This is a genomic window from Campylobacter suis, assembly GCF_905120475.1.
In the GTDB taxonomy this organism is placed as follows: domain Bacteria; phylum Campylobacterota; class Campylobacteria; order Campylobacterales; family Campylobacteraceae; genus Campylobacter_A; species Campylobacter_A suis.
Genome location: NZ_CAJHOE010000004.1, coordinates 56,399 through 113,726 on the forward strand (window position 1 = coordinate 56,399; position 57,328 = coordinate 113,726).

Here is a 57,328-nt window from a genome sequence, read left to right on the forward strand (position 1 = left end):
TAGTTTCGCAGATGGGCGCAGAGCTTTTAGTAAGCGAGATAACTGATGATATGGTTCTTTTAGAGAGTGGGCTTGACTCACTTGGTTTTGCTACTTTGGTTGCTACACTTGAAGAAAAGCTTGACTTTGATCCGTTTACGATGATGGATGAGCCATTTTTCCCAGTTACTTTTGGGGAGTTTGTTGGAATTTATGAAAAGATGAATCCAAACAGATGAAAATTTTAGAACAACTACAAAATATACAGCCAGACAAAGTTGCGTTTATCAATGATAGCGAGTGCGTTAAATACGGCGACTTGTTTAGCCTTTTTGAAAAAAATAAAGATCAAATTTTAGCTTTAAATGCAAGTTGTGTCTCTATAAGCGCTAGAAGTCGTATGGAGTTTGCAAAACTTTTAAGCATACTTGATGGGAGTGTTTCAAGGATACTTTTTTTACCAAGTGATATTGACAAGGACCTTTTTGAAAGCTATTATGAACAAGCAGAGATTAACTACGAGGTTTTTTTAGATAATAATGTTTTAAAATTTAACTTGATTAAAAAGCCTGCAAACAGTACAAATGAAGACATAAAGACCCAATGGATAGTTCCTACTTCTGGTACCACTAGCATTCCAAAACTTGTTGTTCATACGCTAAAAAGCCTTAGTAAAACTGTTAAAAAAGATCCAAAAATAGGCGAAAAATACTCTTGGGGACTTACATTTGATATTTACAGATTTTCTGGTATTCAGGTGTTTTTACAGTCTTTGCTTGGGGGCTCAAAGCTGATTATACCAGAGGCAAATTTAAGCATAGGAGATAGTGTTGGTTTATTTGCAAAATATGGTTGTAATATAATCTCAGCTACGCCATCTTTTTATAGAAAGCTTTTGATGACAAAAAGTAGTGATGAGCTAAAGCTAAAAAGAGCAACACTTGGCGGAGAGATAGCAGATGATGCCATTTTGCAAGCATTAAAAGTAAAATTTAAAGATATAAAACTGACTCATATATATGCATCAACTGAGCTTGGTGTGGGATTTTGCGTGAGTGATGCTCGAGCAGGATTTCCTTTATCGTATATATCTGATGGCTATGAAAATATCAAGGTAAAAATAGATCAAGATGGTATTTTATGTGTGAAACTAGGCGATAAAAATAGCTACATTGGTAAAGAGATAGACTATGATGAGCAAGGCTATATGAAGACTGGCGACCTTGTAAAAGTTGATGGGGATAGAGTGTATTTTTTGGGTAGAAGCTCTGGCTCTATAAATGTTGGTGGCAATAAAGTTTTGCCAGAGGAAATCGAACAAAAAATTTTAGAGCTTAGTTTTGTAAAAGCAGTTAGAGTATATGCAAAATCAAGCGCAATAACTGGAGCATTGGTTTGTGCAGATGTTGTTGTTAGTGAAAATTTTGATAAAAGTATCGCTAAGACTAAAATTTTAAATCATTGTAAAAATTGTATGCCAAGTTTTAAAGTGCCTGTGATTTTAAAATTTATAGATGAGATAGGCGTTACTTATAGTGGAAAGATTAAGCGAGATTAAAAAGGGTACAAATGGATGTTGTGGTAGTTAGTGGAGCTTCTAAAGGGCTTGGACTTGGGATTTGTAAAAGGTTACTAGCTAGTGATAAGTATATTGTCGTTGGTGTATCAAGAACACTTAGTGATGAGTTTAAAAATTTACAAAGCCGGTATCAAGATAGACTTTTTTATATATCTTATGATTTTTTAAATACTCAAGGCATTCAAAGCCTAGTTAAGCAGATAACAAAAGAGCACGGAGCCGTCTATGCGCTTATTAATAATGCTGCTTTAGGCATTGACGGAGTTTTAGGAACTATGCATGAAAGACAAATTTCAGATCTTTTAAAGGTTAATGTAGAAGCCCCTATTTTATTAACAAAGTACATAAGCAGATCCATGTTAACAAAACTTAGAGGAAGGATTATAAACATAAGTTCCATCATAGCTTCAACTGGTTTTAATGGTCTTTGTGTTTATGGAGCCACAAAGTCTGCCATGCAAGGCTTTACAAAATCACTTGCAAGAGAGCTTGGTAAGGCAAATATAATGGTAAATTCCATCTCTCCTGGCTATATGCAAACAGATATGACAGGAGTTTTGCAAGGTGATAAACTCGAGAGCATAAAAAGAAGAAGTCCACTTAAAAGACTTGCAAATGTTGATGATGTTGCCGCTATGGTGTTGTTTTTATTGTCCGATGACGCAAGTAGTATAACCGGTGCAAATTTTACCGTAGATGTAGGAAGCACAGCATAATTTTGATATAATTTATAAATTAGGTTTATATATTTAAAATTTAAGGAAAAATATGGGCGTTTTTATCATAGCAGAAGCTGGCGTAAATCATAACGGCGATATAAACTTAGCTAAAAAGCTTATAGATGTAGCAGCTAGCTCGGGTGCTAATGCTGTAAAATTTCAAACATTTAAAGCTGAGCTAAGTATCTCTAAAAATGCTCAAAAAGCTGAGTACCAAAAGCAGACAACTGATCAAAACGAAACACAGTTTGAGATGATCAAACGCCTTGAACTAGATATTGCGGCACATAAGGAGCTTATGGCACATTGTGCTAAAAAAGGTATAAAATTTCTCTCGACACCGTTTGATTTGGCAAGTGTAAAAATATTAGATGAGTTAGGACTTGATATCTTTAAAATCCCAAGTGGCGAGATAGTAAATTTACCATATCTTAAAGCCATCGCAAAGCTTGATAAACGCATCATACTCTCAAGCGGTATGGCAAATTTGGGCGAGATAGAGTGCGCCATAGATGTTTTAATAAATAACGGCACAAAGCGCGAAAATATAACAGTTTTGCATGCAAATACCGAGTATCCAACGCCGTTTGAAGATGTAAATTTAAAAGCTATGCAAACTATTGCAAATGCCTTTGGTGTTAAGGTTGGTTATTCGGATCATACCTTGGGTATAGAGGTGCCTATAGCAGCTGTGGCTATGGGTGCGAGCATGATAGAAAAGCACTTTACGCTTGATAAGGCTATGCAAGGACCAGATCATAAGGCAAGTCTTGAGCCGGATGAGCTTTGCGCGATGGTTAGTGCGATACGAAACATCGAGCTTGCATTAGGTGATGGCATAAAAAAAGCCAGTAAAAGTGAAAGTAAAAACATATCTATAGCCAGAAAGTCCATAGTTGCGGCACACGATATAAAAAAAGGTGAAATTTTTAGCGAGAAAAATCTAGCAGTCAAGCGTCCAGCCGGTGGCATAAGCCCTATGAGATGGGACGAGATAGTTGGTCGTATCTCGCAAAAAGATTATACGGCTGATGAAATGATAGTGTTGTGAGAAAATAATGTTTGATAAAATTTTAATCACAAAAAAAAGTGAGCTGCATGAGTTTAAAGGGCAGATAGCTACCCTTTTTACAGCTTGTTTTAATAGGGAATTTGATGATGAACTTTGGCAATGGGCATATATCGACAACCCAAACGCAGACCCCATTATTAGCCTTTTTTTTGATAAGGCTACAAAAGAGCTCGCTGGGCATTATGCTTTAATACCTATATTTTTGAGGTTTAATAACCAAGATTTAAAGTGTGCACTCTCTATGGGTGTTATGGTTGGCGAGAAGTATAGAAAATTTGGGCTTGTTATAAGTCAAGCTGTGGCTGTGTATGATATGGCAAAAAAGCTTGGATATGAACTGGTTTATGGCTTTCCAAACAAAAACTCAGCTCCGGCGCTACAAAGGCTACTTGGTTGGAATATCGATGATAGTTTTATCGCAGAGTTAAACTCTACAGAGATAAAAAATCTAAATAAACCGACATATCAGATAGATTATGATACATTGCACCCTCAAAACTCTTGGAGGCTAGATAAGCCAAAACAGCTTTATAAAATGCAGGGTAAAAATATATTAAAAAATTTTTCAGATCAAATCGATTTGGTTTATAACGGCTATGATTTTGATGTTTTGGATACAGATATGAGATATAATGTTTTAACCAACGATAAAAATTTTATAATGAAAAAGAAATTTGACTATGTTTTTGGCTATCGCTTGTTTAATCAAAAATTAAAAGGCGTTGAGTTTAAAAAAGATCTTATTATGTCGGATGTATTTTGATGAAAAAAATTTTAGCATTTAGTTCTATTCGTTCAGATTATGACATTATGTCGCCACTTTATGAGCTTTTAAAAAATGATGATGAGATAGACTTTCGCATAGGCATAAGCGGCGCTCACCTATCAAAAGAGTTTGGTCTTAGCGTGGATCAGATAAAAAATGACGGGATAAAAATTTTATTTCAAGTTCAGACACTTTTATCTGGTGACACAAAGGTTTCTAGGTTAAAAAGTGCAAGTATTTTACTTCAAAATATTATAGAGCGTGTTGATGAGTTTAGTCCCGATCTGTTGATATATGCAGGCGATAGAGAAGATATGCTTGTTTATGCGATGGTGGGCGGTTATCTTGGCATACCGACGCTTCATTTTTATGGTGGAGACTATGCAAAAGATGGATATATAGACAATGCCGTTAGAAACGCCACTTCAAAGCTTTCGACTTTTCATTGTGTTAGTATTGAAAAATTTAAGCAAAGACTTATAAAAATGGGCGAGGAGCCTGATAGAATTTTTGTAACTGGCAACCTTTCTCTTGATAGGTTTATATCATTTAAGCCACTTAAAAAGTCTGAAATTCTGGCGCATTTTGATTTAGATGACGATTTTAGTGAGTTTGCTTTATGTATATTTCATCCAGTTACTCAGGAAATACAAAAAGCTGATGTGTACTTTGAAAATATTTTGTTAAATTTAAAAGAGCGAGGCATTAAGACATTTGTAAGCTACCCAAATACAGATCATGGAAACAGTAAGATATTTGATGTTATAGCAAAATATAAAGATGATAAAAATTTTGTTTTTTATAAAAATTTAGATAGAGAAATTTTTGTTTCTATATACAAACACTCAAAGCTTATAATCGGCAACTCATCATCTGGTGTTTTGGGTGAAGCCGCAAGCATTGGCATACCTACTGTAAATGTTGGCTTTAGGCAGCTTGGCAGACTTAGCGATAAGAGTGTTATATTTTGCAAGAGCGGCTTTGATGATATAAAAAATGCACTAGAGCTTGCTTTAAGCGATGAGTTTTTAACAAGTATAAAAGGGCAAAAAAGTATGTATGGCGATGGCAATGCAGCAAAAAGAGCTTATGAGATTATCAAAAATACAGATTTTAAGTCAAAAATTTTAAAAACCTATGATCCTTTGGAGGGGTAATGAGTAAAGTTTTAGTAGTCGCTGTTCATCCAGATGATGAGACCTTGGGTTGTGGTGGGACGCTTTTAAAACATCTATCAAATGGCGATGAGATACATTGGCTTATCTGCACACAAATTAGCAAAGACCACCCGTATTACGAAACTAGAGAGCAAGAGATAGCAAAAGTTACAAATTCTTACAGCTTTAAAAGCGTGCATAGGCTTAATCTTGATACAATGAGAGTTGATGAGTATAGTATGAGTGAGCTTGTGGGTAAAATTTCGGCTGTTTTTAACGATGTTAAGCCTGATATTTTATACTTGCCGTTTAAATCAGATGTTCACAGTGATCATAGAAAGATTTTTGAAGCGGCTTATTCTTGTACAAAAAGTTTTCGCTATCCATTTTTAAAGCAAATTTATATGATGGAAACGCTTAGCGAAACGGAGTTTGCACCAAGTTTTGGCGAAAATTTTATACCAAATGTATTTGTTGACATCACTCAATTTATGCAAAAAAAGCTTGAAATTATGCAAATTTATAAAAGCGAGATAGCACCACATCCTTTTCCTAGAAGTCTTGAAAATTTAAAGGCACTTGCAACATTTAGAGCCGCAACAATGGGGGGGGTAGCGAGGGACTTTGGCTTTTTGCCGAAAGTTTTATGCTATTAAAGGAGATAAGATGAGAAGTATAGAAAAGGTTAAAATCGCCACAAATACTACGATCAAAGATGCCTTGCGAGTCATAAATGATGGCGGCATACAAATAGCGCTTGTTGTTGATGAAAACGATAGACTTCTTGGCACTATAACAGATGGAGATATTAGACGCGGTATACTGGAGGGGCTTGGGCTTGATAGTACGGTTGAAAGTATTATTTTTACTCATCCAACGATAGCAAAAATGAGCGACACGAAAGAGGAAATTTTGCGTGTTGCTATCTCAAAAAAATTACATCAAATTCCTATCTTAGATGAGCTTGGAAGGGTTCTTGGGATACAAGATGTTCCAGAGCTTATAAAGCCAAAAGTTAAGCAAAATGAGGTTGTGCTGATGGTTGGTGGGCTTGGCACAAGGCTTAGACCATTAACTGAAAACACACCAAAGCCTATGCTAAAGGTTGGTGGGAAGCCGATTATTCAGACTATAGTTGAGAGCTTTTTAAGCTATGGATATACAAATTTTACAATGTGTGTTAATTATAAATCCGAAATAATACGCGAACATTTTGGTGATGGAAGTCATTTTGGTGCAAGGATAAGATATGTTTTAGAGAGTAAGCGTATGGGAACAGCTGGTGCTCTTAGCCTTATTTTGGCGCCCCCAACAGAGCCATTTTTTGTTATGAATGGAGATTTATTAACAAATATAAATTTTGAGCATCTTCATGATTTACATATGATAAATAACGCATATGCAACGATGTGCGTCAGGGAGTATGAGCACACCATACCTTATGGAGTTGTAGATGTTAATAGCGGAAAAATTTTGGGTATAAAAGAAAAGCCGACACAGAGTTTTTTTGTAAGTGCTGGAATTTACATGCTTTCGCCTGATGTGCTTAGCTTTATTCCAAAGGATGAATTTTATGACATGCCAACACTTTTTGAGAAATTAATAAAAGAGCAAAAGATAGTTAGCTCGTTTCCTGTTAATGATTACTGGCTTGATATTGGTAGGATGGAGGAGTATAAAAGAGCTAACGAAGAATATGATGAGGTCTTTTGATGCGCGCTCTTATAGTTGGTTTTGGCTCTATCGGACGCAGACACTACGATGTTTTGCTGGCTCTTAAAAAATTTAGTAAAATCGACCTTGTAACTTCGCAAAAAGAGCTCTTGCTTAACGATCAAGTAACGACAATTTATGAGAGCTTAGATGATGTTTTGCTTAGTGAGTATGAGTACTTTCTCATCGCCACGCCAACAGCTCTACACCAACGCCAGCTTAAGTTTATAGATGATAGAGTGAGCGGTAAGTGCATTTTTTGTGAAAAACCATTGTTTGAGAAATTTTATGACCTTAAAGCAAAAAATGATATTTTTGTAGGGTATGTTTTGCGCTATCATCCTTTGATATTAAAAACAAAAGAGCTTTTGTTTGGCGAAAAAATTTTAAGCGCAAATATAAAATGTGCTCAGTATCTGCCGACATGGAGGGCTGGCGACTACACCCAGTGTTATAGTTCAAAAAGGGAGCTTGGCGGTGGTGTTTTGCTTGATCTTAGCCATGAGATAGACTATGCCTTGTGGTTTTTTGGAGAGTTTGATGAGATAAAAAGTTTTAACTCTAAAATTTCAGATCTAAAAATAACTTCAGATGATATAGCTGTGATTTTAGCTCGTGCTGGTAGTACTTTTGTTAGCATGCAAGTTGATTACATATCTAAGCTAACGCATAGACAAATTTTTATCGATACTCAAGAATTTAGTATTTTTATTGATCTTATCAAAAATGAATTGATAAAAAAGGATAAAGAGGGTTTTGAAGAAAAAACAAGTGTAGTTTTAGAGCGAAATGATATGTTTAAGTCAATGCATTTAGATATCTTAGGTGATCGCAAAAATGTATGCACATTTGAGCAAGCGATGAGTGTTATGAGAGTTATTAAGAGTGTACAGGAGCAAAATGATGGAAGTTTTATGCACGATATGTGCTAGGGGTGGCAGTAAAGGTGTTAAAAATAAAAATATCCGAGAACTTTACGGAAAACCGCTTATTGCCTATACGATAGAGCAGGCGCTTGATAGTAAAATTTTTAACCACATAGTTGTTAGTACTGACAGTGATGCTATAGCTGAAGTTGCTGTAAAGTATGGTGCTGAAGTCTTTTTTAAACGAGATGAACATATGGCTAGTGATACAGCTGGTAAGCTTGAGGTTATCCGTGATGCTTTGATTAAAAGTGAAGCACATTACGCAGTAAAATTTGATCATCATATAGACCTTGATGCTACAGCTCCGCTTAGAGATGTAAGTGATATTGTGCTTGCTTACGAGCAGTTTTTAAAAGATGATAATGACAACCTAATAACCGCTATGCCAAGTAGAAGAAGCCCATATTTTAACCTTGTTGAGCTTAGCAAAGATGGTCGCGTCGTTCTTTCAAAAAGCTTAGAAAGTGCCATTGTAAGAAGACAAGATGCGCCAAAAAGCTTTGATATGAATGCGTCTATTTATATCTGGAAAAGAGAAATTTTGCTTACTTGCGATAGTTTATTTTTGCCAAAAACTGGACTTTATGTTATGCCTGAAGATAGATCGATTGACATAGACAATGAGCTTGATTTTAAATTTGTAGAGTTTATTATGGGAGAGAAAAATGCTAAAAGATAAAGTGGTTGTAGTCACTGGCGGAGCTGGTTTGATAGGCAAAGAATTTGTAAAAGCTATTGTAAAAAACTCAGCCATTGCTATCATAGCAGACATTAATATACAAACCGCAGAGCAAGTAGCACATCAGTTAAGCAATGAATTAAAAAGTGAAAATATAGATTTTTGTGAGTTAAACATAATATCAAAAGATAGCATAAACGAGTGTATAAAAAAAGTTACACAAAAGTATGGTAAAATCGACGCTGTCATAAATTCAGCATACCCGCGCACTAAAAATTACGGTAGGCATTTTTTTGATGTTGAGTATGAGGACTTTACAGAAATTTTAAATTTAAACTTAGGCGGGTACTTTCTTGTTTCGCAACAGTTTGCTAAATTTTTTAGCCTACAAGGTTATGGTAATATTATAAATATCAGTTCAATTTACGGCGTTGTCGCACCTAGATTTGAAATTTATGAAGGCACTCAGATGACAACACCGATCGAGTACGCTGCCATAAAATCAGCTTTGCTTCATATCACAAAATATATGGCAAAATATTTTAAAGGATTAAACATTAGAGTAAATTGCATTACTCCAGGTGGCATACTTGATGCTCAACCGCAAAGTTTTTTAGATAATTATAAAAGCTTTTGTTCTAGCAAAGGTATGCTTGATGCGCAAGATTTGTGCGGAGCACTTGTATTTTTACTGAGTGATGAGAGCAGGTTTGTTAATGGACAAAATATCATAGTTGACGATGGCTTTAGTTTGTAGGCAGAGTTTTTTGGTATAATTTGTTAAAAATTTAAAGGAGCAAAGATGAAAACAGTTGTTGTATTTTCACATCCGTATTTTGAGCGTTCAAAGGTAAATAAGGCACTCTTAAAAGTTGCAAAAGATACTTTAGGCTCTGAAAATGTAAGGTTTTTAGATGAAATTTATGGCGAAAAGACCAAAAGTTTTGATATAGCAAAAGAGCAGAAATTTTTAGAAAGCGCAGATCGTATAATTTTTCAGTTTCCACTATATTTTTATGCAACGCCAGCTATTTTAAAGGCATATTTGGATGAGGTTTTTACTTATGGCTGGGCGTATGGAAGTACTGGTGTGCTAACTGGAAAAGATGTTCAAGTTGCAGTTAGTGTCGGCGGAACGATAGCTGATTATTCAAAATTTGGTAGAGCAAAGCATGATATGAGCGAAATTTTAGCTCCTTTTGAAGCTTCGATGAATTATTGTGGCATGGATTTTGGTGAGCCTTTTGTGGTAGATGATTCATCAAATATCAGTGATGAGCGCCTTAATGAGTGTTGTGAAATATATAAAAAGCTTTTGAAAAATGAGGATTGGAAGGAAGCTTTGGATTGAAATTTGGTAAGATAGACTATCTAAATTTATTACCATTTCATGTTTTTTTAAAGCGTTCGCCACTTCAAAGTTATGTTAAAAAAGCCATAGAACACAAAAAGGGTGTGCCAAGTAAGCTAAATGGTGCACTCTGTCGCCGTCAAATAGATGCAGCCGTCATCTCAAGTATAGAGAGTCGCCGTGTAAAATATAAAAAACTAAATTTTGGCATTGTTGCAAAAAAGAGTGTAAAAAGTGTTTTAGTTCGTAAAAATAGTCTAAGTAAGCTTGATAGCGCAAGCGCCAGCTCAAATATGCTTTCTAAAATTTTAGGACTAAAAGGCGAAGTGCTAATTGGCGATAGAGCTTTGAGAGCATATATTAATGAAGGTAGCGAAAATTTTTATGATATGGGTGAAATCTGGCACAAAAAACAGGGTTTGCCATTTGTTTTTGGTCGTTTTTGTTATATAAAAAATGGCTCAACTTATGAGAAGCTGGTTAATAGCTTTTTATCAAAAAATATAAAAATCCCTCGCTATATACTTGAAAAGTATTCAAAAACTAGACAAATTTCTCCTGAAAATATCAGATGGTATCTGAAGTTTATCAGCTATAAAATGGGTAAAAAAGAGCAAAAAGCACTGAGAATTTTTATACAAAAGGCACGAGAGCTTAGGTTTGATCCAAGTTAGTATACTGAATTCCAATTTGTCGCAGGTAGCAAGGATAAGCTTTATAGTTAAAAAAGTTGAAGTCTAAAAGCAAATAGATGGCGAGAGGATGAGAGAATCGAACTCCCCGCGAAACGGTCAACCGCCCCGCCATCGGATTTGAAGTCCGTGAGCACCACCAGATTACTTTATCCTCCGCATGTTTGGCTATTTTACCAAATTTTATATAAATTTTAGTCTAGTTTTATTAAAATCTTTAAAATTTTAAAAAGGCGTAGATATTTTTAGAGTATTTTTATCACTTTTATCACTATTTTTTACTGGTTGCCTTAGTGTTTTAATGCCAGCTTCAAATGCGATAAATGTGTATGACATATACTCTGTTTCATGCGATGAGCGCGATATAGGTTCTATAACAAACGACAAATACATACAAAGCAAAATTCGCTCAAAAATTCTTTTTACAAAAGGTTTAAGTAGTTTTGATATAGAAGTTGAGGTCTTTTACGGCGAAGTTTATCTGCTTGGTTTAGTTCAAAGCGATGGATTTAAAAATGTACTTTTACAGCTTGCAAAAGATACTGCTGGTGTTAGAAAAGTGCACGAATATATCAGGATAAAGCAGGCAAATTATCCTTGTTCAAGCACTAAAATTTTAGCAAATTTAAAAGCAAATTTATTTAGCGATAGCTCTGTTAAATCAACAAATGTCCGCATAGGAGTTGTTGGCTGTGATGTTGTGTTTAGTGGCATCGTGGCGACACATGAGTATGAAAAGCACGCCATTTGGTATGCAAAACATATAGATGGCGTTGCTGATGTGTATTCTTTTTTAAGAGTGCTTCGCTAATTTTTTTTACAAAAGCTAGCAAGCAGTGCAGGCTGTAAAACTAGTGCACAGATAAGCATTAGTGCCATTACAAGGTCTGTTAAAAGCCCAAAATATATAGTCGGTATAAAGTTGCTACTCATCATAACGCTAAAACCCAAAAATATAGTAAATGATGTGTAATACATAGCATAGCCTATGCTAGCATGCGAAGCTTTGATAGCCTGAGTAACGCTTTTTGAAAGTAGCTCTAATCTAAACCTGTGCATGTAGTGTATAATGTCATCTACTCCTATGCCTATGCTTATAGCCGCAATCGTTATACTCATCATATCAAGTGCAATTCCAAAAATTCCCATAATGCCAAAAAGAACACAAAGTGGTATGAGATTTGTGATGATTGCGATTAGTGCAAATTTTATACTTTTAAAAATAAAGCAAAATAACACAAAAAGCAGCCCAATGCTTATGGCTAGAGTGTCAGTTTGAGAGCTTACCAGATTTAAAAGCATGTTGTTGTAAAGTACCATCATTCCAGCTACTGTTACCTTAACCCCATCATCTTTTAAAAGCTCGTGTAGATTTTCATTTAGCTCTTTTATAAATTTATCCCGCCTTAAATTTTCATCACTATCAGTTATGCGAAGTACAAAGCGAAGCTCGTTTTCGTCGATATTTACATAAGGATTAAGTAGTATATTTTTATACTCATCTGGAAGTTTTTCATACATAGCTGAAAGTAAAAAGTCATCTACTTCACCGCCATTTAGCTCTCTAATAACCGCTGTTAGTGTTGCCAAAGAGCTTACAGAACCTACAAAATCTTGCTCTTTTAAAAACTTATGTGTCTTTTCAGCAACCCTTGTTTTATAGCTATCAAACCAGTATTTTGTCTGAGCTGCTTGTTCGATAAATTCTTGTTCAAACTCATCAAATTCATCTTTTTTAGGCTCATCTTTTTGGTTTTGCTCAAATTTGATGATGATATCAAGCGGTATCGTTCCACCTAAGTTTTCATCTATAACTTGCATACCTTGCCTAATCTGCGTATCTTTTTTAAAGTAGCCAATAAAGCTATTTTCAACTTTAAGCTGAGTGATACCATATACTCCAAAACATAGCGCGATTAGTGAAAATGCATAGACTAAACTGCGTTTTTGCAGTGCAAAATTTGCACAAATTTTTGTAAAACTGAAACTTTTTTCAAAGCTATTAACTGGCGGTATCTTTTTTAAATTTACAAGTATCGTTGCAAATATAACAAATGCTACAAACAGCGTAACTGCTATGCCTGCACTCATCATCACGCCAAGCATTATGACAGGTTTTATATCTGCGCTCATAAGTGAAGCAAAGCCAACTATCGTTGTAAAGATCGCCCAAAAACTAGGCTTTGCCTTGTCTCGAAGTGTTAGATATATCAGTGCTTTTTGGCTAAAATGTGAGTGCTTTTGATAAAATTCACGGTAAGTTACTATAAGATGTATCACAACTGAGATGGTGATGATTAGAACTAGGGCAATATAGTTTGAGCTAATGACTGTTATCTCCCAGCCAAAAAGTCCAAAAAGTCCGCTTGATATAATAGCACTTATAACGCAGATAAAAAGTGGCAAAACCACCCAGCGAATTTGTCTAAAAAATAGCCATAAACAAATCGCAAGCAACAAAGCAACACTGATACCGTAAGTCGCAAGGTCATTTTTTACAAAACTTATCATATCATCAGCGATCATGTTTGCGCCACCTAAAAATAGCTGATTTTCACTATTTTTAAATTTTTTAATCGTACTTTTTATATTCTCAAGCCCAGCGTGCTCTTTTGCTCGTAAAATATCCCTATATGCCTTAAATTCAGCCTGCACATTTGTTAGGTCTATTTTTTGAGTGCTATTTATCGTACCGTTTTGTTCTAGAGCAAGAAGCTCATTTCTTTTATTTAAAAGCTCAAAATAGCGCTTATCATCTTTTAGGTTTAGTACTATTGCTGTTGTTTTTAGGTCTTTGCTTATCAAATTTGCACTATAAATCGGGCTATTTTTAAACTCATTTTTGGCTAAAGTGATGTTTATGCCGGCATCTTTAAGAGTTGGTGTGTGGTTAAGGATATTGGTTATTGAGCCAGTAACACTCTTTAAAAGCGGGACATTTGTGATATTTGTAACACTAGAGATTAGATCGTTTTTTGCAAATTCTCTGCTTATATCTTCAATAAATTTAAGATTTTTTGGCAAAAACATATCATCTGCTGGAGTGTAAGTTACAACAAGAAAATTTTGTGATGTATAGCGTTTGTTTATATCTCGCCAAATTTCAAGGTCTTTATCGTGTTCAAGAAGCAGTGTTTCAGATGATGCATCAACTTCAAGATTTTTTGAAAAATAGCCAAAAAAGCCCGTTAATACAAGCATTATGCATAAAACGAGCTTTGAGTTTGTTAGTATAAATTTAAAGATTTTTTTCAATTATCAACTTTTATAGCCGATGTCTCATTTAGCTTTTTTATAAGTGTTTCAAAGTCAGCACTATCAAGCATATCGGCAAACTGACTGCGGTAGGTTTGAAGCAAGCTAACACCTATAATCTCCATATCATAAATCAGCCAGTTGTCGTTGTCATTATAAAATTTATATATGAAATCATAACTCTTGCCTTCACTTAAAAGCTCAGAGTGCAAAAAGACTCTGTTTTTTTGTGGCTCGGTCAGCTCTTTTACTTTTATCTCTTGGTTTGTGTATCCTAAAAGTTTATCAGCATAAGAGCTTTTTAGTTTTTGCTCAAAGGCTTTGCTAAATTCTGCTTTTTGTGAGTCATTTAGGGCATTAAAGCGTTTTCCAAGGCTTATCTTTGCCATTTGCTTATAGTCAAACAACGGATCAAAAATTTTAAACAGCTCATCCATCTTTTGCTCATTTGAAAGGCTTTTGTTTGTTAAAACCTCTATAGCTTGTGTTGTTTTTATCTCAACTTGTGGTTTTATCTCATCTTTTGGTAGAGCAAATAACATCGTTGCGCCTAGCACTGCTACACAAAAAAGTTTAAGTTTCATATTATCATTCCTTTATCAAATAGTCGCGTCTTTGCTCATAAGCATCGCGTAAAAATGGGTATAAATCAACAGCATCTTTTTTTAAGTTTTTATACATATCTGGATTTTGAGCCATTTCATTTGTTTTACTGCCTACATTTAGTCCAAGAGATAATTCGTTTGGATCGACATAGTTTATAGGTTTTGTAAAAAAGTCGCCAACCAATCCAAAGGTGTCTCTTAAATTTGATGGTCCAAATATTGGCCAGACGATATGAAAGCCACTTCCAACACCCCAGTGTCCAAGTGTCTGACCAAAGTCCTCATCGTGGCGTGGAATTTTGTAGTAAGTGGTAGCAACATCGCTTATGCCACCAAAGCCAACTATTGTATTTGCTATAAATCTAAGCGTTTCGTCTGCTGCATTTTGAAATTTAAATTGCAAAAGGTTATTTACAAAACGAAGCGGAAATAGTAGGTTATCAAACACATTTGCTATAACTTCTCGACCTTTTGCTGGCACAACATATCTATAGCCATCTACAACTGGATCAAAGATATATGTGTAAATTTTATCATTAACGCTTGTCATCATTCTATTATAGCCACTTAGTGGATCAAATGTGTTTTTGTCGTTAAATTCTGCATCAAACTCATCACTACTTTGCGAAAAAGCAAGTGTTATGCTAAGAAAAAAAGTTAAGAGATATTTCAAAATTTTCCTTTTTTTAAAATAAATTGAGATTTTACTCTTTTGTAGCTTTTAAATATATAAAAGATTTAAGCTATTTTATATATATCTTTTATTATACTTCCAAAATTATATTTTTATATAACTTTGATTTTATGGGAGTAATATGAGGGCTGATGTAAGTTTGGAATTTTTATTTGATGATGGCTCAAGCGTCTTAAAAAAGCATATAAATTTACTAAAAGCTATACAAAAAACTGGCTCTATAACAAAGGCTGCCGAGGAGGTTGGAATTTCATATAAAAATGCCTGGGATAGCCTTGATATTATAAACAACAAAAGCGATAAGCCGCTCATAGTTAGAGCCCAAGGTCTTAAGAAAAATAGCGGTTCAGAGCTAAGTGAGCACGGTAAAAAGATGATAGAAATTTATGACGCTCTTTTACTTGCACAGCAGGATTTTTTGGCAAAAATTTGTGCAAAGTCAAATATACAAAGTGCAGATCTTAGCAGTTTTTCACGACTTGGCATAACACTAAGTGCTAGAAACCAGCTAAATTGCGAGATAACAAGTATAAAAACAGGCGCGCTAAATAGTCAAATTTCAGCTAGATTAAGTAGTGGCGAAGAGCTTGGAGCTAATATCACAGTCCAAAGCGAAAATGACCTAAATTTAGCTGTGGGAAAGCGCGTGGTTTTTATATTTAAGGCACCAGCGGTAATGCTTGCAAAAGAATTTGACACCTTAAATTTAAGCGCTAGAAACCAGCTAAATGGTGAGGTTATCTCGGTAAAAATAGGTGCCGTTACGGCTGAGGTCGTAATGCAGTTAAGTGACTCACAAACACTAAGCGCCATCATCTCAAAAGAGAGTGCGATGGAGCTAAAAATAGGCGTTGGCGATAAGCTTAAAGCGATAGTTAAATCAAGTGACATCATTGTAGGAGTATAATATGAAAAAAACATTTTTGGCGCTTTTAGCAAGCGTTACATTTGCATTTTGTGGTGAAGTTGTTGTTTTTGCAGCTGCAAATACGACCTATGCTTTTAAGGACATTGTGAAGGAGTTTAATGTAGAAAACCCAAACACAAAGATAAATGTAGTCCTTGGCGCTAGTGGCGGGCTTGTTACTCAGATACAAAACGGCGCGCCAGCTGATATTTTCATGGCGGCAGATATGCCTTTTGCTCAAAAGCTTTTTGATACAGGTTTTGCAGCTACCAAGCCAGTTGTCTACGCACAAGGTGCGGTTGCTCTGTTTAGTATCCGTGATATTGACTTTAAAAAAGGCTTAAATGTTGTTACAGAGCTAAAATCGATCTCAATAGCAAATCCAGAGACCGCACCTTACGGCAAAGCTAGTATACAAGCACTTAAAAATGCTGGGTTGTTTGAAAAAGTAGAGAAAAATATCGTTTATGCTGGCAAAATTTCTGAAACTCTTTCGCAGGCATTAAGCGCGGCAGATCTTGGATTTATCGCGGCTAGCTCGCTTTATGATGAAAAAATGAGCAAGTATAAAGAAAATGTAAATTATATATTTTTAGATCAAAGTCTTTATACGCCAATTGATCAAGGCATAGTTATAATCAAAAAGGGTGAAAACAACCCAGAAGTAAAGTCATTTTATGATTTTATACTTGGCGAAAAAGGTAGAGAAATTTTTAAACGCTACGGATATAATCTACCAAAATGATACCAGCAAAAGTCCTAGAAATTCATGAAAATGATGGCATAAGCGTAGTAAAATTTTTACACGATGAGCTTTTGTTTAGTATGCTAAGTCTTGAAAATTTAGGGCTACAAGTGGGGCAGAATGTGAGGCTTGGCTTTAAGAGCTCAGATGTTATCATCGCCAAAGCCCCACTTCTTGCTTGCTCGGTAAATAATGTCATCAAGGCAAGGATAGCTCACGCAAATATCGGCGAGATAATCACTTGCTTACACTTAAATGCTGGCAATTTTGAGTTTGAGAGCATTATCTCAAAAGAGTCATTTTCTCGTTTAAATTTAAGCATTGGCGATGAAGTTTATGCCTATGTTAAATCAACCTCACTTTTTATAAGCAGCTTTGATGATAGATATTGATATAAAAAAGCGACTAAATGGCGCAAATGGCGAGTTTATCTTGGATGCAAAGATGCAAATTTTAAATGGCGAGTTTGTTTGTATTTATGGAAAAAGTGGTAGTGGAAAGACAACGCTGCTACGAATTTTGGCTGGTTTTGAGACGCCAGAGAGTGGTAAAATTTTAGCTTTTAACAAGAGTTTTTTTGATGCTAAAAAGTATATAAATTTAACCCCACAAAGCCGAAATATAGGCTTTTTGTTTCAAGATTACGCACTTTTTGAAAATATGAATGTTTATAAAAATTTACTTTTTGCAAAAGATGATAAAAAATTTGCTGATGAGCTACTTGAGATGATGCAAATATCTGCTCTTAAAAACGCTAGGATAGCAGAACTTTCAGGCGGACAAAAGCAGCGTGTGGCATTAGCTCGTGCGATAATGCGTCGTCCAGAAATTTTACTACTTGATGAGCCACTTTCAGCTCTTGATAATGCCATGCGCGAGCATTTACAGGGCTTTTTACTTGCGCTACATGAAAAGTTTAAAATGAGTATCATCTTAGTAAGCCATGATGTGAGCGAAATTTATAAGCTTTGTTCAAAAGTTTTTGTGCTTGAAAATGGCACTATAACGGACATAGCAACTCCAAAAGAGATATTTTTAAAACAGTCTGGTTCAAAAAAGCTAGCTTTTAATGCAAAGGTGCTTGAAATTTTACACCGTGATGCTGCATGGATAGCCCTTGTGCTCGTACAAAATCAGCTTTGTCGCGTGGTGCTTAGCGAAAGCGAAGCTAGAAATTTATCTCAAGGCGATGATGCGTTGCTTAGCGTTAAAGCATTTGGCGCAAATTTAACAAAGATAGGATAGGGCATGATAGACTTAACACCATTTTATCTTTCGCTAAAGCTTGCACTTATCACGACGCTCGTGCTTTTTGCCTTTATGTTACCACTTGCGTTTTTATTTGCTCGTAAAAATTTTCGTGGTAAAGCGGTTTTTGAGGCGGCTTTTTCTCTTCCGCTAGTGCTTCCCCCAAGTGTTATGGGCTTTTATCTTTTGCTATTTTTATCGCCTTATAATGCTTTTGGTAAATTTATCGAAGAGACTTTTGATGTAAGGCTTGTGTTTAACTTTACAGGTCTTGTGATAGCTAGCTGTATATACTCGCTTCCTTTTATGTTTGCACCCTTAAAATCAGGCTTTGAAAGCTTAAAACCAAGTCTTTTTGAGACAAGCTATTCGCTTGGGAAAAGTCCACTTAGCACACTTTTTCGTGTGGCTTTGCCAAACATAAAGCCAAATTTATTAAGTGCTATTGTAGTTACTTTTGCGCATACTATGGGTGAGTTTGGTGTAGTTTTGATGATAGGCGGAAGCGTGGGTGGCGAAACTAAGGTCGTAAGTATCGCTATTTATGAGGCTGTGGAAATGCTTGATTATGGTTTAGCACAAACTTATGCGCTTATGATGTTAGGGCTTAGCTTTGTTACTTTATTTTTATTGTATATTTTTAATCAAAAAGTTAAAATTTAGGGTATAATACAGGCTAAAACTATAAAAAAGGATTTTTATGAGTGATGCTATAACAAATAAACTAGAACACGCTTATGACGAGCTTACTTATCCTTCAGCGGCATTTAGATTCTCATCGCCGTTAAGACTTGAGGCGTGTGCAACGCTTTTAGGACTTAGTCCAGCCAATACAAAAAAAGCAAGAGTGCTTGAGATAGGCTGCTCTTATGGTGGGAATCTCATCCCCTTTGCTATTGCAAATCCAGAGGCAAAGGTGCTTGGCATAGACCTTAGTAACGAGCATATCCAAAAAGGTAAAGCCATTGTTGCTGATATGGGCATAAAAAATTTAGAGCTTATGAGAAAGGATATAACAAGCCTAAGCCCAGATGATGTAAAGGGGTATGAAAAATTTGATTACATCATAGTACACGGCGTTTTTAGCTGGGTTCCTGCAAATGTTCGTGACGCGATACTTAATATCATTAAAGAATTTCTTGCTCCACATGGTGTTGCATATGTTTCGTATAATGTCTATCCTGGCTGGAAGATAAAAGATATATTGCGACAAATAATGTTTCAAGCAGCAAGTGGTGCTAATAATCAGATCGAGCAAGTAAAAAAGGCAAAAGAGGCGCTTGAAGTTTATAAAAAATTTCTCATTGATTGCAAAAACGAAACTATCCCAGCTGATCAGCTTATTTACTTTATAAATAGCACGCTGCTAAAGAGTGAAAGCTATATAGCCCATGAGTTTTTAGATCCTATAAATCAGCCTTTTTACTTTAGGGAATTTGCTGATATGCTTGAAAAAAGGCAGTTAAGTTATCTTTGTGAGAGCAATCTTGATGATATATTTGCGCCTGGTCTTGATAATGAAGGTGCTATGAGTTTTATGCAAGAAAATATGCCACACCGCTATGATCAAGAGCAGTTTATGGACTTTTTTTCAAATAAGACATTTCGTGCCAGCCTTATCTTACATAAAGAGGCCTATGATAGTGTGCATGGACGCGAGATAGGTCCAAATGACTTTGCAAAACTAAATATCGTCGCAGACTTTAAGCTTTATGACGGCAAGTGGGTTTCAAAAGACTATACGGCTGTAAAAGATAAGACGGCTTGGCTTAGCGATGTTTTTAGTAGAATTTATCCACAAAGCGCCAGCTTACCGCAAATTTTAGAACTTTTAGAGTCTGAGAAAAAACTTAGTGCATACACAGCTTTGATAGATATTGTAGGTTTAAAAGATACGAATTTTGCTGTTAGAGAGTTTGAGAGTATCTCTTATGAAGTTGGAAAAACTCGTCTAAAACCAGAGTATGCGAAATATATCAAACACTTTTTGCATAGCAGCGATAACCTTATATCATTTGCAAATTGTTTTAATGAAAATATGAAATTTTCAAAAGCTGATTGTTATTTGGCATTAAAATTTGATGGTGTTAATACTCTTGCGCAGATAGTTGATGAGTATCTTAAATTTATTAAGAAAAATGATGTAAAGATAGTTTCAAAAGACAACAAAGAGCTAAAGGGCGAAAAGCTTAAAAAACACGCAAGACTGGCTGTTGCACAGCTTGAGTTTATGCTAAAAGAGGCGTATTTTTTAGAAGAGTATATTAGTTAAATTTGTGAAGAGCCCCATCTTCAAACATAGTAGATATGCTCTTGCTCATATTTACCCTTGCTTCATAAAAGCCCATGAAAATGGGCTTTTTGCTTACATGAGTCTCAATCCATAGAGTTAGTTTATTATAAAATTTCTCAAGTTCGTTTGACTTTTTAACCATTTTACCATCTTGCATATAGCTCATCTTTACCGAGATTTTACCAGCTTTAACAAGCTTTTCACTGTTTATGATTTGTGTTTGAGTGTAGGTTATAACAGGCGAATCAATCTGACTAAAAGCACCGATATGCTCGTTTTTTATCTGTGTTTCGTTATAAATTTTTAGCTCTCCAAATTTTTTTGAATATATATAGCGAGCGACTTGGTCAAACGCATAAGCACTTTGCGAGCTAAAAATTTGCAAATTTTTCATAAACAAAAACTCTCCGCCTATTTCGCTAATAAAGTCAAAAAACTCACGCTCATCAGCGCTATCCATATAAAAACTTTTATGCATTTGCCAGTGTTTTTAGGATTTGCTCTGGGCTTACGCTAGTGGTTATCTTATGGGTGATGAGCTTGTTTATCTTTTTATCTTTTGTTTCAAAGCCGACTATGGTTTTTATCTTGGCATATTTTGGTATGATGATGCCGCGTTTTGAGCCGCAAAGCTGCACTGCGATGTCGTATTTTTGCTTTTTTATGCGAAATATAGTCTTAACTTCGTTAAATACTCTTTTGTGAAATTTTTGCGAACTATTCTCATCCCATGCGATATGAAGCGTGGCATTTGGGGCGATCTGTGTACAAATTTGCTCATTTTGTTCTATGGTCGCAATGCCAATTTGCAACGGGTTAAAATTTGTGTTTAAAAGCTCAAGTAGGTAGATTAGCTCTTCTTTTTTAAGTGGCCTAAAGGTTGTGATTAAAATTTTTTTCATTATCAACTTTAAATATAAATTTTGCTATCATTTTATAAAAAAATGGCTTAAAAAGGGTAAAAATGGCAAAAAATTATATCTGTGTTTTTGACTGTGAAAGCATACCAGATGCTATGCTGATAAGAAAAATTTATGGCTTTAGTGGAGATGATGAGCAAGTCGGCTTGCAGGCTTTTGAAATGCAAAAAGAGCAAAGTGGTAGCAGTTTTTTGCCTATTGTGTTTCATCAGATAGTGGCTATATCGGCTGTGATCGCTGATGAGTATGGAAAGTTTATAAAAGTTAGCACTATGGAGGGCGACAGTGAGCAAGAAATTCTTACGAAATTTATAAATTTTATAAATGAGTTTAATCCTCGTCTTGTGAGTTTTAATGGCAGAGGCTTTGACTTACCGACCATTATGGCACGCGCAATGCGATATAATCTAAGTGCTTTTGCGTATTTTGAAGTGGAAAATCGTGAGCTAAACAAGAGCAAGTGGGATAACTATAGGTACCGTAACTCAGACCGCTTTCATCTTGATTTGCTTGATCATATAAGTGACTTTGGTGTGGTGCGTGGACTAAAGCTAGACCTGCTTTGCGCTAGCTTGAATTTGCCTGGTAAATACGATGTGCATGGGGATCAAGTTTTTGAGCTTTATCATGGTGGCGATATAGAAAAGATCAACGAATACTGCGAGTCTGATGTGCTAAATACCTACTGGCTGTTTTTAAAATATGAGCTTTTGCGTGGGCGTATAAACAAAGATGATTATGCAAATTCGCTAAGTGTCATGAGTAGGTTTTTACGCGATAAAAAGGAACTCATGGGCTATACGGATGTTTTTTGTACCGCTGTTGCTAATGAGCTTGAAAGGCTTGAAGGTAAAAGAGAGTATGAGCTAGAAGTTGGTAATAGTGAGAATTTTAAAGATAATTTTAGCGATGACTATGATGAGTATTTACAAAAAATAGATAAAAGCGAGCTAAGCTCTCATCTTGCTAAAAATGGACTTGATGGACTACTAAAAAAAGGAGCTGACACGAGTTTAAAAACAAAGCAAAAGGGTGGAAATTTATTTGAAGAAAAACTACCAGAGATAAATCTAAATGATGAGTAGGTTGTGAGACAATTTATAATTTTACTTGCATTTTTGCTAAATTTTGCCTTTGGTATAGAGCTTTTAAGGCTTGGTGAGTTTAAGGATCAAAATGTAAGTGGCTGGCTTGCTAGTGAAAAGCTTGATGGCATAAGGGCTTACTGGGATGGGCAAAATTTACTTAGCAAAAATGGTGTTAAATTTGCCTCACCAAGCGAGTTTGTGGCTGATTTTCCGCCATTTGCTTTAGATGGCGAGCTGTTTATAGGTAGGGAAAAATTTGAGCTAGTTCAGTCTGTTGTGATGGATAAAAAACCAGATATTTTGGCATGGAAAGATGTAAAATTTTATGTTTTTGATGTGCCAGATGCAAGTGGTGGGCTTTTATCTAGACTTGATGTTTTGCAAAAATTTCTACAAAAACAGCCAAATGAAAAAATAAAAATTATAGAGCAAATTTTAATCCCTGATAATGCGTGGCTTAAAATTTTCATCTCACAAATTATAAAAAATGGCGGCGAGGGTGCAGTGCTGCGCGAAGCAAATGCACCTTATGAGCGAAAACGCAGCCAAAATGCGCTAAAACTAAAGCCATTTTTTGATACAGAGTGCGAGGTGGTGGCTATAAATCAGGGCAAAGGCAAGTATAAAAATGTAATGGGAAGCTTGGTTTGCAAGGATTTAAAAAGCAAAAAAATTTTTAAAATTGGCTCAGGCTTTAGCGATGAAATGCGCAAAAATCCGCCAAAAATTGGCGAGATAATCACATACAAATATCAAAATTTAACCAAAAATGGCTTGCCAAGATTTCCTGTGTTTTTACGAATTCGCAAGGATTAGTTTTTGCTATTTTTGTTAAGCGCTAAAACTACTCTTTTATCTCATCAACGATTTGTTTTAGGGCTGAATATGAGGCAAATTGCAAATTTTCATCAAAAATATAGCTAACAGCCATTATCTCATCAAAGCCAAGTTCGGCATGAAATTCTACAAGCTCATCGCGAACGTTTTTTGCTGATCCAATAAAAGAGCACGCCGTCATCTGTTCTACAACTGCACGCTCACGCTCTTTTAATGCGTCTTGTTGAAAGCTGATAGGTCCAAAGTGAGGTGTGTTTTTAGCTTTTTTAGATGAGTTAAAAATTTCATCATCACTTCTAGCAGGCGGACAAAGTGGATCTCTGCCGTTTGTTACGACATTTAAGAAAAATCGAGTTTGTGTGGTGGCAAGGCTTGTTGCCTGCTCGTTGGTATCTGCGATAATGACATTTGCGCCAACGATTGTGTAAGGCTTTTCAAGATATTTTGAGGGGCTAAAATTTTGCTTGTAGATACTTACTGCTAGAGCTAGTTGCCTAGGTGCAAAGTGTGAAGCAAAAGCATATGGAAGTCCAAGTTTTGCCGCAAGATATGCACTTTCGGTGCTTGAGCCTAGTATATAAAATGGCACATTAAGCCCATTTGCCGGATAGGCTTTTACTGCGTTTGTACCATCAAAATAGCCACGAAGTTCTGAAATTTCTGCCTCAAAGTCATATACGCCAAATATATCACCGCCACGCCTTATCGCTTTTGCTGTTTGAGAATCTGTGCCTGGCGCGCGACCAAGTCCTAGCTCAACTCTGTCAGAATAAAGTGTTTGAAGTGTGCCATACTGTTCGGCGATAGAGTAAGGACTATGATTTGGAAGCATTACGCCACCAGAGCCGACACAAATTTTATTAGTTTGCGATAAAACATGCGCTATAAGAAGCTGAGTAGCTGAGCTTGCTAGGTTTGACATGTTATGGTGTTCTGCTATCCAGTAGCGCTTTATGCCGATATTTTCAGCATGTTGAGCCAAGCGAACTAGCGCATCTATAGCATCTTTTTGATTTTGACCTTTTCGTAGTGGGGCTAAGTTTAAGATAGATAGTTTCATTTATTTGCCTATATAAAATTTAGGCTATTATAGATAAAAATGGATAATTAAGAGTAAATTTAAGGGCTAGTTTCCTAGCCCTTGTTTTGCTTCAAAGATTATTTGAAGTTAAGGTTTTTAACATCCTCATCGATCTTTTTAAGTCTGTCTGATGGAGGAGTTGCTACTGGAGCATGGTGGCTTGTAATCTGCTCTGGAGCAGGTGGCATCTTAGCTTCTTTTGTTAGGGCTATAGTGATACCATAAGGTGCAAGTGCATTTACAAGTGAGTTTTGACCCTCTCTTGCAACAGTCTGGCACTGACCTGTGATACGAGCTACCTCTTGTGGTCCGTGGAAGCCGTAGCTGTTCTCACTAAATGCAAAGTCCCATCTAATGTGAGCTTTTCTATGTGCATATAGTGGCTCTTTTAGAGCTTCACTGATAGCTTCTTTTCTTGCTTTTTCATCAGCTATGCTAGCAAATTTCTCATGTTTTGCAAGTTCAGCGCGAGCTACATTGATATCTTGGATAAGCGCAAGTAGGTTATTCTCGCAGTTTCTAAGCTCATAAGCGTGGCGATTTTGGATAAATGAAATTCTATCTTTTAGCTCATCTTCGCTTTGCATATGGCAAGTTTTACAAGCTGCTGTGATGTCAGCGTATGGTGTTTGGATAGTGTGATTTGTTATCTTAGTAGCACCTTCGCGCTTATATGGCATGTGGCAGTCAACACAAGTTACACCACTTCTAGCGTGAACACTTGTTGAGTGTAGCTCAGCTTCTGGGTGTTGCATTTTAATCATCTTAGCATCAGTTTGCTTATGGCGATAGTCAGCTGCAAATTTTCCATTATCATGAACTTCATCATAGTACTCATCAAACATCTCTATCTTAAATGGCTCATCTTTTGTCCATTTTGTCCATGGGAAAACAAGGTCAGCATCTAAGCCAGGATAGTACTCAACATGGCACTGCATACATACATAGTCTCTCATTTGAGCGCGTGTAGCTTTGATACCTTGTCTTGCATCAGCCTCATATCCACGCTTAACCATTGCATTAACAAAGCCAGGGCGTGTAACACGAAGACTCATATCTTCTGGGTGGTGACAGTCAGCACATGCTGAACCAAGGTGTGAGCCACCAAAAGCGTCTTTACCATGTTTTGATTCAACCATTTTCATAACATCAAAGTATGGGATAGAGTTCATCTTAGTCCATGCTTCTTTCTTAAATTCTCCCTTTTCTTTATCAGCTGCAAAGAAACCCATCTCTAGGTCAAATGACTTAGTACGAGTGCTTTTATCGTGTAGTTGAGTATAGTCAGGATCGTTCATGATGGCTGTTAAGTGACCCGTATGGCAGTTTACACAAAAGCCTGGTTGACCCTTAAAATTTGGTAAACCATGAGCATTTAGGTACTCTTTATCATTTCTTTTTGTTTCAATCTGATCAATTTGTGTATAAAAGTGGAGGCGTGGTCTGTTGTAATCAACTGCAAATGCATAACCTTGCCAGAAAACTGAAGCGGCTGGCCATCTGATAAGTTTTGAGTATGGTAGTGAACCAGCAAATGGTGTTTCAAAAGTGATGTCTTTCATCGCAACTGTTGCGTCGTATTGACTTGGGAAATTTTTACCCCACTCACGGATGTCTGGCTTTAGCTCATCGTTTTTAGCAAGCATCAACGGGTAGTGGCGCTCCTGATGTTTCTTATCGCTAATATCTGTAAAAAGTGCAAATAAACCTGCACCCGCAACGACTGCTAAGATAAAAACGATACTATACAATAGTTTGTTTTTCATGATTACTCCTTTTTGTTATTAGTAGTTATGTGCGTGTCCCACTTGTCTATGGCAAGAGGCACAACTTAGGGATTCATTTTGGGCATCCGAGCCACCTGCTTGCTTAGCATGTACTGACGGTGCTGCGTAATCACCGTGGCACTCTATACAATTGTTTTGAATAACTCGTTTACTTTTAGCATTTGCAGTAAATGGAACGGGGTTGTCCTTTGCTGTAAAGGCGTAACTGTGACCAAAACCACTTTCGGCCTTCATAAGCCACTTGCCTATGAAATCATGCGGGACATGACAGTCGTTACAGGTCGCAACATGTTGGTGTCCGCCTCGTTCCCAGCTCTCATAGACTTGATTCATAACATGGCAGTTTTTACAGGCTGCGGGATCATCGCTCATATATGAAAAACCTTTTGCATATACGAATGTATAAATACCGTGACCTAAAACAACGCCAACACTTATGATAAGTATCAGAACGGCTAAGAAACCAGGTTGCTTTTTAGCTTCGTCTACGATTTTCAAAATACCTCCTTTATAAATTTTGCGTCAATGATAGTATAATTTAACTGAATTTTAATTGATGTAAATCAACACTAAACAAAGAAAAAATTTATTTTTAAAAATTCTTGCGATGTAGTAGGGCTTTGGCTAAAAAAATAATTTTTAATTTTTGCAAACTATACATTAATTTATAAAATATCTGCTAAAATTACAAAAATTTCAAAGGAAGGCAAAGATGAATATTTTAGTAACAGGGGGCGCTGGATATATCGGTAGTCATGTGGTAAAAGCGCTTTTAGAAAGTGGCGAGCATAATATCACTGTTATTGATAACTTTAGTAAAGGGAGTCAAAAAGCGCTTGATACGCTTAAAAATTTTGGTAAGTTTAATTTTATAAATATAAGCCTTGAGGATGATTTAAGCGAGGTTTTTAGAAGTGGAAAATTTGATGCTATTATCCATTTTGCAGCATTTATAGAGGTTTTTGAAAGTACGCAAAATCCTGTGAAATACTATCTAAATAATACCGCAAATGTTGCTAGAGTACTTGGTTTTTGTCATAAATACGGAGTAAATAAATTTATCTTTAGCTCAACTGCTGCGGTTTATGGTGAGCCAGATGTGCCAAGCGTCGATGAAAATAGCAAAACCGCTCCGATAAATCCATACGGGCACTCAAAGCTCATGAGTGAGCAGATCATTCGTGATTATGCTGCGGCAAATGAAAATTTTAGATTTGCCATACTTCGTTACTTTAATGTCGCTGGAGCAAGCATTGATGGAGCTATCGGGCAAAACTATCCAAATGCAACACATCTTATAAAAGTAGCCGTTCAAACAGCGCTTAAAAAGCGTGAGAAAATGGGAATTTATGGAGATGATTACGCTACTAAAGATGGCACTTGTGTGCGTGATTATATCCATGTATGTGACCTTGCAAATGCTCATATTTCGGCACTAAACTACATTTGTGAAAATAAAAGTGAAATTTTTAATGTAGGATATGGCAGGGGTTTTTCTGTTAAAGAGGTTATTGATGTTGCAAAGCGTGTTAGTGGAGTAAACTTTAATGTAGAAAATCAGCCAAGAAGAGATGGGGATCCAGCGATACTTATCGCAAATTCAACAAAATTACGAAATTTAACTGACTGGACACCAAAATTTGACGATCTTGATTTGATTATTAAAACCGCACTTGAGTGGGAGAGAAAAATTTAAGTGAAAAATACAAATATCGCAATTATCGGTCTTGGCTATGTTGGACTTCCTCTTGCCGTAGCTTTTAGCAAAAAGTATAAAGTCGTAGGTTTTGATATAAACAAGCAGCGAATTAGTGAGCTTAAAAGCGGACTAGACCGTACTTTAGAGCTTGAGAAGGTGCAAGTTATTGAGGCTATTGAAAATGGGATAATTTTTACTACGAATCTTGATGACATAAAAGATGCAAATTTTTTTATCATCACCGTTCCAACACCCATAGATAAAAGTAAACGCCCAAATTTACACCCGCTCATAAATGCAAGCATGAGTGTATCACAAGTGCTTAAAAAGGGCGATATAGTGGTTTATGAAAGTACTGTTTATCCAGGTGTGACAGAGGAAATTTGTGTGCCTGTTTTGGAAGAAAGTGGGCTAAAATTTAATGAGGATTTTTTCTGTGGTTACTCTCCAGAGCGTATAAATCCAGGCGATAAAGAGCATACAGTAACAAAAATTTTAAAAATAACTAGCGGCTCAACACCAAAAACCGCCGACATCGTGGATAAAATTTATGGCTCTATCATTACAGCTGGAACCTACAAGGCAAGCTCTATAAAGGTCGCAGAGGCTGCAAAGGTGATAGAAAACACTCAGCGCGATATAAATATAGCCTTTATAAATGAGCTTGCGATGATATTTGCAAGGCTAAATATAGATACAAATAAAGTTTTAGCTGCGGCTGGAACAAAGTGGAATTTTTTAAAATTTAAGCCTGGACTTGTTGGTGGGCATTGTATAGGCGTAGATCCTTACTATCTTACCCACAAGGCGCAAGAGGTTGGGCACTATCCTGAGATGATACTAGCTAGCCGTCGTATTAATGAAAACATGGGGCGGCATGTAGCTTCTGAAGTTGTAAAACTTATGATAAAGCGTGGTGTGCAAGTAAGTGGAGCAAAGGTGCTTGTGCTTGGGATAACATTTAAAGAAAACTGCCCAGATATACGCAACTCCCGTGTGATAGACGCTGTAAATGAGCTTTTGGAGTTTGGCTGTGTTGTTGATGTGAGTGATCCTTTGGCTGATGAGATCGAGGTTTTACATGAGTATGGCATAAAGCTTGTAAAAAGCTATGAGTCTAGTGAATATGCCTGTGTTGTTATAGCTGTTGCACATGATGAGTTTAGGTTGCTTGAGTTTAAAAATACACTTGTTTATGATATAAAAAACATATATCCAAATGCTGATGCGAGGCTTTGATTGATTATAAATTTAATAAGCTCTATCGTAGTTTTTATAGTCTCGATGGGTATAAATTTTGTCCTTACGCCATTTATCTTAAAATCACTTGGCAACGAAGCTTACGGCTTTGTCGGACTTAGCAACGCTATCGTGACATATGCTGCGGTCATTACAGTTGCGATAAACTCTGTTAGTGGGAGATTTGTAGCACTTGAGTGGCATAAAGACGATAAGCCAAAAGCCAACGCATACTACTCATCGGTTCTTGTTGTAAATATCTTTTTTTCAGTACTTATTGTTGTTTTAAGTGCTATTTTTATTTTAAATTTGGACTTTTTTTTAAATGTGCCAGAGCACTTAAAATACGATGTTACGCTTACTTTTATATTTTATTTTATAAATTTTTGCGTAGGACTTTTTAACGGCGTTATCACAGTTTGTGCTTTTGTGCGAAACAAGCTTTACTTGCTAAGTATCCGCAATGCCATCTCAAGCGCGCTACTTGCTGCTATCATAGTGTTTTTGTTTTACTTTTTTAAGCCCATGATAGCATACATTGCCATAGCAGCTCTTATATCTAGCTTTTTTGTGCTTTTTAGCACGATATATATGAGCTCTCGCATTACTCCGGAACTTAAATTTTCTCTAAAAAATTTCAAATTTAAGATGATAAAAGAGCTTTTAAGTTCAGGTGTTTGGAACAGTTTAAATGCTCTAAATAACATACTTCTAACAGGCATGGATCTGTTTATATGTAATATCTTTCTTGGTGCAAATTTAACAGGCATTTTGTCTGTCGCTAAAGCCGCACCTATCATTTTAGAGAGCTTTTGTGTTCAGCTTAGTAGTATTTTCGCACCAAAATTTGTTGAGCTTTATTCAAAAGGTAACATCACTGCACTTGTTGCTGAGGCAAAATTTGCGATGAAGGTTGTGGCTTATGTTATGAGTGCGCCAGCTGCGGTTTTTGTGGCATTTGGGCGTGAGTTTTATACACTTTGGCTGCCATTTAAGAGCGCTGATGAGATAGTGCTTATTTACAACCTTAGCATGATCTCTCTTGTGCCAGTTATATTTATAAGTTATGTGTATGCACTTTTTAACCTTGATGGCACAACAAATAAGCTTTCTCGTCCAGCTATTGCGCACACTATACTTGGCTTTAGCACGGTTTTGGTGCAAATTTTGGTATTAAAATTTACAGATTATGGGATTTATGGTATGGTTGTGTCTGGTGCAGTGCTTTATAGTATGCGAATTTTAGGTTTTGACCTTATAAATGCAGCACTAAATTTAGAGGTAAAACTTACGACATTTTATGGGGTTTATTTTAAAAATTTAGCCCTTTTTGTTATTGTTTGCGCATTGTTTTTGATGTTAAGAAATTTTATTAGTATAACTAATTGGACTGAGTTTTTGCTAGTTTGTATGGGGCTTTTGGCTTTTGGTTATGTTTTAAATCTTTTTTTGATATTTAACCGCTTTGAGCAAGGTGTTGTGGTTAAAAAAATGCTTGCAAAGATAAAAAGGAAAATTTGATGGACTACCCAGTTTTTTTAATCTCGCTTGCAAGCGATGAGTTGCGTAGACAATCACTAAAAGAGCGTTTTGCTAGTTATGATAAATTTAACCTAATAAATGCCGTTGATGGACGAAGCATGCTTGCAAAAGAGTATTTTTCACTAGCAAGATCGTCTTTGCAAAAGCATGGCAAGTTGCTTAGTCCTGGCGAGGTTGGCTGCACGCTTTCACACATGAAGGCTTACGAGGAATTTTTAAAAAGTGGGGCAAAGCTTGGACTTATCATTGAAGATGATGTTATGGGTGATGATGAGTGTGTGAAGCTAGCTTTTAAAATGGCAGGCAAAATGCCTGAAGATGCGATACTTCACTGTGGCTGTCAGGACTGGTTTGAGGGTCGTTTTAGCCTTTTTGCAAAGAAAATTTTAGCTAGTGATAAAATTTTACTACAAGATAAAGACACAAGCCTATTTTGCATACCTGACTACTCACGAAAAGCCATTTGGAGCACTGCTGCTTATGTTGTAACAAGACAAAGTGCAGAGTCTTTACTAAATACCCAAAAGCACACACTTTGCGTAAGTGATCACTGGGACTTTTTGCTTGGAGAGAATGATTTAAAGATGTATTTTTGTGATATTTTTTCACATCCTCAAATAGGCACAACTGACTCAAATATCGAGTCTGAACGAAGCGTAAGTGCATATAAGCCAAGCTTAAAAGCTCGTATAGATAGTTTGAAATTTCTTTTTTACTCTCGTTTTGACTACTATTTGAGGGGTTATGAGCGAGTTTTTAAGGCAAAAGCATGAAGCCACTTGTAAGCATAGTTATAGCTACTTTTAACCGCCCCCAACTGCTCAAAAAGGCTCTAAACTCAGCTATTTTGCAAGATTATGAAAATTTACAGATCATAGTTACTGATGATGGAGATGGCGATGTTGCAGCTCAAATTTGCTCTGATTTTAATGACGCAAGGGTAACATTTGTAAAAAATACTATACACGCAAAAAGCCCAAATGGTAATAAAAATAACGGCTTTGATAACGCTAAAGGCGAGTTTATATGCTTGCTTGATGATGATGATGAGTTTTTTTCTGATAGCGCTATAAGCGAGTGTATGGAAATTTTAGAGCAAGGCTATGAGTGCGTTTTTGCTGATTGTTTAGTAGAGATAGATGGTATTTGTACGCATCAAATTTCAGGACAAAGCCCATATGAAAAAGATGGCGCGATGAGTAAGGTCGATTATCACTGTGGGCGTATAACGGGCGAGTTTTTTAAGCTTTTTTCGCGAAAATTTATTGAGGATTTTCGTTTTGATGAGCGTAGTTTTGGTGGCGAAAACGAGCTTTATATTCGCTTTTTTGAGGGAAGAGTGTATTATCTTAAAAAACCACTCTATCTTTATAGGATAGAGCGCGCTGATAGCGCTACTAAAAATGCTGCAAAACACGCACTCAAGGTTGCTCATGCTTATTTAAAGACGGTAAATTTGACAAAAGAGATAGCAAGCGTTCATGCACCTGAGTTTTTGGCGTTGCAGTATAAAATGGCTGCGTATTATGCAAAAATGGGCGGAGATTACGCTCTTTCGTTTAGCTGTTTGATAAAAAGTCTAAGGATGAAATTTAATAAAGAAGCGCTTGTTTTACTAGCTCTTTTTATACTTCCAAATAGCGCATTATCATGGCTTTCTGGCTTTAGGGTAAAGATAAAGCAAAGGTTTGGAATATGAAAGTTTTATTTGTCATATCTACGCTTAGAATGGGTGGAGCGGAGCGAGTTTGCGCACTTTTGGCTTCAAAATTTAGCCAAGATCATAATGTTTGTTTGGTAAAATTTGATAATGAAGAGCCATTTTATAAACTAGATGATAAGGTAAAACTAAAGTGTTTAAACCACGGTGCAAATGAGCTTGGAGTGATGGGAAATCTTAAAAAAAGAGTTGGTAAAATTTTAGAGCTAAGAAAAATCATAAAAGATGCTAAATTTGATGCTATTATCTCCTTTTTAGATAGTACAAATTTGCTCGTTCTTGGTGCAAATATAGGGCTAAAAACGCCCGTGATAATTAGCGAACACACAAGCTACATGATGCCAAAAGCTGCCATTTTTGACTGGCTTAAACGCCTTATGTATCCCCTATCAAGCGCTCTTAGTGTTCTTACAAAAGCAGACCTTAATCACTATGAAAAATTTTGCAAAAACATAAAGGTAATTTACAACCCATTTTTTAGCCAAAAACCTCAAAATTTAGAGATAAAAAAAGAAAATTTAGTGCTTTTTGTTGGTCGCTTAATAGAGCTTAAAAACTGCGCGATGTTTGTAAAAATAGCTGCAAATTTGCGCCAAAGTGGCTATAAATTCGTTGTTGCGGGAGACGGAGAGTGTTTGCAAGAGTTACAAAATCTATCACAAGAGCTTGGTGCAGATGTAGAGTTTTTAGGTAATGTTTCTAATATTAGCGAGCTTTATGAAAGAGCAAAATTTTTGTTTTCTACATCAAAAATAGAGGGTCTTGGTAACACTCTTATAGAGGCTATATTTTATGATTGCGTGCGAATCGCTACAAAAACAAGCGGCGCGTGCGAGCTTATAAAGCATGAGTTTGACGGGATTTTGTGTGATATTGATGATGTAAAGCAAATGAGTGCAGAGCTTTTACAGCTTACAAAAGATGAGCAAAAATGTGAGCAAATTTGTAACAATGCAAAACTAAGACTTGGTGAGTTTGAGATGGATAAAATTTATGCTGACTGGCTTGAGCTTTTGGCTGTGGCTGGCGTCAAAAAGGATGTGGTGTGAGAGTTTTGTTTGTTATAGCAAACCTTGCAAATGGCGGAGCGGAGCGGGTTTTGGCTTCACTTAGCTCTCATCTTGGGCTTAAAAGTGAGATTCATATAGCTGTTTTAGAGCGTGATATGGGCTTTTATGAATTTGATAAAAATATAAAATTTCATCATCTAAGCACATATGATGGTGGTAAAATTTTATCTAAGATTAAAAAAGTGGCTAAGATACGAGCGCTATTTAAAGAGCTAAAGCCTGATTTGATAATAAGCTTTATAGACTGGACAAATGTCGTATGTGTGGTGGCAAATTTAGGACTAAATTTTAAACACATAGCCACCGAGCATCACGCAAATGAGTATCTTGCAAGCCCCAAATTTCGTCTTATCCGAGATATGGCTTATCACCGTGTGAGTGGACTTAGTGTTCTTGGTAAAAGCGACTTTGAGTATTATAGGTTTGTAAAAAATCGTGAAATTTTACATAATCCATTTGCTCTAAAATCAGGGCAAAATTTAAAAAAAGAAAACATCATTTTAAGCGTAGGTAGGCTTGAGGCAGTAAAAGGATATGATATTTATTTTAAAGCACTTGCAAAGATTGATAAAAATTTGCTTTTAGGCTGGAAAGTGCAAATAGCTGGCGATGGAAGTTTGGCTAAAGAGTTAAAGGATATGGCTAAAGACTTAGGGCTTGATGTGCAGTTTTTAGGGCATGTTAGCGATATCGCACCGCTTTATGAAAGAGCAAAAATTTTTGTTATAAGCTCAAGAAGTGAAGGGCTTTCAAATGTATTAATTGAAGCGGGAAATTTTGGATGTGTGAGAGTTTCAAGCGATACTGTTGGTGGGCTTGAGCTTATAAAAAATGGTATAAATGGCATACTTTTTGAAAATGGCAATGACGATGAGCTAGCTAGTATGCTTACTGAAATTTTACAAGATAGTGCTTTACAAAGTAAGATAGGTGAGCAGGCAAAGCGTGATGCTAGCGAATTTTCGCAAGAAAAAATAATGGCAAAATGGGATAAATTTATAGATAGGGTTATGAAAAAATGAAAAAATTAAGTGTATTTTTGTATTCGATGGGTCCTGGTGGCGCAGAGCGTGTGATCTCAAATTTATTGCCATTTTTAGCCCAAAATTACGAGGTGCATTTGGTGTTAATGAGTGAGGTTATAGCGTATGATTTGCCAGGCGAAGTTAAGGTGCATTTTATCGAAAAGAGCGATCCTTATGAAAGTAGCATGAGTAAAAATTTACGCTTACTTTTTGCTTTGCCATTACTAACATTAAAGTATAAAAAACTATGTGAACAACTTGGCATAGATACACACTTTGTTGTGATGAACCGTCCTTGTTATATCGCGTTAATGGCTAGAATTTTAGGGCTAAAAGGCAACTTTGTTATCCAAGAAGGAAGCTGCCCTAGTAGGATCTATAAGAATGGAATAAGTGGTTTTGTTAATCGCATTTTAACGCGCTGGCTCTATCCAAAGGCAGATTTTATCTTAGCTAACGCACAGGGTAATGCTGATGATTTAACGCAAAATTTTGCCACTCCAAAAGATAAAACAAAAGTACTTTATAACGCTTTAAATTTAGAGGCTATAAATGAGCTTAAAAACGAGCCTTTAGATAGCGAGTTTAGACCATTTTTTATAAATATTGGTCGTCTTGATAGTGGCAAAAATCAAGCCATGTTAATACGCTCCATAGCAAAGATAAACGATGCTCATGCAACGCTTGGAATTTTAGGCAAAGGACCTTTGCAAAACGAGCTTGAAAACCTGATAAAAGAGCTTGGAGTTAGTGAGCGTGTAAGGCTACTTAAAACGGATAAAAACCCATTTCGACACATTGCAAACTCCAGTGCTTTTGTCTGTGCGTCAAGGTTTGAGGGCTTTTCAAATGTGCTAATAGAAGCCTTGGCATGCAAAAAAACTCTAATATCAACCGATCATCAAACTGGAGCAAGGGAGCTTTTGGGTGATAATCGGTATGGAATTTTAGTTCCAGTGGACGATGAAAATGCCATGCGAGAAGCGATGATAAAAGTCTTACAAAGCCCAGAAATACGGCAAAAATATGAAAGCATAGCTTATGAGAGAGCTAAGGATTTTGACGGCAAAAAGATAGCAGATGAGCTTATGAGATATTTGGAGAATTAATGAAAAGTGAAAAATTTATAGATAAACAGACGGGAGTATTTATCCTTATCGCCTTTATTTTTAGTGTTGTGGCAAGGCTTTATTGGATTAGCTGGGCGAGTGGGATAGAGCAGTTTTTACACAATGGCGAGCTGATGATAAGCACAAACGATGGCTACGCATTTGCTGAGGGCGCGCGTGATATGTTGGCTGGCTTTCATCAAGAAAACGACCTTAGTTACTATGGTATGCCACTGTCCACACTCACGACTTGGGTTGTAAAATTCCTTGGAGTTAGCATAGAGAGCGCTATGCTTTATATGAGCGTATTTTTCTCTTCACTTGTTGTTATCCCTGTTGTGCTTATCGCAGCACAATACTCTTTGCCAAAGGCTGGATTTGCCGCAGCACTGCTTGCGGGTGTAGCAAATAGCTACTATAACCGCACGATGGCAGGATATTATGATACAGATATGCTTATCATTACTCTTGCTGTTTTTGTTGTGTGGGGAGCGATAAGGGTTGTGCAAAAAGGAGATATTTCAAGTCTTATCATAGCGCCTTTAGCGGTATTTGTTTATATGTGGTGGTATGCCAGCGCATTTTCACTTCTTAGCGTAACGATAGCTCTTTTAGTGCTTTATACGCTTATTTTTGAGCGTAAAAAACCCCTAAACTATGCACTTATATCGCTTATGTTAATTGCTATTAGCAACATAGCTTTGGAGCTAAAATTTGCTCTTATTTTGGCTATTTATTTGCTTTTTTTGCTAAAACCAGCACTTTTAAATCTTAAAATTTCTCTTGCTGTTTTGGTTGCTGCTTTTGTGATTTTTGCAGTTGGTGGCGGACTAAATCCAATTATCTTTCAGCTAAAATTTTACATTTTTAGAGATGTTAGTGAGCTTGGCGGACTTAGCTTTAAATTTTTTAATGTCAATCAAACTATTCAAGAGTCTGGTATCGTTGATATTGTGCTATTTTGCGAACGCATAAGTGGCAGCGTGCCTGTTTTTATCATCTCGCTGATAGGTGTAGTGCTTTTAAGCTTTAAATTTCGCTCGTTTGTGCTATCTTTTGGAATGCTTTTACTTGGATTTTTAGCACTTAAAGGTGGGCTTAGATTTACCATTTATGCAGTGCCAGTGATGGCTCTTGGCTTTGGATACGCTTTAGTTTTTGTTCTTGATAGACTAAAGCTTAGCTCAAAATTTTATAATAGTGCTTTTGCTTTGATAAATTTACTTGCACTTTATCCAGTTTGCTTGCATATTTATAACTACAAAATTTCTCCAGTTTTTTACCAAAAAGAGGTTAAAATTTTAGAACAACTAAAGCAAAAAGCCGATCGTGAAGACTATGTGCTTGCTTGGTGGGACTACGGCTATCCGATACGATATTATAGCGATGTAAAGACGCTTATTGATGGTGGAAAGCACCTTGGTAGGGATAATTATGCTGTTGGTTTTGCTTTGGCTAGCCCGCTTGTATCTTCGGCGAATATGGCTCGTATGGAGGTTGAATACACTGAGCGAGGTTTTAGAGAGAAATTTAGTGAAAATTTAAGCCAGATGATGGAAGATGCAAATACAAGCGATGTTGATAAATTTATAGCTAGTTTGAGTGATAAATCTCTTGCTTTGCCAGCAAAAAGTAGAGAAATTTATTATTATTTACCTGATCGAATGATGAGTATCTTTCCTACCATCTTGCAGTTTAGTAGACTTGATTTAAAAACTGGTCAAAGATGGGCTGAGCCCTTGTTTTTTGCGACTAATTATTTTCAACAAAATAGCGATGGTATAATGCTTGCAAGCGGTGTAAGTGTGGCAAATGATATGAAAAGTATAAAGATTGGTAGTTCAACGATTAACATAAATACTTTTTTTGAAACCAAATATAATGACAAAAATGAGCTTGAGGTAAACTCCTTTTCTATCGATGAAAGCTCAAAAATTTATCTGATATTTATGCGTGATTATGGTCGTTTTTTGGTGCTTGATGAGGAGATGTTTAATAGTGCTTTTATCCAGCTTTTTGTGCTTGAGCGCTTTGATGATAGCCTTTTTGAGCCAGTAATTTTAGAGCGTGAAGCAAAAATTTATAAGCTAAAAAGGTAAAAAATGATATTTTTGTTTAATAACAAACTTCAAAAAGGGGCCAAAAATGGCTAGGATAGGCTTTTTATCTCACGCTGATATGAGCATTTATTTTTTCAGAAGCCCCATAATGAGAGCCTTGCAAGAGCTAGGGCATGAAGTATTTGCGATATGTCCTGATGGTGAGTTTGCAAAAAGGCTAAAATCTGAGTTTAATGTCGTTACTTACGAGCTTGATAGAGCCAGTCTAAACCCGCTTGTCGTGCTAAAAAACAGCCAAAAACTTAGCCTTGTCCTAAAAAACTTAAACCTAGACTTGCTTCAAACATCGGCTCATAAATCAAACGTATTTGGCACATTTGCCGCCAAAAAAGCGGGGATAAAACGCGTGATAAATTTAGTCGAGGGGCTTGGAAGCTTTTATATAGATGATGATTTAAAGACTAAACTTGTGCGTTTTGGCATAGAAATTTTGTATAAAAAAGCCCTTGGTTTAAGCGATGGTTGCGTGTTTGTAAATGATAGTGATCCAAACTATTTTGAAAGCAAAGGCTTAATAAAAAAAGAGAAAATTTTTAAGATAAAAAGCGTTGGCGTAAATACCGATAAATTCGATCCAGACGCGGTAACATCAGCAAATTTAGGCGAGAAAAAGATAGTTTTGATGATAGCTCGTGCGATGTGGCATAAGGGCGTGCGTGAGTTTTATGAAGCGGCGCAAATTTTAAAAGATCGCACGGACTGTGAGTTTGTCTATGTTGGCGAGAGTTTTGATGGCAACAGCTCAACAGCTGATATAAAATTTCTAACAAGTGGTAATGTCCTCTACCTTGGCGCAAGAGATGATGTAGCCGGGCTTTTAAAGGCTAGTTATATGCTGGTTTTACCAAGCTATAAAGAGGGCTTTCCAAGGACGATTTTAGAGGCTATGAGTATGGCAAAAGCGGTCGTAGCAAGCGATGTTACAGGCTGTAATGAAGCTGTTTTAAGCGGCGTAAATGGACTTTTGTGTAAGGTTGCAGATGCAAAAAGCTTGGCTGAAAAAATACAAAGCCTGCTTGATGATGAAATTTTAGCTAAAAGACTTGGAGAAAACGGCAGACAGATGGTTTTAGAACAGTTTGATGAGCGAATAATAGCAGAAAAATATATTGAACTTTATAGGAAATTTATCGATGTATAGGGCGTTTTTTAAGCGATTTTTAGATTTTTTTGGTGCGTTGTTATTAATAAGCCTAACATTGCCTATTATGATAATTCTTTGGATTTTGATAAGGTTTAAGCTGAAAACTGATCCGATTTTTACGCAAAATAGACCTGGACTTCACGGCAAAATCTTTAAAATTTATAAGTTTAAATCAATGAGCGATGAGCGTGATGAAAACGGCGAACTTTTGGCTGATGAGCTAAGGCTTGGCGAGTTTGGTAAAAAGCTTCGCAGTCTTAGCCTTGATGAGCTTCCACAGCTTTTTAATGTGTTAAAAGGCGACATGAGCTTCATAGGTCCAAGACCACTTTTGCCTGAGTATCTGTCGCTTTACAGTGCTGAGCAAGCCAAACGCCATGATGTAAGACCCGGCATTACTGGACTTGCACAGGTAAATGGCAGAAACGCGATAAGCTGGGCTAAGAAATTTGAATACGACACCGAATATGCTAAAAATTTAAGCCTAAAAATGGATGTTAAAATCGCACTTCTTACCATAAAAAAGGTCATCAAAAAAGATGGCGTTAGTAAAGACGGCATGGTAACGACTGAGAAATTTAACGGATTTAACTAGGAAAAATATGAGTAAAATTTACATTTACGGCTCTAGCGGACATGGGCTTGTGGTGGCTGATATCGCCAAAAATTTGGGGTATAGCGAGATAGTTTTTTTAGATGATAAAAGCGATATGAAGTTTAGCCAAGAACTGCCAAAAGCTGATATATTTATCGCTGTCGGAGATAATAAAACTCGTGAAATTTTACAAAAGAAGGTTGAAAGTGCTGGATTTAACGTGGTTAGTTTGGTTCATAAAAGTGCGGTTTTAAGTCCAAGTACCGTGATAGAACGCGGAGTGGTTATCATGCCAAATGCCGTGATAAACGCAAAAGCCGTGATAAAACGCGGTGCTATCATCAATACTGGTGCGATCATTGAGCATGAGTGTGTGGTGGGTGAGTTTGCTCATATCAGCCCAAACACAGCCATTGCTGGAAATGTAAAAGTAGGATCCAGAACGCACATCGGTATCGGTTCAAGTGTTATTCAAGGAATAAGTATCGGCAAGGACTGCACTATCGGTGCTGGCAGTGTAGTTGTGCGAGATTTACCAGATACCATAACGGCGTATGGAGTGCCAGCTAGAGTTAAGAGATAGAAAACTGTGTAGCCATATGCCACACAATTTAGTTATTTTTCACCGCAGTCAAAGACCTGTGCGTTAAGTCTATATGAGCGTATAAGACCTATCTCATGCTCTGTGCAATTCACAGGTCTATTTGCTTGCATGCAAACTGCTTTTTCATTAAAAATTCTAAGCATTATTCGCTTATTTGCACCAACAACTTGTGAGGCTGTGTTTTTAGCATCATTTATCGCACTATCTCTTAGAGTTTGCAAATTTGCACCCACGGCACCAAGCACAGTATCGCTTCTGCCTCCTATCTCACCTAAAACGGTGCAGTTATAAGGCGTGCTTCTAGCTATTGTCACGCCAACTGCTTCTTGATGTAATTTGGTAGCATATCTCTTGAAAAAAAACTAAGCGAGATATGGCGTATCATCTTGATATAGATGTCGCTACACTTTATAACTGGCGTAAAAACAAGCCAAATTTATATCGTATCGTAATGCTTGGGTTTAAATTTGATGAAGCCATACAACAGAGCAAATCAAACTACGAAGAACTATCAAAAATCGATGATATCATAAAAGAAGATATCGCTAAAAAGTCCTAAATTTCTACCATAAAACACAAAAATTTCAAAAAATAATTTAAAATTAAATATTAAGTGCTAAAATTCACCTAAATTTTTAAGGAAAATACTATGGATAGGGTTTTTTTATCGCCACCAAACATGAGTGGCAAAGAGCAAGAGTATATAAGTGAAGTTTTTAAAAGTAACTACATAGCACCGCTTGGTGAGTATGTAAATAAATTTGAAGCAAGCATAAAGACCTATACTGGCGCAAAAGATGCACTAGCACTTAGTTCAGGCACGGCTGGACTTCATCTGGCACTTAGGGTTTTGGGCGTTGGGCAGGGCGATGTGGTGCTTGCGTCTAGCTTTACATTTATGGCGTCAGTTTCGCCGATACTTTATGAAAAGGCAACGCCGATTTTTATAGACTGTGATGAGAGTTGGAATTTAAGTCCAGAGCTACTAAAAAAAGCGATAACCAAAGCTTCTAAAAAGCCAAAAGCCTTGGTTTTAACGCACCTTTATGGGCAGGCTTCAAAGATGCGTGAGATAGTTGAAATTTGCCAAAATGAAGGCATAGCACTTGTTGAAGATGCGGCTGAGGCACTTGGCGGATTTTATGATGGCAAGGCACTTGGAACATTTGGAAGGCTTGGAGTTTATAGCTTTAATGGCAACAAAATCATCACAACAAGCGGCGGTGGAATGCTTGTAGGCGATGAAGCACTGGTAGAAAAAGCTCGTTTTTATAGCACTCAAGCTCGCGAGCCGTTTTTGCATTATGAACATAGCGACTATGGATATAACTACCGCCTTAGCAACATTTTGGGCGCTGTTGGCGTGGCGCAAATGGAAATTTTAGAACAAAGAGTTTTAGCAAAAAGGGCTGTTTTTGAAATTTATGAGCGTGAGCTTAATGGTGTGATCGAGTTTATGCCAGAGCTTGAAAACTCTCGCGGTAATCGCTGGCTAACAACTGGCATTTTTAAAGAAAAAGGCGTGCATTTACGCGTGATAGAGGCACTTTCTAAGCAAAATATCGAAAGCCGTCCATTGTGGAAACCTATGCATTTACAGCCTGTTTTTAAAGGTGCTTTAAGCGTAGTTGATGGCACGAGCGAGAGCTTGTTTGAGCGTGGAATTTGCTTACCGAGCGGCTCTTGTTTAGATGAAAAAACGCAAGAGCGAGTTATAAAAATCATAAAAGAGAGCGTTTGATGAGTGACTTTCAGGCGGTATTTAAGGCGACTAAACTAAAGCGTTTAGTGTTTTTTGTTCTTGCTGATACTTTGATATTTGTAGCATCTATATATTTTGCATATTTGCTTAGATTTAATGGAAATATCCCCGAAATTTTTTATAATGGACTTTTTGTCACGATGGGGCTGTTGGTTGTTTTTAAGCTTGTTTTTATGTGGATCTTTAAAATTTATAAGGTGCCTTGGAGATTTTTTGGACTAAATGAGGCGCGCAAAATTTTCCTAGCACACATTTGTGCAACTGTGCTTTTTAGTGTGATATATTTCATAGTGCAAGATTATCTAAATCCATATCCTCAAAGCGTTATCTCGATAGATCTTTTGATATCTTGTCTTATGGTGGGAGCTTTAAGAATTTCAAAGCGTATGTTTCTTGACTTTTCGACAAAACCGCATAAGGGCGAGCCTTGCATAGTCTTTGGCGCAACAACAAAGGCTATACATGTTTTAAACGGACTAAGGCAGGGATATCTTGATTATTATGCGGTGGGTGTAGTTGATGGTAGAGCAGATCTTATCGGCACATATTGTGATGGTTTTTTGGTTCAAGATAAGGTAGAAATTCCGGCTATTATAAAAGAGTACAATGTAAAAACTGCCATCATCGCACTTGCTCTAAGTCAAGATGATTTACAAGTTATCTTTGATGAGCTAACAAGTTATGGAATTCGCGATGTAAAGATGTTTTCGCTTGTTGAAAATGAGCCGATAAAAGATATATCTATCGAGGATCTTTTGGCGCGAAAACCAAAAGATTTAGATCCTCAAATCATCGCAAATTTCTTAAAAGATAAAGTCGCACTCGTAACTGGGGCTGGCGGTAGTATCGGAAGTGAGATATGCAAACAATGTTTAAAATTTGGCGTTAAACAGCTTATAATGGTTGATCATAGCGAGTATAATCTTTATAAGATCGCAGAAGACACAAAAGATGTAAGAACCGTTAGTAAGTTAGTAAATATCATAAATTTTGATGAACTAAAGGCTATTTTTTATGAGTTTAAACCAGAGATAGTTTTACATGCAGCTGCTTATAAGCATGTTCCTCTTTGTGAGCTAAACCCGCGCTCAGCCGTTGAAAATAATATCATGGGAACAAAACATGTTATAGATCTATCAAAATACTATGGCGTAAAAAAAGTTGTGATGATAAGCTCAGATAAGGCTGTTCGTCCAACAAACATAATGGGCACAACAAAGCGCGTTTGCGAACTTTATGCACTAAATTCAAACCAACAAGGCGTATGCGAGATAGTTTGTGTTCGCTTTGGAAATGTACTTGGTTCATCTGGTTCAGTTATACCAAAATTTAAAGAGCAGATAGCTAAAAACAAACCACTAAGTGTTACGCACCCTGATATTACGCGCTATTTTATGCTAACAAGTGAGGCTTGCCAGCTTGTCTTGCAGGCTGCTTCTATTGCAAATGGGGGCGAACTTTTTGTGCTTGATATGGGCGAACCTATAAAGATAGTTGATCTTGCCAAAAAGATGCTTATACTCTCTAAAAAAGAGCATCTCGGGATAGAATTTGTTGGGCTTAGAACTGGAGAAAAGCTTTATGAAGAGCTGCTTATAAATGCTGATGACGCAAAGACAAAGTTTGAAAGCATATTTGTAACACGCTCAGATCCATATGATTTAGAGCTTTTAAATGCCCAGATAAAAGAGCTTTTAACTCTTGAAAATGCTCAAATTTCAGCTGCACTTAAAAACATAGTGCCTGAGTTTAACCATGCATTAAATAACTAAAAAAGGATAAAATTTGGTCATAAAAGATATACAACGCTTTAGTGAGATACGATATAAAGCAAGAGCTTACATTTTCTACCTTTTTGAGCGAAATTTACCAAACCATCTGCCTGGTGTTTCAGTCCAAAGTATAAAAGAGGGTTTTGAGAAGATAACACAAGAAATTCCAAGCTTTGATGCTTACTATATACTTGATAAAAATGGAGTTCAAATAGGCGACAGCGTAAGTATAAATCCATCAAACGCTGAGCGCGAAACAAAAAGTCATATAAACAATGCCTATTATTACCGCGTAATGCGTGAAAAAACACCAGTTTTAAGCGATCCATATCCTTCAAATTTAAACGGCACGCTATGTGTTACCGCAAGTATGCCGATATTTAATGATAAAAATGAGCTTTTATATATAGCTTGTCTTGATATTTCGCTTATAAATTTGCTAAAGATAGTTGATACTGGTGTTATTGAAAACTATTTTGGTAAATTTTTAAAATTTGTATATACTCTATTTTGCGGTGCGCTTTTTATCATCTGTGCTTTTTTGTTTGGCTATGCGGTCAAAAGTTTTCTTTCAAAAAGTATCCATCATATAGATATTGAAGAGGTTTTTGCATCGACCATTATCCTTACGCTAGCACTTGCTATATTTGACCTGGTTAAGACTATATTTGAAGAAGAGGTTATCGGGCGAGGTCATAATGAAGATACATTGCTGTATAAGACTATGGTGCGATTTATTGGCTCTATCATCATTGCACTTGCGATTGAGGCACTTATGCTTGTCTTTAAATTTGCCATCACCGCTCCTGAAAATATAATAAATGCGATATATCTAATAGGCGGTGTTGCGATGCTTATGATAGCGCTTAGTGTTTATTTATTTAGTGTGAAAAAACAGGTTATTAAATGATAGCTATTATTGACTATGGTGCTGGGAATATACAAAGCGTTATGAATGCTTTTGAAAAGATAGGCGCTAAAGCTACGCTTGTTAGCGATGCGGATAAACTAAAGAGCTATGACAAACTTATTTTGCCTGGAGTTGGCGCATTTTCAGAGGCAATGCAAAGATTAAAAAGTGCAAATTTAGACGAAGCTATAAAGGATTTTGTCGCTAGCTCAAAGCCTTTTTTGGGAATTTGTCTTGGTATGCAGCTGCTTTTTGATCAGAGTGATGAGTTTGGTTTTAGTGCTGGACTTGGGCTAATAAGTGGCAAGGTTGTAAAATTTCAAAATGATAAATTTATAACCCCACTTAAAGTTCCTCATGTTGGCTGGAATACGGTAAATTTTAAAAAACAAACTGCGATAAATAAAGGTTTAAAAGATAGCGAGTATTTTTACTTTGTGCATAGTTTTCACGCTGTTTGTGAAGATGATGTTGTTCTTGGCGTTAGCAAATATGGCTATAACTTTATCTCTGCTGTTGCAAAGGATAATGTTTTTGGCTTTCAGCCTCACCCTGAAAAAAGTCATGATACTGGACTTAAAATTTTAAAGAACTTTAAGGAGCTTTGATGGAAATTTTCCCTGCTATAGATTTAAAAGATGGCAAAGCAGTAAGGTTAAGTAAGGGCGATATGGCTACTGCAAAAGTGTATTCAGATAGGCCTTGGGAGCTGGCAAAAGAGTTTGAACAAATGGGCGCAAAGTGGCTTCATGTAGTTGATCTTGATGGTGCATTTGCTGGAGATGTTATAAATTTTGAAGTTATAAAAAAGATAGTAAGTTCAACAAATTTGCAGGTGCAAGTCGGCGGTGGCATAAGAGATGAAGGTCGCATAAATAGATATCTTGATATGGGAGTTAGTCGTGTTATTTTGGGCTCTGTGGCACTTAAAGATCCAAATTTTGTGAGAGAAATGGCAAAGGCTTATCCTATAGTTGTTGGTATTGACGCAAAAAACGGCTATGTGGCGACCGAGGGCTGGGCTGATGTAAGTGATATGCCTGCGGTTGATCTTGCTAGAGAATTTGCTAACGCTGGAGTAAGGGCGATAATTTGCACAGATATTAGTAAAGATGGTATGCTTGGTGGGGTAAATTTAGATTTTACGCTTCAAATAGCAAGAACAAGTGGCGTTGAGACGATAGCAAGTGGTGGCGTAAGCTCTTTTGAAGATGTTTTGGAGCTAAAAAACAGTAGTGAGATGGGCGGTGTTATTGTTGGTAAGGCTTTTTATGAAGGTAAAATCGACTTAAAAAGAGCTTTTAAATCACTTTTATAAATTTTAAAGCTTTAATCAATATAAAATTTGCTAGAATATAGTAATTTTTTCTTACAAAGGATATGATTGTGAAAATTTTGGTTGTAGATGATAGCTCAACTATGAGAAGAATTATTAAAAACACACTACAAAGACTTGGACATGAAGAGGTCTTAGAAGCTGAACATGGAGTTGAGGCTTGGGCTTTGCTAGGACAACATCCAGATGTGCAAGTTCTTGTAACTGACTGGAATATGCCAGAGATGAACGGACTTGAGCTTGTGAAAAAAGTACGCGCAGAGTCAAAATATGCAGATATGCCTATCATTATGGTTACAACTGAGGGTGGTAAGGCTGAGGTTATTACGGCTTTAAAAGCTGGGGTAAATAACTATATAGTTAAGCCATTTACGCCGCAAGTTTTAAAAGAAAAACTTGAAGATGTTCTTGGCTAATGAGGGATAAATTTTACGAACTGAGCATAAAAAGCTCTAATTTTTATGATGAAATTTTGGAGCTTCTCTTCTCGTTTGGTATTACTTGTGTAGAGGAAAAAGATGGCGAGATACTTGTACGAGACGAGGAAGATCTAAGCCACATAGGGTGGGGGGTTTGCGAGTATATTACAAAACTCTCGTCGCATTTTGGTGTTTTAAATGACTTAAAAACTCAGATACTTCAAAAAGATAACAAAGACTGGATAAACGAGTATAAGAGCGGCGTAAAGCCAGTTGCTTTGGGAAAATTTTATATTCGTCCAAGCTGGGAAGCTCAAGATGATAGTTTAGAAAACATCGTTATAGATCCAGCTTTAGCGTTTGGTTCAGGACACCATGAAAGCACCAGCTCTTGTTTGCTTTTTTTGCAAAAATATGCTAAAAGTGGCGATCTTGCGCTAGATGTTGGGTGTGGAAGCGGGATTTTAAGTATAGCGTTGGCAAAGCTTGGCTGTATCGTACAAGCATGCGACACAGATGAGCTTGCAACACAAAGTAGCCAGCAAAATGCTCTTTTAAACAAAGTACAGTTAGATAAAATTTGGACTGGCTCTATCTCAAATTTGGAACAAAAATATGACATTGTTGTGGCAAATATCATAGCAGATGTTATTTTTATGCTAAAAAAAGATTTAAAAAATATTTTAAAAAATGGTGCATACTTACTACTTTCAGGTATTTTGCAAAAATATGAAGAGCGGATACTTGCAGACTTTGCTGACCTTGAGCTTGTTGAGAAAAAACAGGTGAATGATTGGGTTAGTTTTGTCTTTAAAAAGTAAAATTTAAGGAAAATAATGAATCAAAATTCTCAAAATAAAAACAATGGCAATGGTGGCGGATTTTTTAATAAAAATCCAATATTCATCTTTGCTATTTTTGCGATTGTTATAGTTTTAGTTTTTAGAAGTTTAACTGGCGATAGTATCGGCAATATGGGGATTGATGGTGGTACAAACTCTACCAAAAATGTCTCATATTCAGAGCTAAAGGCGATGGTTTCTGGCAAGCAGATCGCAAAGGTTGAAATTTCAGATGGAACTATACGCGCTTTAGGAACTAACCAAAATATATACATAACAAGGCGTATTCACTCAGACCCTACCTTTATCCCGCTTCTTGATAGCGTAGGTGTTGAGTATAAAGCGTATAATGATACAAACTGGCTCGCAGAGCTAATGTTTTCATGGGTGTTGCCTGTGTTTATATTTTTTGGAATTTGGATGTTTCTTGCTAGTCGTATGCAAAAAAATATGGGCGGAGGCATTCTTGGTATTGGAAGTGCAAAAAAGTTAATAAACTCAGAGAAGCCGACTGTAAAATTTGATGATGTTGCTGGTGTTGAAGAGGCAAAAGAGGAAGTTGTAGAGATAGTTGATTATCTTAAAAATCCTGATAAATACCTTCGTCTCGGTGCGAAAATTCCAAAAGGAATTTTGCTAGTAGGACCTCCTGGTACTGGCAAGACCCTACTTGCAAGAGCTGTAGCTGGCGAGGCTGATGTGCCGTTTTTTTCTATGTCAGCTTCAAGTTTTATAGAGATGTTTGTGGGTGTTGGTGCAAGTCGTGTTCGTGATCTTTTTGAAAGTGCAAAAAAAGAGAGCCCAGCCATAGTATTTATAGATGAGATAGATGCTATTGGAAAGAGTAGAAATTCTGGTCCTATGGGTGGAAACGATGAGCGCGAACAAACTCTTAACCAGTTGCTTTCTGAGATGGATGGCTTTGGTGCGGATAAATTGCCTGTTATCGTTATAGCAGCTACAAACCGCCCAGAAGTACTTGATGCCGCACTTTTAAGACCTGGTCGTTTTGACCGCCAAGTTCTGGTAGATAAGCCAGATTTTAAGGGCAGGATAGATATATTAAAAGTCCATATGAAAGATGTAAAAATTTCAAAAAATGTTGATCTTGACGAGATTGGAAGGCTTACAACAGGTCTAGCTGGTGCAGATCTTCAAAATATCATAAACGAAGCAGCCCTTTTAGCTGGCAGAAGTTCAAAACCAGAGGTCGAGCAAGCTGATCTTATAGAGGCTGTGGAGCGCTCTATCGCTGGACTTGAGAAAAAATCACGCCGCGTAAATGAAAAAGAAAAACGCATTGTTACCTATCATGAAAGCGGACATGCACTTATAGCAGAGGTTACTAAAGGCGCAAAACGGGTTACAAAGGTTTCGGTTGTTCCGCGTGGCTTAGCTGCGCTTGGATATACGCTAAATCGTCCAGAAGAGAATAAATTTTTGATGCAAAAACATGAGCTTATCGCTGAAGTTGATGTTTTACTTGGCGGAAGAGCAGCTGAAGAGGTCTTTATAAAAGAAATTTCAACTGGTGCTAGCAATGATCTTGAGCGTGCGACTGATATATTTAAGTCTATGATTAGTATGTATGGTATGAGTGAAGTTGCAGGGCTTATGGTGCTTGAAAAGCAGCGTAGCAATTTCCTTGGTGGTCAAACTATTAAAGATTATAGTGATAAAACTGCGCAAATGGTTGATGATACGGTAAAAGAGATGCTAAAAGAGCGTTACGAAGCAGTTTTAGAAACGCTAAAAACATATAGCGGGGCTATTGAGAATATGGTAAGTGCGCTTTATGAGAGCGAAACTATCGAGGGCGATAAGGTACGTGAGATTATTAGAAATTTTGAGCAAGAAAATGGGCTTGAAAGTAGGCTTGTTGAAGATGATGATAAAAAGAGCCAAAAAGAGCCAAAAGATGAAGCTGCTCAGGAGACCAAGGGCGAGTAATGCAATATATATCAAAATACGGCTACAAGTATATTATCATAACACTTATACTAATGCTTGTATCTTTAAATTTTGATATATTTGAGTGTTTTTTTATATTTATTTTTATAGCTTGTGTTATCTTTTTTAGGGAGCGAAAAAACAGCATAAAGTCAACAGATGAGACACAAATTTTAGCTCCCATTGACGGAAAAATTTTAGAAATTTCAAAGGCTGAGCTTGAGGGTAAGCAATATACAAGACTTACCATCTTAAAGTCTTTGTGTGGAGTTGGTGTTGTTTATGCTCCATTTTCTGCCCAGCAAGCTACTTTAAGGCAAAGACACGGTCTGTTTTTGTGCTCATATATGAAAATTTCATCAGCCTTAAACGAAAAAGCAATATACTTTTTTCAAAATAATGGATTAAAATTTGCAATGCGACTTGTCGCTGGAGAGCTTTCTCGTAGCCTTGAGGTTCAAAATGTTTCTAGTTTTGTAAAAGGCGATGAGTTGGGTTTTCTTGGAAGTGGTAAGATTGTGTTATTTTTACCACTTGAGAGTAAAATTTGTGTTAGTGTAGGCGAGAAAATTCGTAGCCTTAGTACGCTTGGATATTTAGAAAAGGTAGCAGTAAATGAATAATCAAAAACCACAATTAATGTACATTTTGCCAAATCTTTTCACAGCTTCTAGTGCATTTTTAGGCATTGTTAGTGTTATAGCTAGCATTAAAGGCGATTATGAAAAGGCGATTATCTGGATTATATTATCTCTTATTTTGGATGGACTTGATGGTAGGGTGGCTAGGCTTACAAAAACTACTTCAAAATTTGGGGTAGAGTTTGATAGTTTGGCTGATTTAGTTGCTTTTGGAGTCGCACCAGCCATACTTTTTTATCTTGCTATCGGACAACATTATGGTAGATTTGGAGTTCTTGTAAGCGCTATGTTTGTCGTTTTTGGTGCTATTCGTTTGGCTCGTTTTAATGTGACTACTGGCACATATGAACCAAATGTATTTATAGGGCTTCCTATACCCACTGCTGCGATAGTTAGTGCGCTTTATGTTGGTATGTATGTTAATTACGATCTTAAGGGTTTTGAGTGGATATATATATTTATGCAGTGCGTTTTGGCAGTGCTTATGGTAAGCAATATCCGCTATCCAAGCTTTAAAAAGATAAACCTAGAGCAAGCTCATGTGATGAGAATTTTGGTTGGTTTAGTTATAGCATTTTCTATGCTTTATCTATATCCGCTAGAAAGTGCGGTCATCGTCATGAGTGTTTATGTTTTTTATGGTATAATCAGAGCCACTATAATGTTTTTTAAAAATTTTAAAAAGGAGAGTTCATGAGTGTTGGTGTCGCAAAATCAATAAAATTTTTACCACAAATTAAAATCAAAAACTCTCTACTGCTGCTACGCAAGTAGCAAATTTTCTATCTAACCTCATAATTAAATTTCAAAATAAAATAAAGGAATAAAAATGGATAATAATAAAATAATAATATTTGATACAACACTTCGTGATGGCGAACAAAGCCCTGGTGCATCGATGAACACAGCCGAAAAGTTACAGATAGCACTTCAGCTTGAAAGGCTTGGCGTGGATGTGATGGAGGCTGGATTTGCGGCGGCTAGTCCTGGGGATTTTGATGCGGTAAATCAGATCGCAAAACAAGCATCAAGTATCCGTGTTTGCTCACTTGCTCGTGCTGTTGAGCGTGACATAAAAGCAGCTGGCGAGGCTCTTGCTCCTGCAAAATTTAAGCGAATTCATACATTTATAGCTACAAGTCCGATACATATGGAGTATAAGCTAAAGATGAAGCCAGATGAGGTTGTGCGTCGTGCTGTTGAGGCAGTAAAATTTGCGAAGACATTTTGTGAAGATGTTGAGTTTAGTTGCGAAGATGCTGGCAGAAGTGACATAGTATTTATGAAAGAAATTTGTGAAGCTGTGATACAAGCTGGCGCAAAGACTATAAATTTGCCCGATACAGTTGGATATCGCTTGCCAACAGAGCTTGCTTTGATGGTCTCTGAAATGGTAAAATTTATAGACGGCAGAGCAGTACTTTCAGTTCATAATCACAATGACCTTGGTCTTGCTACAGCAAATTCGCTAGCTTGCATACTGGCTGGAGCAAGGCAGGTTGAGTGCACGATAAATGGTATTGGCGAGAGAGCTGGTAATGCCGCGCTTGAAGAGATAGTGATGGCTATAAAAACTCGCAAGGATATATTTGCTCCACTTTATACTGATATCATAGCAAAAGAAATTTATCCTAGCTCTCGCCTTATCGCAAACATCACTGGCATCGAGCCTCAGCCAAACAAAGCGATAGTTGGCAAAAATGCTTTTGCTCATGAGAGCGGTATCCACCAAGATGGTGTTTTAAAGCACAAAGAGACTTATGAGATCATAAGTGCTGAGAGCATAGGGCTTGAGAAAAACTCACTTGTTCTTGGTAAACATAGTGGACGCCATGCCTTTAAAGATAAGCTTGCTCATCTTGGATTTAGCCTTGATGAGAACGCTTTAAATACGGCATTTGATAAATTTAAAGAGCTTGCTGATAAGAAAAAAGAGGTGTTTGATGACGATATTAGGGCACTTGTTGCAGAAGAGATCACTCGTATACCGCAAGCTTATGAGATAGTGGGGCTTCTTCAAAGTAGTGCAGGGGGGCTTGCAAGTGCTTCGATGAGCATTAATTTTAATGATAAAGTTGTTAGTGATTCAGCTCTTGGTAACGGCACAGCAGATGCGATATTTAAGGTGATTGATCGTATTAGTGGTATTGGCGGAGTGCTAAAAGATTACAAGGTTACTGCTGTCTCGCAAGGTAAAGATGCACTTGCGAAGGTTGATGTAAAAGTTGAGTTTGAAGGCTCACACGCTGTGATGGGGCACGGACTAGATATAGATACGATGATGGCAAGTGCAAAGGCATATATCGGCGCACTTAATAGCCATCTGCGCATAAAGCAACTATGATAAAGATATAAAATGGCTTGGGTGTTTTTAATAACTGCTGGTCTTATGGAGATAGGCTGGCCACTGGGGCTAAAGCTAGCGCAGCAAGATGGTAAGGCTTTTATGGGTACAGCTATAGCGATAGCCTTTATGGCTGTTAGTGGGTACTTACTATTTTTAGCACAGCGTGAAATTCCTATGGGTACAGCCTATGCAGTGTGGACTGGTATAGGTGCCGCTGGAGCATTTTTAGTAGGTGTTTTATTTTTTGGTGATAGCGCAAGTCTTGGTAAATACATCGGTGTTGCACTAATAATACTTGGCGTAATAACGCTAAAAGTTTCTCACTAATTTGTGCCTAAAACTAGGCACAAATTTAGCTTTTGTGATTTGCGTGCCACATCTTTATATAAATATGTAAAATATCTACAGCTGCTGGCGTTATGCCTGAAATTTCACTTGCTGCAAAAAGTGTTGGCGGGGCAAATTTCTCAAGCTTTTCGACCACTTCATTACTAAGTCCGCTTATGCCGCGAAATGTAAAACCAACTGGTATTTTGACACTCATCATATCTTTCATTCGCTCTATTTGAGACTTTTGCTCACCGATATAGTGCTGATATTTGCATTCAACTAAAATTTGCTCCAAGCTTGATTTATCCATATCGCTAAACAATTCATCTAGCTTTTGTAGTTTCTCAAGCGTAAAGCTTTTTCTGGCTACTATCTTTTGCAAGGTTGCTTTTTCGCTGATAATATCCTCATCAAGGCTTGCTAAAAAGGCTAAATTTTCCTTTGATGGTGTTATCTCTTTTGTATTTAAAAGCTCAAGACCATCTTTTAAATTTTGTTTGATTTGTGAAATTTCATTAAATGTTTCACTATCAAGCAGCCCAAGCTCATGCCCATATCCGCCAAGTCTTAGTATTGCATTGTCTTCACGAAGCAGTAAGCGATACTCTGCACGGCTTGTAAACATACGATATGGCTCTTTTGTTCCTTTTGTAACAAGATCATCTATTAAAACACCGATATAAGCCTCATCTCTGCGAAGTATGAGTGCTTCTTTACCTTGAATGCTAAGTGCTGCGTTTATACCAGCCATAAGCCCTTGTGCTCCAGCCTCTTCATAACCAGTCGTGCCATTTATCTGACCAGCCAGGTAAAGTCCTGAAATTTGCTTTGTTTCAAGAGTATGCTTAAGTTCTGTTGGCTCTACATAATCATACTCTATCGCGTAGCCATGGCGCACTATGCGAGCATTTTCAAAGCCACGCACCGAGCGGATCATCTGAACTTGAACATCATAAGGAAGACTTGTTGAAAAGCCATTTATGTAGTATTCGGTCGCTTCAAGTGTTTGTGGCTCTACAAAAAGATGGTGGCGATCACGGTCACCAAAGCGATTTATCTTATCTTCTATGCTAGGACAATACCTTGGTCCCACGCCCTCTATTTGCCCTGTGAATAGCGGAGCTTTGTCAAAATTTGAGCGTATGGTTTCGTGTGTAAATTCATTTGTATAAGCGATATAGCAAGGAAGTTGCGTTGGGTTAAAAGTTTTAGTGCGGAAACTAAAAGGCACTGCATCCTTATCGCCATCTTGAATTTCAAGCACGCTAAAATCTATACTTTTAGCGTCTATGCGTGGGCAAGTCCCAGTTTTTAATCGCCCCATCTTCAGCCCTAAATTTGCAAGTGAGGTGCTTAAATTTTTAGAACTTAGCTCGCCAACGCGCCCAGCTTCTATTTTGTTAAAACCAACATGGATAAGACCGTTTAGAAATGTACCTGTTGTTATGATGAGCTTTTTGCAATCATATTCATTGCCAAGATTTGTCTTTATGCCTGAAATTTCGCCATTTTTAGTTAAAATTTCAGTTGCCATCTCTTGAGTTATCTCTAAATTTGGTGTATTTAAAAGCACATTGCGCATATAAATTCTATATCTATCCATATCAATTTGCGCACGGCTACCACGCACAGCAGGCCCTTTGCTCTCATTTAGTACGCGAAACTGTATCCCAACAGCATCAGTTATAAGCCCCATTTGCCCGCCAAGCGCATCTATCTCTTTAACAAGATGACCCTTGGCAAGACCTCCGATAGCTGGGTTACAGCTAGCAGCACCGATTTGTTCAGCTAGTATTGTTATAAGCATCGTTTTTAGTCCCATTCTAGCACTTGCTAGGCAGGCTTCTATACCCGCATGACCACCGCCAACGACGATAATATCGTAGTTATTTGACATTTTTATACCTTAAATTTTTTGTGATTGTAGCAAAATGGCTATAAATATTTGCTTGAGCTTGCAAAAAAAAATGCAAATTTCTATACTTACAACTTATATCTAGTTTAAGTAAAATAAAAATTAGCCTTAAAATTTTTCAAATTTAACATCATTCTTTAAAAATGTTACTTTTTTACTCACTTTTAAATAAAATTTGTTACTAAAAGTAGCAAATACAAAAAAATAGCCAGAAAAAATTTTATAATAGCCCTTGAAACCAAAAATATCAAAGGAGATAAGATGAAAATTTTAGGTGCTACTTTATTAAGCTGTACTGTTGCTTTGACAAGTCTTGCAGCAGACAAAGTTCATACTATAAAATTTGCACATGTTGTTGCTGCTTCAACACCAAAAGGTAAAGCTGCTGACTTTTTTGCAAAGCGCGTTGAGGAGTTAAGTGATGGCAAGATCAAGGTACAAGTTTTCCCATCGGCTCAGCTAGTTGATGATGATAGAGTTTTTGGCGCACTAAAGTTGGGCAATGTCCAGATGGCAGCTCCAAGTTTTTCAAAATTTACGCCGATAGTTCCACAATTTCAGCTATTTGACCTACCTTTTATCTTTAAAGATGAGGCACACCTTCACAAAGTTCAAGATGGTGAAGTTGGAGCAGCTTTAAAAGATTTAGTAACTAAGAAGGGATTTGTTGCGCTTGATTACTGGGATGCTGGATTTAAGCACTTTAGTTCAAGTAAAAAACCAGTTGTAGTTCCAGATGATGCAAAAGGACAAAAATTTAGAATTCAAAGCTCAAAAGTGCTAGAGGAGCAGATGAAAGCAGTTGGTGGCAACCCGCAAGTGCTACCATTTTCAGAGGTTTATAGTGCTCTTCAACAAGGCGTAGTTGATGCGACTGAAAACCCGCTATCAAACTTTTATAATACAAAATTTCATGAAGTTCAAACATCTTTAACACTTTCAAACCACGGATATTTGGGCTACTTGGTTGTTGTTAGTGAGAAATTTTGGAAGGGTTTACCAGATGAGCTTAAAAAGCATGTAACTCAAGCTCTTAGCGAAGCTACTACTTTTGAGCGTGAAGAGACAGCAAAAGAGGACGCTCATGTTATCGCTCAGCTTGAAAAATACATCGCTGATGGCAAAAAGCTAGAGATTATAAAACTTGATGATGCTCAAAAAGAGGCTTGGTCTAAAGCTATGGAGGGTGTGTATCCTAAGTTTTATGACATCATCGGCAAGGACTTGATAGACAAAACTATCAATGCAAAGTAAGCTAAATGCAAAGGTTTTTTGAGATCTTAGATGTTGGTATCGCTTCTGTAAATAAAACCATAGCGGTACTTGGCATAGCGGCGGGGACACTCCTCGCCTTTGTTAATGTCGTTATGCGGTATGTCTTTAATAGCGGATTTGCATGGGCTGGCGAGATGGTAAACTATCTATTTATCTGGTCGGCTTTTTTTGCTGCAGCTTATGGATTTAAACGCGGAATTCATATAAGTGTTACTATCTTAATCGAGAAATTTCCACCTCAAGTGGCAAAAGCATATGTCATTTTTTCTCACATACTAACAACAACATTTTTGCTTTTTATCGTTGTTTACGGTGTTCAGTATCTAATGGTTATGCACGAGCTAGACTTTATGAGTGTAGACCTTGGTGTGCCACAGTGGATACCTATGGTGGTTTTACCAGTAGCATTTTTGGGCGCTAGCTATAGGGCTGGAGAGAAAATTTTTGAAGTAGCAAAAACTCCAGCGGACAAAGTCATCATCAATGCAGAAGCTGAGACGATACACGACTCAGTCGATAAAAAATAAGGAGCTAAAATGACGATAGCATTTTTATTTGTATCGCTGTTTGGGCTCATGCTTATCGGCGTTCCTGTGGCTATATCGCTTGGAGCAAGTACTGTTCTTACGATGTACATTTTTACAGACTTAGAGCTTGCAACTATACCACAACTTATCTTTGATGGTATAAACAAATTTTCACTTATGGCGATACCGATGTTTATCTTGGCTGGAAATTTGCTAAGTAAAGGTGGTTCGGCTAGAAGGATTATTGATTTTGCAAGATCAATGGTTGGTCATCTACCTGGTGGCTTGCCGATGTCAGCGATATTTGCTTGTATCATTTTTGCAGCCGTTTCAGGAAGCTCGCCAGCTACCGTTGTGGCGATAGGCTCAATCATGTTCGTGGCTATCAAAGAGGCTGGATATCCTGCGACTTATGCAGTGGGCGGTATCAGTACAGCAGGTTCACTTGGCATACTTATCCCACCATCTGTTGTTATGATCGTTTACGGTGTTACGGCAGAGGTTAGTATAGGTAAGCTATTTATGGCTGGTGTTGTGCCTGGAATTTTACTTGGTGGTATGATGCTAGCGCAGACTTATATCGGCGCAAAAAGGCTTGGCTTTAAGGCGACTACTCCTGAGCCGTTTAGTGAGCGTATAAAGAAATTTGGCAAGGCATTTTGGGCGCTACTTATCATTGTAGTGGTGATAGGCGGAATTTATGGTGGAATTTTCACTCCAACAGAAGCAGCCGCCGCAAGTGCTGTATATGCACTTGTGATTTCACTTTTTGTCTATAAAGATATAAAATTTAAAGACCTATGGAATATCTGCCTTGAGTCAGCAATGACTACTGCGATGATATTTTTCATCATCACAAACGCCGTTGTCTTTGCATACTTGCTTACTAGCGAGCAGATACCACAAGCTATAGCTGATGCTATGCTAAGCGCAAATATCGGCAAGATAACATTCCTAGTGCTTGTAAATATCTTGCTTTTCATCATGGGTCAGTTTATGGAGCCATCATCTGTTGTTATGATCATGGTGCCACTTCTTTTACCGATAGCTACGATGTTAGGAATCGATCCGATACACTTTGGTATCATCCTTATCGTAAATATGGAGATAGGCATGATAACACCACCTGTGGGGCTAAATTTATTTGTCGCCAGCGGTCTAACTGGCATGAAGCTAAAAGATGTCATCATCTCATGCCTACCATGGACTTTAACGCTATTTATCGGACTTTTACTAATAACTTATATTCCAGAAATTTCACTCTGGCTGCCAAACTTAATGTATGGTTAAAATTTAATAAAGGGGGCTTTTGCCCCTTTGTTTTTATATAAATTTCAAT

General features: G+C 36.9%; 60 protein-coding genes and 1 tRNA gene (1 of these 61 only partly in view). 50 read left to right on the forward strand and 11 right to left on the reverse strand.

Annotated features, from left to right (window positions below; genetic code table 11):
- The 13 genes in view from LQV35_RS07330 to LQV35_RS07390 are tightly spaced (at most 52 nt apart) and all read left to right on the forward strand, a layout consistent with a single transcriptional unit that may run on beyond the window.
- Positions 1-218: the 3' portion of an acyl carrier protein gene (locus LQV35_RS07330; RefSeq protein WP_230057222.1), read on the forward strand. The gene continues 34 nt to the left of window position 1, outside the view; 218 of the gene's 252 nt are visible here — the last part of the coding sequence; its start codon lies off the left edge, out of view; its stop codon occupies positions 216-218.
- On the forward strand, positions 215-1,537 hold the full coding sequence (locus LQV35_RS07335; protein ID WP_230057223.1) for an AMP-binding protein: 1,323 nt from the start codon (positions 215-217) through the stop codon (positions 1,535-1,537). Before LQV35_RS07330 ends, LQV35_RS07335 begins: the two co-directional genes overlap by 4 nt.
- A gap of 11 nt (positions 1,538-1,548) precedes the next feature.
- The gene (locus LQV35_RS07340) at positions 1,549-2,274 is read left to right on the forward strand and encodes an SDR family NAD(P)-dependent oxidoreductase (protein ID WP_230057224.1); all 726 of its coding nucleotides are present in this window, start codon (positions 1,549-1,551) and stop codon (positions 2,272-2,274) included.
- 52 nt (positions 2,275-2,326) lie between these two features.
- Positions 2,327-3,328: an N-acetylneuraminate synthase gene (gene neuB, locus LQV35_RS07345; RefSeq protein ID WP_230057225.1), complete on the forward strand. Its 1,002-nt coding sequence runs from the start codon at positions 2,327-2,329 to the stop codon at positions 3,326-3,328.
- A gap of 7 nt (positions 3,329-3,335) precedes the next feature.
- Positions 3,336-4,112 carry a GNAT family N-acetyltransferase gene (locus tag LQV35_RS07350; RefSeq protein ID WP_230057226.1) on the forward strand — a complete coding sequence of 259 codons (777 nt, stop codon included), beginning with the start codon at positions 3,336-3,338 and terminating at the stop codon, positions 4,110-4,112.
- Positions 4,112-5,272, forward strand: a complete 1,161-nt coding sequence (gene neuC, locus LQV35_RS07355) for a UDP-N-acetylglucosamine 2-epimerase (RefSeq protein ID WP_230057227.1) — start codon at positions 4,112-4,114, stop codon at positions 5,270-5,272. Before LQV35_RS07350 ends, neuC begins: the two co-directional genes overlap by 1 nt.
- The gene (locus tag LQV35_RS07360; protein WP_230057228.1) at positions 5,272-5,928 is read left to right on the forward strand and encodes a PIG-L deacetylase family protein; all 657 of its coding nucleotides are present in this window, start codon (positions 5,272-5,274) and stop codon (positions 5,926-5,928) included. Before neuC ends, LQV35_RS07360 begins: the two co-directional genes overlap by 1 nt.
- Positions 5,929-5,938: 10 nt before the next feature.
- Positions 5,939-6,985, forward strand: a complete 1,047-nt coding sequence (locus tag LQV35_RS07365; RefSeq protein WP_230057229.1) for a nucleotidyltransferase family protein — start codon at positions 5,939-5,941, stop codon at positions 6,983-6,985.
- Positions 6,985-7,917, forward strand: coding sequence for a Gfo/Idh/MocA family protein (locus LQV35_RS07370; protein ID WP_230057230.1), 933 nt, complete (start codon positions 6,985-6,987; stop codon positions 7,915-7,917). The genes LQV35_RS07365 and LQV35_RS07370 overlap by 1 nt, the downstream gene beginning before the upstream one ends.
- Entirely contained in the window at positions 7,886-8,593 is a 708-nt protein-coding gene (locus tag LQV35_RS07375) for an acylneuraminate cytidylyltransferase family protein (protein WP_230057231.1), read from the forward strand. Before LQV35_RS07370 ends, LQV35_RS07375 begins: the two co-directional genes overlap by 32 nt.
- Positions 8,580-9,350 (forward strand): oxidoreductase, encoded by a 771-nt coding sequence (locus tag LQV35_RS07380; protein ID WP_230057232.1) that lies wholly within the window; start codon positions 8,580-8,582, stop codon positions 9,348-9,350. The genes LQV35_RS07375 and LQV35_RS07380 overlap by 14 nt, the downstream gene beginning before the upstream one ends.
- A gap of 45 nt (positions 9,351-9,395) precedes the next feature.
- A complete protein-coding gene (locus tag LQV35_RS07385; protein ID WP_230057233.1) occupies positions 9,396-9,944 on the forward strand; it encodes an NAD(P)H-dependent oxidoreductase in 549 nt (182 codons plus the stop codon).
- Positions 9,941-10,618, forward strand: coding sequence for an MqnA/MqnD/SBP family protein (locus LQV35_RS07390; RefSeq protein ID WP_230057234.1), 678 nt, complete (start codon positions 9,941-9,943; stop codon positions 10,616-10,618). The genes LQV35_RS07385 and LQV35_RS07390 overlap by 4 nt, the downstream gene beginning before the upstream one ends.
- 78 nt (positions 10,619-10,696) lie before the next feature.
- Here LQV35_RS07390 and LQV35_RS07395 read toward each other — a convergent pair.
- A tRNA-Sec gene (locus tag LQV35_RS07395) sits at positions 10,697-10,794 on the reverse strand.
- A 143-nt stretch (positions 10,795-10,937) separates the two neighbouring features.
- On the opposite strand from LQV35_RS07395, the gene LQV35_RS07400 reads away from it, so the two are divergent.
- Positions 10,938-11,447: a BON domain-containing protein gene (locus LQV35_RS07400; protein ID WP_230057235.1), complete on the forward strand. Its 510-nt coding sequence runs from the start codon at positions 10,938-10,940 to the stop codon at positions 11,445-11,447.
- Here the strand turns inward: LQV35_RS07400 and LQV35_RS07405 are convergent.
- Genes LQV35_RS07405 through LQV35_RS07415 form a run of 3 tightly spaced genes read right to left on the reverse strand, consistent with a single transcriptional unit; the run spans position 11,444 to position 15,169 of the window.
- A complete protein-coding gene (locus LQV35_RS07405; RefSeq protein ID WP_230057236.1) occupies positions 11,444-13,891 on the reverse strand; it encodes an efflux RND transporter permease subunit in 2,448 nt (815 codons plus the stop codon). The two genes, LQV35_RS07400 and LQV35_RS07405, sit on opposite strands and share 4 nt — an antisense overlap.
- Positions 13,888-14,475, reverse strand: a complete 588-nt coding sequence (locus LQV35_RS07410) for a Tgt2/MlaC family protein (protein WP_230057237.1) — start codon at positions 14,473-14,475, stop codon at positions 13,888-13,890. The genes LQV35_RS07405 and LQV35_RS07410 overlap by 4 nt, the downstream gene beginning before the upstream one ends.
- A 4-nt stretch (positions 14,476-14,479) precedes the next feature.
- Positions 14,480-15,169: an MlaA family lipoprotein gene (locus LQV35_RS07415; RefSeq protein WP_230057238.1), complete on the reverse strand. Its 690-nt coding sequence runs from the start codon at positions 15,167-15,169 to the stop codon at positions 14,480-14,482.
- A 142-nt stretch (positions 15,170-15,311) separates the two neighbouring features.
- On the opposite strand from LQV35_RS07415, the gene LQV35_RS07420 reads away from it, so the two are divergent.
- The 6 genes from LQV35_RS07420 to LQV35_RS07445 are packed head-to-tail and all read left to right on the forward strand — an operon-like array spanning position 15,312 to position 20,362.
- Entirely contained in the window at positions 15,312-16,097 is a 786-nt protein-coding gene (locus tag LQV35_RS07420) for a TOBE domain-containing protein (RefSeq protein ID WP_230057239.1), read from the forward strand.
- A 1-nt stretch (position 16,098) separates the two neighbouring features.
- On the forward strand, positions 16,099-16,842 hold the full coding sequence (gene modA / locus LQV35_RS07425) for a molybdate ABC transporter substrate-binding protein (RefSeq protein ID WP_230057240.1): 744 nt from the start codon (positions 16,099-16,101) through the stop codon (positions 16,840-16,842).
- A complete protein-coding gene (locus LQV35_RS07430) occupies positions 16,839-17,234 on the forward strand; it encodes a TOBE domain-containing protein (RefSeq protein WP_230057241.1) in 396 nt (131 codons plus the stop codon). Before modA ends, LQV35_RS07430 begins: the two co-directional genes overlap by 4 nt.
- Positions 17,221-18,087, forward strand: coding sequence for an ABC transporter ATP-binding protein (locus tag LQV35_RS07435; RefSeq protein WP_230057242.1), 867 nt, complete (start codon positions 17,221-17,223; stop codon positions 18,085-18,087). The genes LQV35_RS07430 and LQV35_RS07435 overlap by 14 nt, the downstream gene beginning before the upstream one ends.
- A gap of 3 nt (positions 18,088-18,090) precedes the next feature.
- On the forward strand, positions 18,091-18,753 hold the full coding sequence (gene modB / locus LQV35_RS07440; protein WP_230057243.1) for a molybdate ABC transporter permease subunit: 663 nt from the start codon (positions 18,091-18,093) through the stop codon (positions 18,751-18,753).
- Positions 18,754-18,790: 37 nt separating this feature from the next.
- On the forward strand, positions 18,791-20,362 hold the full coding sequence (locus LQV35_RS07445; protein ID WP_230057244.1) for a class I SAM-dependent methyltransferase: 1,572 nt from the start codon (positions 18,791-18,793) through the stop codon (positions 20,360-20,362).
- Here LQV35_RS07445 and LQV35_RS07450 read toward each other — a convergent pair.
- Positions 20,355-20,843: a hypothetical protein gene (locus LQV35_RS07450; RefSeq protein ID WP_230057245.1), complete on the reverse strand. Its 489-nt coding sequence runs from the start codon at positions 20,841-20,843 to the stop codon at positions 20,355-20,357. The genes LQV35_RS07445 and LQV35_RS07450 overlap by 8 nt on opposite strands.
- Positions 20,844-20,853: 10 nt before the next feature.
- On the reverse strand, positions 20,854-21,285 hold the full coding sequence (locus LQV35_RS07455) for a hypothetical protein (RefSeq protein WP_230057246.1): 432 nt from the start codon (positions 21,283-21,285) through the stop codon (positions 20,854-20,856).
- Between the two features lie 62 nt (positions 21,286-21,347).
- On the opposite strand from LQV35_RS07455, the gene LQV35_RS07460 reads away from it, so the two are divergent.
- Positions 21,348-22,388: a 3'-5' exonuclease gene (locus tag LQV35_RS07460; RefSeq protein WP_230057247.1), complete on the forward strand. Its 1,041-nt coding sequence runs from the start codon at positions 21,348-21,350 to the stop codon at positions 22,386-22,388.
- Positions 22,389-22,391: 3 nt separating this feature from the next.
- Entirely contained in the window at positions 22,392-23,207 is an 816-nt protein-coding gene (locus LQV35_RS07465; RefSeq protein WP_230057248.1) for a DNA ligase, read from the forward strand.
- A gap of 28 nt (positions 23,208-23,235) precedes the next feature.
- On the opposite strand, the gene LQV35_RS07470 is transcribed toward LQV35_RS07465, so the two are convergent.
- The 3 genes from LQV35_RS07470 to nrfH all read right to left on the reverse strand — a co-directional run bounded on the left by LQV35_RS07470 (position 23,236) and on the right by nrfH (position 26,594).
- Positions 23,236-24,288 (reverse strand): LLM class flavin-dependent oxidoreductase, encoded by a 1,053-nt coding sequence (locus tag LQV35_RS07470; RefSeq protein ID WP_230057249.1) that lies wholly within the window; start codon positions 24,286-24,288, stop codon positions 23,236-23,238.
- Between the two features lie 98 nt (positions 24,289-24,386).
- The gene (locus LQV35_RS07475; protein ID WP_230057250.1) at positions 24,387-26,075 is read right to left on the reverse strand and encodes an ammonia-forming cytochrome c nitrite reductase subunit c552; all 1,689 of its coding nucleotides are present in this window, start codon (positions 26,073-26,075) and stop codon (positions 24,387-24,389) included.
- Positions 26,076-26,093: 18 nt separating this feature from the next.
- Entirely contained in the window at positions 26,094-26,594 is a 501-nt protein-coding gene (nrfH, locus tag LQV35_RS07480; RefSeq protein ID WP_230057251.1) for a cytochrome c nitrite reductase small subunit, read from the reverse strand.
- A gap of 214 nt (positions 26,595-26,808) precedes the next feature.
- Here nrfH and galE point away from each other — a divergent pair, with 214 nt between their 5' ends.
- Genes galE through LQV35_RS07540 form a run of 12 tightly spaced genes read left to right on the forward strand, consistent with a single transcriptional unit; the run spans position 26,809 to position 39,942 of the window.
- On the forward strand, positions 26,809-27,792 hold the full coding sequence (galE, locus tag LQV35_RS07485) for a UDP-glucose 4-epimerase GalE (RefSeq protein ID WP_230057252.1): 984 nt from the start codon (positions 26,809-26,811) through the stop codon (positions 27,790-27,792).
- Positions 27,793-29,034, forward strand: a complete 1,242-nt coding sequence (locus LQV35_RS07490; protein WP_230057253.1) for a nucleotide sugar dehydrogenase — start codon at positions 27,793-27,795, stop codon at positions 29,032-29,034. It abuts the gene before it with no gap.
- Positions 29,035-30,555: an MATE family efflux transporter gene (locus tag LQV35_RS07495; protein ID WP_230057254.1), complete on the forward strand. Its 1,521-nt coding sequence runs from the start codon at positions 29,035-29,037 to the stop codon at positions 30,553-30,555.
- Entirely contained in the window at positions 30,555-31,349 is a 795-nt protein-coding gene (locus LQV35_RS07500; RefSeq protein WP_230057255.1) for a glycosyltransferase family 25 protein, read from the forward strand. Before LQV35_RS07495 ends, LQV35_RS07500 begins: the two co-directional genes overlap by 1 nt.
- Complete coding sequence (locus LQV35_RS07505; RefSeq protein WP_230057256.1) at positions 31,346-32,275, forward strand: glycosyltransferase family 2 protein; 930 nt, start codon at positions 31,346-31,348, stop codon at positions 32,273-32,275. Before LQV35_RS07500 ends, LQV35_RS07505 begins: the two co-directional genes overlap by 4 nt.
- Positions 32,272-33,345: a glycosyltransferase gene (locus LQV35_RS07510; protein WP_230057257.1), complete on the forward strand. Its 1,074-nt coding sequence runs from the start codon at positions 32,272-32,274 to the stop codon at positions 33,343-33,345. The genes LQV35_RS07505 and LQV35_RS07510 overlap by 4 nt, the downstream gene beginning before the upstream one ends.
- A complete protein-coding gene (locus tag LQV35_RS07515; protein ID WP_230057258.1) occupies positions 33,342-34,388 on the forward strand; it encodes a glycosyltransferase in 1,047 nt (348 codons plus the stop codon). Before LQV35_RS07510 ends, LQV35_RS07515 begins: the two co-directional genes overlap by 4 nt.
- Positions 34,385-35,500, forward strand: coding sequence for an N-acetylgalactosamine-N,N'-diacetylbacillosaminyl-diphospho-undecaprenol 4-alpha-N-acetylgalactosaminyltransferase (gene pglJ, locus LQV35_RS07520; protein WP_230057259.1), 1,116 nt, complete (start codon positions 34,385-34,387; stop codon positions 35,498-35,500). The genes LQV35_RS07515 and pglJ overlap by 4 nt, the downstream gene beginning before the upstream one ends.
- Positions 35,500-37,599 carry an STT3 domain-containing protein gene (locus LQV35_RS07525; protein ID WP_230057260.1) on the forward strand — a complete coding sequence of 700 codons (2,100 nt, stop codon included), beginning with the start codon at positions 35,500-35,502 and terminating at the stop codon, positions 37,597-37,599. The genes pglJ and LQV35_RS07525 overlap by 1 nt, the downstream gene beginning before the upstream one ends.
- A 46-nt stretch (positions 37,600-37,645) precedes the next feature.
- On the forward strand, positions 37,646-38,761 hold the full coding sequence (locus tag LQV35_RS07530) for a glycosyltransferase family 4 protein (protein WP_230057261.1): 1,116 nt from the start codon (positions 37,646-37,648) through the stop codon (positions 38,759-38,761).
- On the forward strand, positions 38,754-39,359 hold the full coding sequence (locus LQV35_RS07535) for a sugar transferase (protein ID WP_230057262.1): 606 nt from the start codon (positions 38,754-38,756) through the stop codon (positions 39,357-39,359). Before LQV35_RS07530 ends, LQV35_RS07535 begins: the two co-directional genes overlap by 8 nt.
- Positions 39,360-39,366: 7 nt before the next feature.
- Entirely contained in the window at positions 39,367-39,942 is a 576-nt protein-coding gene (locus LQV35_RS07540) for an acetyltransferase (protein ID WP_230057263.1), read from the forward strand.
- 32 nt (positions 39,943-39,974) lie between these two features.
- Here LQV35_RS07540 and LQV35_RS07545 read toward each other — a convergent pair whose 3' ends face one another.
- Positions 39,975-40,277 carry a hypothetical protein gene (locus LQV35_RS07545; RefSeq protein WP_230057264.1) on the reverse strand — a complete coding sequence of 101 codons (303 nt, stop codon included), beginning with the start codon at positions 40,275-40,277 and terminating at the stop codon, positions 39,975-39,977.
- A gap of 59 nt (positions 40,278-40,336) precedes the next feature.
- On the opposite strand from LQV35_RS07545, the gene LQV35_RS07550 reads away from it, so the two are divergent.
- From LQV35_RS07550 to LQV35_RS07610, 13 genes are all read left to right on the forward strand, one after another.
- Positions 40,337-40,522 (forward strand): transcriptional regulator, encoded by a 186-nt coding sequence (locus LQV35_RS07550; RefSeq protein ID WP_230057265.1) that lies wholly within the window; start codon positions 40,337-40,339, stop codon positions 40,520-40,522.
- A gap of 90 nt (positions 40,523-40,612) precedes the next feature.
- Positions 40,613-41,704, forward strand: a complete 1,092-nt coding sequence (gene pglE, locus LQV35_RS07555; RefSeq protein ID WP_230057266.1) for a UDP-N-acetylbacillosamine transaminase — start codon at positions 40,613-40,615, stop codon at positions 41,702-41,704.
- The gene (gene pglF, locus LQV35_RS07560) at positions 41,704-43,497 is read left to right on the forward strand and encodes a UDP-N-acetylglucosamine 4,6-dehydratase (configuration-retaining) (RefSeq protein ID WP_230057267.1); all 1,794 of its coding nucleotides are present in this window, start codon (positions 41,704-41,706) and stop codon (positions 43,495-43,497) included. Before pglE ends, pglF begins: the two co-directional genes overlap by 1 nt.
- Positions 43,498-43,510: 13 nt before the next feature.
- Positions 43,511-44,407, forward strand: coding sequence for a PDC sensor domain-containing protein (locus LQV35_RS07565; protein ID WP_230057268.1), 897 nt, complete (start codon positions 43,511-43,513; stop codon positions 44,405-44,407).
- The gene (gene hisH, locus LQV35_RS07570) at positions 44,404-45,015 is read left to right on the forward strand and encodes an imidazole glycerol phosphate synthase subunit HisH (protein ID WP_230057269.1); all 612 of its coding nucleotides are present in this window, start codon (positions 44,404-44,406) and stop codon (positions 45,013-45,015) included. Before LQV35_RS07565 ends, hisH begins: the two co-directional genes overlap by 4 nt.
- A complete protein-coding gene (gene hisA, locus LQV35_RS07575; RefSeq protein WP_230057270.1) occupies positions 45,015-45,725 on the forward strand; it encodes a 1-(5-phosphoribosyl)-5-[(5-phosphoribosylamino)methylideneamino]imidazole-4-carboxamide isomerase in 711 nt (236 codons plus the stop codon). The genes hisH and hisA overlap by 1 nt, the downstream gene beginning before the upstream one ends.
- Positions 45,726-45,793: 68 nt before the next feature.
- Positions 45,794-46,159: a chemotaxis response regulator CheY gene (locus tag LQV35_RS07580; protein WP_230057271.1), complete on the forward strand. Its 366-nt coding sequence runs from the start codon at positions 45,794-45,796 to the stop codon at positions 46,157-46,159.
- Positions 46,159-46,983, forward strand: coding sequence for a 50S ribosomal protein L11 methyltransferase (locus LQV35_RS07585; protein ID WP_230057272.1), 825 nt, complete (start codon positions 46,159-46,161; stop codon positions 46,981-46,983). Before LQV35_RS07580 ends, LQV35_RS07585 begins: the two co-directional genes overlap by 1 nt.
- A 15-nt stretch (positions 46,984-46,998) precedes the next feature.
- Complete coding sequence (gene ftsH, locus LQV35_RS07590) at positions 46,999-48,954, forward strand: ATP-dependent zinc metalloprotease FtsH (RefSeq protein ID WP_230057273.1); 1,956 nt, start codon at positions 46,999-47,001, stop codon at positions 48,952-48,954.
- Entirely contained in the window at positions 48,954-49,577 is a 624-nt protein-coding gene (locus LQV35_RS07595; protein ID WP_230057274.1) for a phosphatidylserine decarboxylase, read from the forward strand. Before ftsH ends, LQV35_RS07595 begins: the two co-directional genes overlap by 1 nt.
- On the forward strand, positions 49,570-50,292 hold the full coding sequence (gene pssA, locus LQV35_RS07600) for a CDP-diacylglycerol--serine O-phosphatidyltransferase (protein ID WP_230057275.1): 723 nt from the start codon (positions 49,570-49,572) through the stop codon (positions 50,290-50,292). The genes LQV35_RS07595 and pssA overlap by 8 nt, the downstream gene beginning before the upstream one ends.
- A 132-nt stretch (positions 50,293-50,424) precedes the next feature.
- Positions 50,425-51,939 (forward strand): 2-isopropylmalate synthase, encoded by a 1,515-nt coding sequence (locus LQV35_RS07605; protein WP_230057276.1) that lies wholly within the window; start codon positions 50,425-50,427, stop codon positions 51,937-51,939.
- 12 nt (positions 51,940-51,951) lie between these two features.
- Positions 51,952-52,269: a DMT family transporter gene (locus LQV35_RS07610; RefSeq protein WP_230057277.1), complete on the forward strand. Its 318-nt coding sequence runs from the start codon at positions 51,952-51,954 to the stop codon at positions 52,267-52,269.
- 25 nt (positions 52,270-52,294) lie between these two features.
- On the opposite strand, the gene mnmG is transcribed toward LQV35_RS07610, so the two are convergent.
- Complete coding sequence (gene mnmG / locus LQV35_RS07615) at positions 52,295-54,169, reverse strand: tRNA uridine-5-carboxymethylaminomethyl(34) synthesis enzyme MnmG (RefSeq protein WP_230057278.1); 1,875 nt, start codon at positions 54,167-54,169, stop codon at positions 52,295-52,297.
- 279 nt (positions 54,170-54,448) lie between these two features.
- Here mnmG and LQV35_RS07620 point away from each other — a divergent pair, with 279 nt between their 5' ends.
- Genes LQV35_RS07620 through LQV35_RS07630 form a run of 3 tightly spaced genes read left to right on the forward strand, consistent with a single transcriptional unit; the run spans position 54,449 to position 57,279 of the window.
- Positions 54,449-55,441, forward strand: a complete 993-nt coding sequence (locus tag LQV35_RS07620; protein WP_230057279.1) for a DctP family TRAP transporter solute-binding subunit — start codon at positions 54,449-54,451, stop codon at positions 55,439-55,441.
- Between the two features lie 5 nt (positions 55,442-55,446).
- Positions 55,447-55,989, forward strand: coding sequence for a TRAP transporter small permease (locus LQV35_RS07625; protein WP_230057280.1), 543 nt, complete (start codon positions 55,447-55,449; stop codon positions 55,987-55,989).
- A 9-nt stretch (positions 55,990-55,998) separates the two neighbouring features.
- Positions 55,999-57,279 (forward strand): TRAP transporter large permease, encoded by a 1,281-nt coding sequence (locus LQV35_RS07630; RefSeq protein WP_230057281.1) that lies wholly within the window; start codon positions 55,999-56,001, stop codon positions 57,277-57,279.
- Positions 57,280-57,328: the final 49 nt, after the last annotated feature.

Excerpts from the sequence above, each read along its gene's own strand:
- LQV35_RS07335 (WP_230057223.1), top strand. The coding sequence starts at position 215 with ATGAAAATTTTAGAACAACTACAAAATATACAGCCAGACAAAGTTGCG.
- LQV35_RS07340 (WP_230057224.1), top strand. The coding sequence starts at position 1,549 with ATGGATGTTGTGGTAGTTAGTGGAGCTTCTAAAGGGCTTGGACTTGGG.
- neuB (WP_230057225.1), top strand. The coding sequence starts at position 2,327 with ATGGGCGTTTTTATCATAGCAGAAGCTGGCGTAAATCATAACGGCGAT.
- LQV35_RS07350 (WP_230057226.1), top strand. The coding sequence starts at position 3,336 with ATGTTTGATAAAATTTTAATCACAAAAAAAAGTGAGCTGCATGAGTTT.
- neuC (WP_230057227.1), top strand. The coding sequence starts at position 4,112 with ATGAAAAAAATTTTAGCATTTAGTTCTATTCGTTCAGATTATGACATT.
- LQV35_RS07360 (WP_230057228.1), top strand. The coding sequence starts at position 5,272 with ATGAGTAAAGTTTTAGTAGTCGCTGTTCATCCAGATGATGAGACCTTG.
- LQV35_RS07365 (WP_230057229.1), top strand. The coding sequence starts at position 5,939 with ATGAGAAGTATAGAAAAGGTTAAAATCGCCACAAATACTACGATCAAA.
- LQV35_RS07370 (WP_230057230.1), top strand. The coding sequence starts at position 6,985 with ATGCGCGCTCTTATAGTTGGTTTTGGCTCTATCGGACGCAGACACTAC.
- LQV35_RS07375 (WP_230057231.1), top strand. The coding sequence starts at position 7,886 with ATGATGGAAGTTTTATGCACGATATGTGCTAGGGGTGGCAGTAAAGGT.
- LQV35_RS07380 (WP_230057232.1), top strand. The coding sequence starts at position 8,580 with ATGCTAAAAGATAAAGTGGTTGTAGTCACTGGCGGAGCTGGTTTGATA.
- LQV35_RS07385 (WP_230057233.1), top strand. The coding sequence starts at position 9,396 with ATGAAAACAGTTGTTGTATTTTCACATCCGTATTTTGAGCGTTCAAAG.
- LQV35_RS07400 (WP_230057235.1), top strand. The coding sequence starts at position 10,938 with ATGCCAGCTTCAAATGCGATAAATGTGTATGACATATACTCTGTTTCA.
- LQV35_RS07410 (WP_230057237.1), bottom strand. The coding sequence starts at position 14,475 with ATGAAACTTAAACTTTTTTGTGTAGCAGTGCTAGGCGCAACGATGTTA.
- LQV35_RS07420 (WP_230057239.1), top strand. The coding sequence starts at position 15,312 with ATGAGGGCTGATGTAAGTTTGGAATTTTTATTTGATGATGGCTCAAGC.
- modA (WP_230057240.1), top strand. The coding sequence starts at position 16,099 with ATGAAAAAAACATTTTTGGCGCTTTTAGCAAGCGTTACATTTGCATTT.
- LQV35_RS07430 (WP_230057241.1), top strand. The coding sequence starts at position 16,839 with ATGATACCAGCAAAAGTCCTAGAAATTCATGAAAATGATGGCATAAGC.
- LQV35_RS07435 (WP_230057242.1), top strand. The coding sequence starts at position 17,221 with ATGATAGATATTGATATAAAAAAGCGACTAAATGGCGCAAATGGCGAG.
- modB (WP_230057243.1), top strand. The coding sequence starts at position 18,091 with ATGATAGACTTAACACCATTTTATCTTTCGCTAAAGCTTGCACTTATC.
- LQV35_RS07445 (WP_230057244.1), top strand. The coding sequence starts at position 18,791 with ATGAGTGATGCTATAACAAATAAACTAGAACACGCTTATGACGAGCTT.
- LQV35_RS07450 (WP_230057245.1), bottom strand. The coding sequence starts at position 20,843 with ATGGATAGCGCTGATGAGCGTGAGTTTTTTGACTTTATTAGCGAAATA.
- LQV35_RS07455 (WP_230057246.1), bottom strand. The coding sequence starts at position 21,285 with ATGAAAAAAATTTTAATCACAACCTTTAGGCCACTTAAAAAAGAAGAG.
- LQV35_RS07460 (WP_230057247.1), top strand. The coding sequence starts at position 21,348 with ATGGCAAAAAATTATATCTGTGTTTTTGACTGTGAAAGCATACCAGAT.
- LQV35_RS07470 (WP_230057249.1), bottom strand. The coding sequence starts at position 24,288 with ATGAAACTATCTATCTTAAACTTAGCCCCACTACGAAAAGGTCAAAAT.
- LQV35_RS07475 (WP_230057250.1), bottom strand. The coding sequence starts at position 26,075 with ATGAAAAACAAACTATTGTATAGTATCGTTTTTATCTTAGCAGTCGTT.
- galE (WP_230057252.1), top strand. The coding sequence starts at position 26,809 with ATGAATATTTTAGTAACAGGGGGCGCTGGATATATCGGTAGTCATGTG.
- LQV35_RS07500 (WP_230057255.1), top strand. The coding sequence starts at position 30,555 with ATGGACTACCCAGTTTTTTTAATCTCGCTTGCAAGCGATGAGTTGCGT.
- LQV35_RS07505 (WP_230057256.1), top strand. The coding sequence starts at position 31,346 with ATGAAGCCACTTGTAAGCATAGTTATAGCTACTTTTAACCGCCCCCAA.
- LQV35_RS07510 (WP_230057257.1), top strand. The coding sequence starts at position 32,272 with ATGAAAGTTTTATTTGTCATATCTACGCTTAGAATGGGTGGAGCGGAG.
- pglJ (WP_230057259.1), top strand. The coding sequence starts at position 34,385 with ATGAAAAAATTAAGTGTATTTTTGTATTCGATGGGTCCTGGTGGCGCA.
- LQV35_RS07525 (WP_230057260.1), top strand. The coding sequence starts at position 35,500 with ATGAAAAGTGAAAAATTTATAGATAAACAGACGGGAGTATTTATCCTT.
- LQV35_RS07530 (WP_230057261.1), top strand. The coding sequence starts at position 37,646 with ATGGCTAGGATAGGCTTTTTATCTCACGCTGATATGAGCATTTATTTT.
- LQV35_RS07535 (WP_230057262.1), top strand. The coding sequence starts at position 38,754 with ATGTATAGGGCGTTTTTTAAGCGATTTTTAGATTTTTTTGGTGCGTTG.
- LQV35_RS07540 (WP_230057263.1), top strand. The coding sequence starts at position 39,367 with ATGAGTAAAATTTACATTTACGGCTCTAGCGGACATGGGCTTGTGGTG.
- LQV35_RS07550 (WP_230057265.1), top strand. The coding sequence starts at position 40,337 with ATGGCGTATCATCTTGATATAGATGTCGCTACACTTTATAACTGGCGT.
- pglE (WP_230057266.1), top strand. The coding sequence starts at position 40,613 with ATGGATAGGGTTTTTTTATCGCCACCAAACATGAGTGGCAAAGAGCAA.
- pglF (WP_230057267.1), top strand. The coding sequence starts at position 41,704 with ATGAGTGACTTTCAGGCGGTATTTAAGGCGACTAAACTAAAGCGTTTA.
- hisH (WP_230057269.1), top strand. The coding sequence starts at position 44,404 with ATGATAGCTATTATTGACTATGGTGCTGGGAATATACAAAGCGTTATG.
- hisA (WP_230057270.1), top strand. The coding sequence starts at position 45,015 with ATGGAAATTTTCCCTGCTATAGATTTAAAAGATGGCAAAGCAGTAAGG.
- LQV35_RS07585 (WP_230057272.1), top strand. The coding sequence starts at position 46,159 with ATGAGGGATAAATTTTACGAACTGAGCATAAAAAGCTCTAATTTTTAT.
- ftsH (WP_230057273.1), top strand. The coding sequence starts at position 46,999 with ATGAATCAAAATTCTCAAAATAAAAACAATGGCAATGGTGGCGGATTT.
- LQV35_RS07595 (WP_230057274.1), top strand. The coding sequence starts at position 48,954 with ATGCAATATATATCAAAATACGGCTACAAGTATATTATCATAACACTT.
- pssA (WP_230057275.1), top strand. The coding sequence starts at position 49,570 with ATGAATAATCAAAAACCACAATTAATGTACATTTTGCCAAATCTTTTC.
- LQV35_RS07605 (WP_230057276.1), top strand. The coding sequence starts at position 50,425 with ATGGATAATAATAAAATAATAATATTTGATACAACACTTCGTGATGGC.
- LQV35_RS07610 (WP_230057277.1), top strand. The coding sequence starts at position 51,952 with ATGGCTTGGGTGTTTTTAATAACTGCTGGTCTTATGGAGATAGGCTGG.
- mnmG (WP_230057278.1), bottom strand. The coding sequence starts at position 54,169 with ATGTCAAATAACTACGATATTATCGTCGTTGGCGGTGGTCATGCGGGT.
- LQV35_RS07620 (WP_230057279.1), top strand. The coding sequence starts at position 54,449 with ATGAAAATTTTAGGTGCTACTTTATTAAGCTGTACTGTTGCTTTGACA.
- LQV35_RS07625 (WP_230057280.1), top strand. The coding sequence starts at position 55,447 with ATGCAAAGGTTTTTTGAGATCTTAGATGTTGGTATCGCTTCTGTAAAT.
- LQV35_RS07630 (WP_230057281.1), top strand. The coding sequence starts at position 55,999 with ATGACGATAGCATTTTTATTTGTATCGCTGTTTGGGCTCATGCTTATC.